Origin of the sequence: Pseudomonas sp. VD-NE ins, assembly GCF_031882575.1 — a bacterium.
Taxonomy (GTDB): Bacteria; Pseudomonadota; Gammaproteobacteria; order Pseudomonadales; family Pseudomonadaceae; genus Aquipseudomonas; species Aquipseudomonas fluorescens_BZ.
In genome coordinates, this window is sequence record NZ_CP134772.1 from 3010698 (window position 1) to 3068368 (window position 57671).

The 57671-nt window shown below is 59.4% G+C and carries 38 protein-coding genes and 2 pseudogenes (2 of these 40 cut by a window edge); 30 read left to right on the forward strand and 10 right to left on the reverse strand.

The features are described 5' to 3' along the window. Positions 1 to 599, forward strand: the 3' portion of a protein-coding gene (locus RMV17_RS13330) for an HlyD family secretion protein (RefSeq protein ID WP_034154194.1). The gene continues 346 nt to the left of window position 1, outside the view; the window shows 599 of its 945 coding nt (coding positions 347-945); the start codon falls outside the window, past its left edge; the stop codon is at positions 597 to 599. 223 nt (positions 600 to 822) lie between these two features. Here the strand turns inward: RMV17_RS13330 and RMV17_RS13335 are convergent, their stop codons facing one another. The 5 genes from RMV17_RS13335 to RMV17_RS13355 all read right to left on the reverse strand — a co-directional run bounded on the left by RMV17_RS13335 (position 823) and on the right by RMV17_RS13355 (position 9413). Next, complete coding sequence (locus RMV17_RS13335; protein WP_108224504.1) at positions 823 to 2244, reverse strand: efflux transporter outer membrane subunit; 1422 nt, start codon at positions 2242 to 2244, stop codon at positions 823 to 825. Then, a complete protein-coding gene (locus RMV17_RS13340; protein ID WP_034154192.1) occupies positions 2241 to 5420 on the reverse strand; it encodes an efflux RND transporter permease subunit in 3180 nt (1059 codons plus the stop codon). Before RMV17_RS13340 ends, RMV17_RS13335 begins: the two co-directional genes overlap by 4 nt. Before the next feature lie 15 nt (positions 5421 to 5435). Further along, entirely contained in the window at positions 5436 to 6689 is a 1254-nt protein-coding gene (gene mexE, locus RMV17_RS13345; protein WP_034154191.1) for a multidrug efflux RND transporter periplasmic adaptor subunit MexE, read from the reverse strand. A 269-nt stretch (positions 6690 to 6958) separates the two neighbouring features. Then, positions 6959 to 8698 (reverse strand): dipeptidase, encoded by a 1740-nt coding sequence (locus RMV17_RS13350; protein ID WP_311886809.1) that lies wholly within the window; start codon positions 8696 to 8698, stop codon positions 6959 to 6961. 199 nt (positions 8699 to 8897) lie between these two features. Further along, complete coding sequence (locus RMV17_RS13355; RefSeq protein ID WP_311886810.1) at positions 8898 to 9413, reverse strand: hypothetical protein; 516 nt, start codon at positions 9411 to 9413, stop codon at positions 8898 to 8900. A 228-nt stretch (positions 9414 to 9641) separates the two neighbouring features. Here RMV17_RS13355 and gcvA point away from each other — a divergent pair, with 228 nt between their 5' ends. From gcvA to RMV17_RS13370, 3 genes are all read left to right on the forward strand, one after another. Continuing rightward, a complete protein-coding gene (gene gcvA, locus RMV17_RS13360; RefSeq protein WP_108224507.1) occupies positions 9642 to 10547 on the forward strand; it encodes a transcriptional regulator GcvA in 906 nt (301 codons plus the stop codon). A 74-nt stretch (positions 10548 to 10621) separates the two neighbouring features. Beyond that, on the forward strand, positions 10622 to 11449 hold the full coding sequence (locus RMV17_RS13365) for a DMT family transporter (protein ID WP_311886811.1): 828 nt from the start codon (positions 10622 to 10624) through the stop codon (positions 11447 to 11449). Between the two features lie 29 nt (positions 11450 to 11478). Continuing rightward, the gene (locus RMV17_RS13370; RefSeq protein WP_311887041.1) at positions 11479 to 12240 is read left to right on the forward strand and encodes an SDR family oxidoreductase; all 762 of its coding nucleotides are present in this window, start codon (positions 11479 to 11481) and stop codon (positions 12238 to 12240) included. A 21-nt stretch (positions 12241 to 12261) separates the two neighbouring features. On the opposite strand, the gene RMV17_RS13375 is transcribed toward RMV17_RS13370, so the two are convergent. Continuing rightward, a complete protein-coding gene (locus RMV17_RS13375; protein ID WP_311886812.1) occupies positions 12262 to 13230 on the reverse strand; it encodes an AraC family transcriptional regulator in 969 nt (322 codons plus the stop codon). A gap of 102 nt (positions 13231 to 13332) precedes the next feature. Between RMV17_RS13375 and RMV17_RS13380 the strand changes: the two genes are divergently transcribed. The 3 genes and pseudogenes from RMV17_RS13380 to RMV17_RS30130 form a co-directional block, all read left to right on the forward strand. Beyond that, positions 13333 to 14583, forward strand: a complete 1251-nt coding sequence (locus tag RMV17_RS13380) for an MFS transporter (RefSeq protein ID WP_311886813.1) — start codon at positions 13333 to 13335, stop codon at positions 14581 to 14583. A 573-nt stretch (positions 14584 to 15156) separates the two neighbouring features. Further along, positions 15157 to 16035 (forward strand): annotated as a pseudogene (locus tag RMV17_RS30125) (cache domain-containing protein); the annotation flags it as partial. Between the two features lie 372 nt (positions 16036 to 16407). Next, positions 16408 to 16944, forward strand: a pseudogene (locus RMV17_RS30130) (methyl-accepting chemotaxis protein); the annotation flags it as partial. Positions 16945 to 17068: 124 nt separating this feature from the next. Here the strand turns inward: RMV17_RS30130 and RMV17_RS13390 are convergent. Further along, entirely contained in the window at positions 17069 to 17983 is a 915-nt protein-coding gene (locus tag RMV17_RS13390) for a LysR family transcriptional regulator (RefSeq protein WP_034154182.1), read from the reverse strand. A 270-nt stretch (positions 17984 to 18253) separates the two neighbouring features. Here RMV17_RS13390 and RMV17_RS13395 point away from each other — a divergent pair, with 270 nt between their 5' ends. The 4 genes from RMV17_RS13395 (at position 18254) to pgm (ending at position 24493) form a co-directional block, all read left to right on the forward strand. Next, positions 18254 to 19276, forward strand: coding sequence for a zinc-dependent alcohol dehydrogenase family protein (locus tag RMV17_RS13395; protein WP_016983050.1), 1023 nt, complete (start codon positions 18254 to 18256; stop codon positions 19274 to 19276). 548 nt (positions 19277 to 19824) lie between these two features. After that, on the forward strand, positions 19825 to 21291 hold the full coding sequence (locus RMV17_RS13400) for a hypothetical protein (RefSeq protein ID WP_311886815.1): 1467 nt from the start codon (positions 19825 to 19827) through the stop codon (positions 21289 to 21291). A gap of 49 nt (positions 21292 to 21340) precedes the next feature. Beyond that, the gene (locus RMV17_RS13405) at positions 21341 to 22741 is read left to right on the forward strand and encodes a PLP-dependent aminotransferase family protein (RefSeq protein WP_034154180.1); all 1401 of its coding nucleotides are present in this window, start codon (positions 21341 to 21343) and stop codon (positions 22739 to 22741) included. A gap of 105 nt (positions 22742 to 22846) precedes the next feature. After that, positions 22847 to 24493, forward strand: coding sequence for a phosphoglucomutase (alpha-D-glucose-1,6-bisphosphate-dependent) (gene pgm, locus RMV17_RS13410; RefSeq protein WP_108224520.1), 1647 nt, complete (start codon positions 22847 to 22849; stop codon positions 24491 to 24493). A gap of 69 nt (positions 24494 to 24562) precedes the next feature. Here pgm and RMV17_RS13415 read toward each other — a convergent pair whose 3' ends face one another. Continuing rightward, positions 24563 to 25258, reverse strand: a complete 696-nt coding sequence (locus tag RMV17_RS13415; RefSeq protein ID WP_311886816.1) for a pirin family protein — start codon at positions 25256 to 25258, stop codon at positions 24563 to 24565. A gap of 278 nt (positions 25259 to 25536) precedes the next feature. On the opposite strand from RMV17_RS13415, the gene RMV17_RS13420 reads away from it, so the two are divergent. Beyond that, on the forward strand, positions 25537 to 28011 hold the full coding sequence (locus tag RMV17_RS13420; RefSeq protein ID WP_311886817.1) for a UvrD-helicase domain-containing protein: 2475 nt from the start codon (positions 25537 to 25539) through the stop codon (positions 28009 to 28011). A 49-nt stretch (positions 28012 to 28060) separates the two neighbouring features. Here RMV17_RS13420 and RMV17_RS13425 read toward each other — a convergent pair whose 3' ends face one another. Beyond that, positions 28061 to 28333, reverse strand: coding sequence for a DUF1652 domain-containing protein (locus RMV17_RS13425; RefSeq protein ID WP_034154176.1), 273 nt, complete (start codon positions 28331 to 28333; stop codon positions 28061 to 28063). Positions 28334 to 28596: 263 nt separating this feature from the next. Here RMV17_RS13425 and RMV17_RS13430 point away from each other — a divergent pair, with 263 nt between their 5' ends. The 15 genes from RMV17_RS13430 (at position 28597) to RMV17_RS13500 (ending at position 51422) form a co-directional block, all read left to right on the forward strand. Further along, complete coding sequence (locus RMV17_RS13430; RefSeq protein ID WP_311886818.1) at positions 28597 to 29412, forward strand: helix-turn-helix domain-containing protein; 816 nt, start codon at positions 28597 to 28599, stop codon at positions 29410 to 29412. A 52-nt stretch (positions 29413 to 29464) separates the two neighbouring features. Continuing rightward, positions 29465 to 30871, forward strand: a complete 1407-nt coding sequence (locus tag RMV17_RS13435) for an FAD-dependent oxidoreductase (protein ID WP_311886819.1) — start codon at positions 29465 to 29467, stop codon at positions 30869 to 30871. A gap of 30 nt (positions 30872 to 30901) precedes the next feature. Then, the gene (locus RMV17_RS13440; protein WP_077572998.1) at positions 30902 to 31246 is read left to right on the forward strand and encodes a cupin domain-containing protein; all 345 of its coding nucleotides are present in this window, start codon (positions 30902 to 30904) and stop codon (positions 31244 to 31246) included. A gap of 58 nt (positions 31247 to 31304) precedes the next feature. After that, positions 31305 to 32390 (forward strand): polyamine ABC transporter substrate-binding protein, encoded by a 1086-nt coding sequence (locus tag RMV17_RS13445; RefSeq protein WP_007914896.1) that lies wholly within the window; start codon positions 31305 to 31307, stop codon positions 32388 to 32390. Between the two features lie 164 nt (positions 32391 to 32554). Beyond that, entirely contained in the window at positions 32555 to 32992 is a 438-nt protein-coding gene (locus RMV17_RS13450) for a hypothetical protein (protein WP_311886820.1), read from the forward strand. A gap of 467 nt (positions 32993 to 33459) precedes the next feature. After that, positions 33460 to 34905 (forward strand): serralysin family metalloprotease, encoded by a 1446-nt coding sequence (locus RMV17_RS13455; protein ID WP_034154171.1) that lies wholly within the window; start codon positions 33460 to 33462, stop codon positions 34903 to 34905. 93 nt (positions 34906 to 34998) lie between these two features. Further along, positions 34999 to 35427 carry an AprI/Inh family metalloprotease inhibitor gene (locus RMV17_RS13460; RefSeq protein ID WP_158276062.1) on the forward strand — a complete coding sequence of 143 codons (429 nt, stop codon included), beginning with the start codon at positions 34999 to 35001 and terminating at the stop codon, positions 35425 to 35427. A gap of 202 nt (positions 35428 to 35629) precedes the next feature. Continuing rightward, positions 35630 to 37405: a type I secretion system permease/ATPase gene (locus RMV17_RS13465; RefSeq protein WP_311886821.1), complete on the forward strand. Its 1776-nt coding sequence runs from the start codon at positions 35630 to 35632 to the stop codon at positions 37403 to 37405. Continuing rightward, positions 37402 to 38751: an HlyD family type I secretion periplasmic adaptor subunit gene (locus RMV17_RS13470; RefSeq protein WP_311886822.1), complete on the forward strand. Its 1350-nt coding sequence runs from the start codon at positions 37402 to 37404 to the stop codon at positions 38749 to 38751. The genes RMV17_RS13465 and RMV17_RS13470 overlap by 4 nt, the downstream gene beginning before the upstream one ends. Before the next feature lie 2 nt (positions 38752 to 38753). Further along, complete coding sequence (locus tag RMV17_RS13475) at positions 38754 to 40124, forward strand: TolC family outer membrane protein (protein WP_108224526.1); 1371 nt, start codon at positions 38754 to 38756, stop codon at positions 40122 to 40124. A gap of 740 nt (positions 40125 to 40864) precedes the next feature. After that, positions 40865 to 43816 carry an autotransporter serine protease gene (locus RMV17_RS13480; RefSeq protein ID WP_108224527.1) on the forward strand — a complete coding sequence of 984 codons (2952 nt, stop codon included), beginning with the start codon at positions 40865 to 40867 and terminating at the stop codon, positions 43814 to 43816. A 114-nt stretch (positions 43817 to 43930) separates the two neighbouring features. After that, on the forward strand, positions 43931 to 47008 hold the full coding sequence (locus RMV17_RS13485) for an autotransporter domain-containing protein (protein WP_311886823.1): 3078 nt from the start codon (positions 43931 to 43933) through the stop codon (positions 47006 to 47008). A 58-nt stretch (positions 47009 to 47066) separates the two neighbouring features. Beyond that, positions 47067 to 48755 carry a polyurethanase gene (locus RMV17_RS13490; protein WP_311886824.1) on the forward strand — a complete coding sequence of 563 codons (1689 nt, stop codon included), beginning with the start codon at positions 47067 to 47069 and terminating at the stop codon, positions 48753 to 48755. A 199-nt stretch (positions 48756 to 48954) separates the two neighbouring features. Continuing rightward, complete coding sequence (locus tag RMV17_RS13495; RefSeq protein WP_311886825.1) at positions 48955 to 50808, forward strand: polyurethanase; 1854 nt, start codon at positions 48955 to 48957, stop codon at positions 50806 to 50808. Positions 50809 to 51047: 239 nt separating this feature from the next. Further along, entirely contained in the window at positions 51048 to 51422 is a 375-nt protein-coding gene (locus RMV17_RS13500; protein ID WP_311886826.1) for a hypothetical protein, read from the forward strand. 133 nt (positions 51423 to 51555) lie between these two features. Here RMV17_RS13500 and RMV17_RS13505 read toward each other — a convergent pair whose 3' ends face one another. After that, positions 51556 to 51780, reverse strand: a complete 225-nt coding sequence (locus RMV17_RS13505; RefSeq protein ID WP_077572987.1) for a YgdI/YgdR family lipoprotein — start codon at positions 51778 to 51780, stop codon at positions 51556 to 51558. A 194-nt stretch (positions 51781 to 51974) separates the two neighbouring features. Between RMV17_RS13505 and RMV17_RS13510 the strand changes: the two genes are divergently transcribed. The 3 genes in view from RMV17_RS13510 to RMV17_RS13520 are tightly spaced (at most 5 nt apart) and all read left to right on the forward strand, a layout consistent with a single transcriptional unit that may run on beyond the window. Further along, entirely contained in the window at positions 51975 to 53627 is a 1653-nt protein-coding gene (locus RMV17_RS13510) for a VRR-NUC domain-containing protein (protein WP_311886827.1), read from the forward strand. Further along, entirely contained in the window at positions 53624 to 55942 is a 2319-nt protein-coding gene (locus RMV17_RS13515; RefSeq protein ID WP_311886828.1) for an ATP-dependent DNA helicase, read from the forward strand. The genes RMV17_RS13510 and RMV17_RS13515 overlap by 4 nt, the downstream gene beginning before the upstream one ends. 5 nt (positions 55943 to 55947) lie before the next feature. Beyond that, positions 55948 to 57671, forward strand: partial view of a PAS domain S-box protein gene (locus RMV17_RS13520; RefSeq protein WP_311886829.1) — the 5' portion only. 196 nt of this gene lie beyond the right edge of the window; only the first 1724 of its 1920 coding nucleotides appear in the window; it begins with the start codon at positions 55948 to 55950; the stop codon falls past the right edge of the window.

Here is a 57671-nt window from a genome sequence, read left to right on the forward strand (position 1 = left end):
GCGAAGAGCGTCGGCGGCGTACGCTCAAGCAGGGTTTTGCCATTTCCGGCGAAGAGTGGGAAAAATCCAGTACCGACGTGGCCGTGGCCCAGGCAGACCTGTTGCGTAATCAGGCCAATCTCGGTCTGGCTGAGGCCAATGTGCAGTTGGCGATAGCCGCGCTGACTCAGGCCGAACTGGATTTGCAGCGAACCCGCGTCGAGTCACCGGTCAGCGGCTATGTCACTAACCTGCTGACTCGTGAAGGTGACTACGCAGTGAGTGGCGGCGCTTTACTGGCTCTGGTCGATAGTGACTCGTTCTACATCAGCGGTTACTTCGAAGAAACCAAATTACCGCGAATTACAGAGGGCGATCGGGTACGGGTGCAATTGATGAGCGGGGAGACCTTCGGCGGTACGGTGCAGAGCATTGCCTTCGCCATTGCCGACCGGGAAAACGCGCCGGGCAGCCGGCTGCTGGCCAACATCAACCCGAGTTACACCTGGGTAAAACTGGCGCAGCGGGTGCCGGTGCGGATCGACATCGATGGCGACTATGCCGGCAAGAACCGCTTGCGTGCAGGCACCACAGCGACCGTCACCGTGCTGGAAAACTGATCCCTGTAGGAGCTGCCGCAGGCTCGGGCCGCGATCGGACGATCTTTTGATCTGCTCTTTTAAAGCAAAGTCAAAAGATCGTCCGATCGCGGCCCGAGCCTGCGGCAGCTCCTACAGAAGAGAGTGTGATTTTCGAGGCATAAAAAAACCCCGCGACCGAATGATACGCGGGGCAAAAAATTTGGTTGGTTGCGGCCAACCAAAGGAGCTCTTTAACAATCGATTACTTGCTGGCCACTGTCTCCGGTTGCCAGCCACCGCCAAGGGCCTTGTAGATCGCGACGATGCCGCGATACAGGTCGACTTCGGCCTGGGCCTGGCTGTCTTCGGCATTCAACCGTTCACGCTGAGCGTCCAGCAGCACGAGGAAGTCTGTCGTCCCTTCGCGATAACGGATTTCAGCCAGGTCGGCTGCCTTGCGGCTTGATTCACTCTGACGGATCAGCGATATCAGGCGTTGCTGACGCTTGCCGTAATCGCTGAAAGCGTTTTCCGACTCTTCCAGGGCCAGCAGCACTTGTTGCTCGTAGGTCGCCAGTGCGCCTTCGGCATCAGCATCGGCGCCACGCAAACGGGCGCGCACGCTGCCAAGGTCGAACGCCGCCCAGGTGATGCTCGGGCCGAGTGCCCAGGCGTTGGCCGCCGAGGAACCGATCTGCGAACCGCGCCCGGCCGTCCAGCCGAGGAAACCGCTGAGGCTGACCCGCGGGAACAGATCGGCTTTCGCCACGCCGATGCGCGCCGTGGCCGAAGCCAGTTTGCGTTCAGCGCTGAGAATGTCCGGACGACGTTGCAGCAGTTCACCCGGATCACCGATTGGCAGAGCTTTGGCAATCGCCGGCAAGTCTTTCGGGCTCAGATCGACGGTCAGCTTGTCCGGACGCTCGCCCAATAGGGTAGCGATACGGTTTTTCTGCCGAACCTGTTCTGCCTGCAATTGCGGCACGCTGGCTTCGACCGAGGCCAGACGCGCATCGGCCCGTTCGACGTCGAGCTGATCGCCCACACCGGCGTCACGCAGGCTGATGGTGATCTTGCGTGATTCCACCTGGTTGTTCAGGTTGGCCACGGCGATCTTTTCGCGCAGTTGCGCGCCACGCAGTTGTCCGTAGGCGTCCACCAGTTCGGCAATCATGGTGACTTGTAGCTGGTACAGATCGGCTTCGGCCGCTTGCTGATCGGCGTCGCTGGCTTCCAGATTGCGCTGGATGCGCCCGAACAGGTCAAGCTCCCAGGCCATGTCCAGACCGAGGTCATAGCGCTCGCTGTTGACCCGGTTGGTGGTCTGGCCGGGGATTTGTCCCTTGGCCAGATCACTGCTCGCGCGGCTGGTGATGGTCGGCATCGCATCGTTGCTGGCATCGTCGCGGATCGCCCGGGCGGCTTTCCAGCGGGCGAACGCCACGCGCAGTTCACGGTTGCCTTGCAGCGATTGGGTCACCAACTGGTTGAGGGTCGGATCGTCGAATTGCTGCCACCAGATGCCTTCGAATTTCGAACGGTCGAAGTTCTTTTGCCCGGCGGCGCCGTCGGTGGCAGCCGTAATGTTGGCCGCCTCCGTGGCTGGGGTCTTGTAGTCGGGGCCGACAGCGCAGGCGCTGAGAGCCAGCACCAGCAGGCTCGGCAGGAAGACTTTCAGACTCATTGTTGCGCCTCCAGTTTCAGAGCTTTGGCCGCTTTGCGGGCTTCGCCGCGTTCGACAAAGTTACGGATCAGTACGTAGAACACTGGCGTCAGCAACAGACCGAAGAAGGTCACCCCAAGCATCCCGGAGAACACCGCCACACCCATGGCGTGACGCATTTCGGCACCGGCACCGCTGGAGAACACCAGTGGCACCACACCCATGATGAACGCGAAGGAGGTCATCAGGATCGGCCGCAGGCGCAGACGGCAAGCTTCGAGTACTGCCGCGAGCGGGTTGAGGCCTTCTTCCTGTTTGTCCTTGGCGAACTCGACGATCAGAATCGCGTTCTTACAGGCAAGTCCCACCAGTACGATCAGGCCGATCTGGGTGAAGATGTTGTTGTCACCGCCGGAGATGATCACACCGGTGATGGCCGACAGCAGGGTCATCGGTACGATCAGGATCACTGCCAGTGGCAGGCTCCAGCTTTCGTATTGAGCGGCAAGCACCAGGAACGCCAGCAGTACGCAGAGCGGGAACACGAACAGCGCGGTGTTGCCGGACAGAATCTGCTGGTAGGTCAGATCGGTCCACTCGTAGGTCATGCCATTCGGCAGTTCATCCTTGAGCAGTTTCTCGATGGCTTTTTCCGCCTGGCCGGAGCTGTAGCCCGGGGCAGCTGCGCCGTTGATTTCTGCGGTGATGAAGCCGTTGTAGTGCATCACGCGATCCGGGCCCGAGGTGTCGCTGACCTTGATGAAGGTCGCCAGCGGGATCATTTCGCCTTTGTTGTTACGCACTTTCAGCTGACCGATCTGATCGGATTCGAGGCGGAACTGCTGCTCAGCCTGAACGTTGACCTGATAGGTGCGCCCGAAGCGGTTGAAGTCGTTGGCATACAGCGAACCCAGGTAGATCTGCAGGGTGTCGAAGATGTCGCTGACGGCCACGCCGTGGGTCTTGGCTTTTTCACGGTCGATGGCGGCATCGACCTGCGGCACGTTCACGGTGTAGCTGGTGAACAGCCCGGCCAGTTCCGGCACGCTGTGGCTCTTGTTGATGATGTTCATGGTTTCTTTGTACAGCTCGTCGTAGCCCAGGTTGCCCCGGTCTTCGATTTGCAGGCGGAAACCACCAATGGTGCCCAGACCCTGTACCGGCGGCGGCGGGAAGATCGCCATGTACGCCTCTTGAATGTTCGCGTACTGGCCGTTCAAGGCACCGGCAATTGCACCGGCGGACATGCTTGGGTCTTTACGTTCGTCGAACGGTTTCAGGGTCACGAACACGATGCCGGCGTTCGGGCTGTTGGTGAAGCCGTTGATCGACAGGCCCGGGAACGCTACGGCGCTTTCCACGCCTGGCTGTTTCAGCGCCAGATCAGACATGCGCTTGATCACGTCTTCGGTGCGATCCAGGCTCGAAGCGTCCGGCAGTTGCGCGAAGGCCACCAGGTATTGCTTGTCCTGGCCAGGTACAAAACCGGTCGGCGTGCTGGAGAAACCGAAGAAGGTCAGCACCATCAGGCCGGCGTAGAGCAGAAGGGCGATGCCGCTGCTGCGGATAACCCGGCCAACCGTACCGACGTAGCCATGGCTGGCGCGGTCGAAGAAGCGGTTGAACGGACGGAACAGCCAGCCACCGAAAATCTTGTCGAGCATCCTGGAGAAGCGGTCTTTCGGCGCGTCGTGGCTTTTCAGCAATACCGCGGCCAGTGCTGGCGACAGGGTCAGCGAGTTGAACGCCGAGATCACGGTCGAGATCGCGATGGTCAGTGCGAATTGCTTATAGAACTGCCCGGTGAGGCCGGAAATGAACGCTGCCGGAATGAACACCGCACACAGCACCAGTGCCGTGGCAACGATCGGGCCGGTCACTTCACGCATGGCGCGCTTGGTGGCTTCGACCGGATTCAATCCGAGCTCGATATTGCGCTCGACGTTCTCCACCACCACGATGGCGTCGTCGACCACGATACCGATGGCCAGTACCAGGCCGAATAGCGACAGCGCGTTGAGCGAGAAGCCGAACAGGTGCATCACCGCAAACGTACCGATCAACGATACCGGCACCGCCACCAACGGAATGATCGAGGCACGCCAGGTTTGCAGGAACAGGATCACCACCAGCACCACGAGAATCAGTGCTTCGAAGAGAGTGTGAACCACTGCCTCGATCGAGCCGCGCACGAAGATCGTCGGGTCATAGACGATGCTGTAATCCATGCCTTGCGGGAAGTTTTTCTTCAGCTCGTCCATCTTTCCGCGAACTTCGTTCGAGATGTCGATGGCATTGGAGCCTGGGCGCTGGAAGATCGGGATGGCCACCGCCGGCTGGTTGTCCAGCAACGAGCGCAGGGCGTATTGACTGGAGCCCAGTTCGACGCGAGCGATGTCTTTGAGGCGAGTGATCTCACCATTGTCGCCTGCGCGAATGATGATGTTCTCGAACTCTTCCTCGCTGACCAGTCGGCCCTGAGTGTTGACCGACAGCTGGAAGCTCTGGGCATTCGGGGCAGGGGGCGCACCCAATTGGCCGGCCGCGACCTGACGGTTCTGTTCACGAATGGCGGTGACCACATCGGTCGCGGTCAGATTGCGCGAAGCGGTCTTGTTCGGATCGAGCCAGACCCGCAGCGAGTAATCGCCCATACCAAACAACTGCACATCACCAACGCCGTTCAGACGAGCGAGCTCATCCTTGATGTTGAGGATCGCGTAGTTGGACAGGTAGAGCATGTCGTAGCGTTTGTCCGGCGAGGTCAAGTGCACAACCATGGTCAGGTCGGGCGAGGCCTTGTCGACGGTGATACCGATGCGCGTCACTTCCTCGGGAAGCTTGGGCTCGGTACGGGTCACCCGGTTTTGCACCTGCACCTGCGCGTTATCCAGGTCAGTGCCCAGGGCGAAGGTGATGGTCAGGGTGATCTTGCCGTCGGCGGTCGACTGCGAGGACATGTACAGCATGTTCTCGACGCCAGTAATGGCTTGCTCCAGCGGAGCGGCCACGGTTTCGCCGATGACTTTAGGGTTGGCGCCCGGGAAGTTGGCACGTACCACCACGGTTGGCGGCACGACTTCCGGGTATTCGCTGATCGGTAGCTGGAACAGCGAGATCGCACCGGCGATCAGGATCAACAGCGACAGCACCGCTGCGAAGATCGGCCGTGAAATGAAGAATTGGGAAAAATTCATCGGAGTTGTCGTCCCTTAACCGCGTGGGGTCGTAGCAGCCAGCTTCACAACCGAACCGGACGCACCTTTGGCAGGGGCGACTTTGGGCAGGTTGCTGGCTTCCAGCGCTTGACGTTGTTGAGCGAGTGCCGCGATGGTTTGTTCGCTGGCCATTGGCACGACTTCAGGAGTGACCGGCGAGCCAGGACGAACCCGTTGCAGACCCTTGACGATGATCGTGTCGTCCTTGTTCAGGCCATTACGGACAATGCGCAGGCCTTCGATTTTCGGACCGAGTTCAACGGCGCGGTACACGGTTTTATTGTCCGCATCCATCACCAGCACGAACTTCTTGCCGAGGTCGGTACCGACCGCTTCATCATTGATCAGCATGGCGTTGTAGGTGCCGCTGCCGACCAGTTTCAAGCGTGCGTAGAGGCCCGGGGTGTAGGTGCCGTCGCTGTTGTCGAACACCGCGCGACCACGGATGGTGCCGGTTTTCGGGTTGACCTGGTTGTCGACGAAGTTCATCTGGCCGAGGTGCGGGTTGCCGTCTTCGTTGGACAGGCCCATGTACACCGGGGTGGTCGCGCCGCGCTGGCCGTTACGGGCAAGTTGGGTGTATTTGAGAAACACCCGCTCATCGGCGTCGAAGTAGGCGTAGACGCGGTCAGTGGAAACCACACTGGTCAATGGCGTGGTGTCGGCGGTCACCAGGTTGCCGGCGGTGATCTCGGCACGGCTGACGCGGCCACTGATCGGCGCGGTTACGCGGGTGAAGCTCAGGTTCAGCTTGGCCAGGTCCAGTTGCGCTTGCAGGGCACCGACGGCGGCGCGGGCTTCTTGTGCAGCGCTGGTGCGCGAGTCGGCCAGTTCGGCGGAAATGGCGTTGCTGGCGCGCAGACGCTCACCACGACCAGCCTCGTTTTCACTGCGAGTGGCGTTGGCGCGGGATTGGGCTACGAGCGCTTCGAGGCGGCGCACCTCAGCCTGGAACGGACGCGGATCGATCTGGAACAGCAGGTCGCCTTTCTTGACCAATGCGCCTTCAGTGAAAGCGACGTCATCAATCTGGCCAGAGACCCGTGGACGGATTTCAACGGTTTCCGGCGCTTCGAGGCGCCCGGTGAATTCGTCCCACTCGTTGACCGGTTGTTCCAGCACCTTGGCCACGCTGACTTTCGCAGCGGGCATGCTGGCGGCAGTCTCCGGAGTCTTGCCGCAGGCGCTCATCACCAGTACGGCCAACATGGCCAACGGGAAGCGCAAATGTTTGAGTGACTGTTCCATGGATGCATCCGCCAATGTATTGAAGATGGGCGGATGATGCTCGGCGGGGTGTGATGGCACGAATCGAATGAAGCAAAGGTAACTATCATTCGGAATGATATAAGACTCGAACGAGCCCTCTAGCATGCACCTTTCGTTAGGTGGCTATCAATCTCTCTAAGGGCAATTCTGTGTTGCCCGGTGTGCAAAAGTCAGGAGCGAGGCTGCGCGGCGGGGATTATGCGGGGATTAAAAATGCCGAACCCGCCATGGCGGGTTCGACAATACGATCAGAGCTTCGGCAACTGGCCGATGCGTCCGATCATTTCCGTCACGATCTGCAGATCCAGCTGGAATTGCTCCACAGTCTTGAATTCGCCATCAGTGTGACCGGTGTACTTCACGTTCGGCATGGCCAGACCGAATTGCACGCCATTCGGCAGTTCATGCACCGAGGTAGCGCCTGCGGAGGTGCCGAACTCGTGTTTCATGCCCAGATTTTCTGTTGAAACAGCCAGCAGTGCCTTGACCCATTCGCCCTCAGGATTGCGGTACATCGGTTCCGCGATCGAATAGTCGAAGGCAACGGCTACGTGGCTTTTCTTGCTCCAGGCAGCCAGTTTTTCAGCGATTTCAGCCTTGAGTTTCTCCGGCGACTTGCCCTTTGGAACGCGCAGATTGACCGCGAGTTTGAATGCTTTGTCATCCATGCCGACGTAGGTCAGCGACGTTGTCAGCGGGCCCATGAAGGCATCGGAGAAACCGACACTCAGCTTGTTGCCCAAGTAATCCAGACCCCAGTTGTCGGCAGCGTAACGCGCGGCATCGGTGATGTGGTTGTGCTTGAACGCGACTTTGCCATCAAGGCTATTGATAAAGACCAGCATCCGCGCGACCGGGTTGACCCCGGATTCGGGCTCGGAGGAGTGCGCAGATACGCCAGTCACGGTCAGTTTGACGTCCTTGCCGTCGACCTTGGCGCTCACCTGGAAGTCGCCGCCATTGCGCTTGGCAAACTCGTCACCGGCCTTTTGCAGGCTGGCAGCCAGTTCTGCAGGCTTGTCGGTGACCAGCGTGGCGACCGACGCCGACGGAATCTGGTTGGTCGCCAGGCCGCCGGTCATCGAGGTGATTTCCGCACCTTTGCCTTCACCCTTGCGCTTGGCAAAGTTGGCCATGACCGTGCCGTAGCCTTTCTCGGCAATCACCACCGGGTAACCACCATCCAGCGCCAGGTTGTAGTTCGGCGTCGGATTGCGTTCGAAGTAGTAAGGAATCGCGTCGCCCGTGGTTTCTTCAGTGGTGTCGACCAGCAACTTGAAGTTGCGCACCAGCGGCAGCTTTTCTTCCTTGATGACTTTCATGGCATACAGCGTAACCACGATGCCGTTCTTGTCATCCTCGGTGCCGCGACCATACATGCGATCGCCGATCAGGGTGATCTTGAACGGGTCGAGGCGGGTGCCATCCTTGAGCACCCAGTTTTCCGGCGTCACCGGCACCACGTCGGCGTGCGCATGGATACCAACCACTTCATCGCCGCTGCCGTCGAGGGAGATCTCGTAGACGCGGTTGTCGATGTTGCGGAATTTCAGATTGAACGACTCGGCAAGGCTCTGAATCTTCGCCGCGATCTTGGTGAATTCCGGGTTGTCATGCTGTTCGACGCCGTCCTTGCGATAGGTCGGGATTTCCACCAGTTCGCGCAGGGTTTCGGTGGCGGCAGCGCTGTATTTCGCTCGCGTGTAGATGCCCAGCAGACGATAGACTTCATTCTGCTGATCGGCCGTCAACGTCTTGTTGTCGAGGTAAGCACCAATGGCCGGACCGATGTCGGCGGTTTTCGCCAGATCGCTCTTGCCCAGATTGCCGAGGAACTGACGGAAATCAGTGACCTTGTCAGCACTGTAAGTCTTGAGAATCTCAGCGCTCTGTTGCGGAGTGATATTGGCTTGCGCGGGCGCAGTGAACACGGCAAGACCGGCCAGCATCAAGGTGGTGGCAGCCAGTTTTTTGAAAGGGACATTCATTACGAAGGGCATTCCTTTGCAGGGCAGTGAGTTAGGCGTGCCTCAACGCTGAGACACATACACTTACAAACTAACACCGTGCCAGAGCCTTGCGGGAGTCCTGAAAGGGGATCTGTCGCACAAAAATGCAAAAGAGGCGCACAAATGAAAAAGCCCGGGGAGGGTTCCCGGGCTTTTTTATGGGTGCCGACGATCGGGGCTATCTGAAAATCTGCTCAATCATGACCGTGGAGGGAATGAATAACGTATTCGTGTAATAGGCCTCATACCCATAGGCAGTTATGCGAACTTTGCACGGGATTGAAGCTTGCGATGTCAGCAACGGTTTGATGGCGTCGTAGTCATTCAAGTCGCGTTGCGTTCCATCCGCATTGGTGTAGTAAAAGATCAGATCGGAGGAAAACTTGTAATTGGGCCTGGCTTGACTGCGTGCGTTCACTCGCCCTTCGGCTTTTACCGCGATTGAATGCTCGGATGAGAACTCCATGTCTCGGTTCAGAGAGCAGATCAGGGTAGGGCTGAGCTGGTTGGAACTTTCGTAATCATTGAACGCGTTCTGCAAATCCACAGTGGAGTTGAAATGTGCCGTGAACAGGTTGGCGGGGCCGAGCTCAAACGACGATAACGTGAGGTCGGCGGGTGGAATACTGGCCGTTTTTACGCAGCCAGTGCAGAGAAGAACGCCAAGGTAAATGACCGCGCGGAATTTGTTCATTGGCCGAAGATACCGTTGATTGAATCAAAAATCAGATCGCAGGCGGACTTCGTTCCTTGCACCCGCTCTATAAATAGCCACTCAGCAGAAGGCATGGTGTTTATCAATGGTTTTATTGATGGTCGGAACAGCCTCGATAATCGAAGTGACGTTTAGGGTGAGTTTGGTTCTATCATGAGTAGGCGTTCATGTATGCACCTTTCTGATCACTCGCTGGATACTGCTCTTATGAGAGACCTGCCACCCACCGCCACCTTGCGCGCATTTGAAGCTGCCACCCGGCACTTGACCTTTACGTCGGCCGCACAAGAGCTGCATGTGACTCAAAGCGCGGTCAGTCATCAGCTCAAGCATCTTGAGGCCCTTTGGGGAGTGCAGTTGTTTGAACGTGGCAAGGCGCTACGCCTCACGGCAGCGGGGGCTGCGCTGGCGCCCATCGTGCGGGAGTTTTTCATCAGCCTGGAGGCGACTTTGGGCGATTTGCGCGAGCAAAAAGACAGAGTTCGACTCAGCGTCAGCACCACCTATTCCTTCGCGCTCAAATGGCTGCTGCCACGCTTGCCGCGTCTGGCTCGTCAGCACCCCGAGCTGCTGGTCGCGCTGGACACTACGGATAAAATAATCCACTTCTCTCACAGCCAGGCTGATGTTGCGATCAGGCTTGGCAAGGGCGACTACCCCGGTCTGCATTCTGAGTTCCTGTTTGGGGAGCAGGTATTTCCTGTGGCCAGCCCCGAACTGTTGCGACGCGTCGGGACTCCGCAGAGCCCCGCAGAACTGTTGCATTTCCCGCTGCTCACGCGCGATGGTGCCGAACTGGTACCAAAATGGGAGGTATGGTTTCAAGCCGTCGGGCTGGCCTATTTGCCGCTCAAGGAGAGCGTCAGATTTGGCGATACCAACATGACGGTCGAGGCAGCCTTGCTCGGCCAAGGCGTTGCATTGGTGCGCAGCGGGCATGTCGAGAACGAAATCAGCGATGGCCGTTTGGTGCGGCTGTTTGATGTGCCATTCCCATCACCGCTGGCGTACTACTTCGTCTGCCCCAAGGGCATCGAATCACAACCGCACATCGCCAGCTTTCGCCAATGGTTGGTCAGCGAGGCACTGAAAGTCCAAGGATTGGATGAGTGAGTCATGAGCATTCGTTCATGCTGCGATGAGGAGACTTCGTTTTAATCCCGGCGCTGCATTGCCTAAAGTGGCGCATGCCTATCCATATCATCTTCCTCGTGCTTTTCGCCGCGCTCCTGCATGCCAGCTGGAATGCGCTGCTGCGTAGCGGCGCCGATCGGCTGTGGTCGATGACAGTAATGTGCATTGCCATCGCGATCACCAGTGTTATCGCCGCAGTGTTCATGGTGCCCCCCGCGATTGAGAGCTGGGGCTACGCGGTGCTGTCGGGGTTGCTGCATGTCGGCTACAACCTGTTTCTGGTACGCAGTTATCGGGTCGGCGACCTGGGGCAGACCTATCCGATTTCTCGTGGATCGTCGCCGGTGCTGATCACTTTGGGGGCCGCCGTGTTTGCCGGAGAACGCATCACGCCTGACGTGTTACTCGGTATTGCGCTGGTGTCAGGCGGGATTATGTCGCTGGCTTTCAGAGGGCGCAGTCTGTCGGTTCCCAGCCTGCCTTATGCGCTGGGTACGGGCGGTTTTATCGCGGCCTACAGCGTGGTCGACGGCATCGGCGCCCGGCTCTCCGGCGCGCCGCTGGCCTACACGGTGTGGATGTGCGCCCTGTGGGGCGTGCTGATGCCGGTGGTCTACATCGGCCTACGCGATGCCCGCAGCTTGTTCTGCGTCCGGCGCGGAACAGTGACCGCGTTGGTCGGGGGGCTGGTCTCTTTGCTCGCGTACGGAATGGTCATCTACGCCATGAACGAAGCGCCGCTGGGCGCGGTATCGGCATTGCGCGAAACCAGCGTGCTGTTTGCGGCGTTGATCGGCTATGTGTTTCTCGGCGAGACGCTCACCGCGCGCCGGATACTGGCATGCGTAGTGATCGCCAGCGGCACCCTCATCATCGGCTGATGCAGCCAGCGGCTCAGGAGCTTTATTTCATGGTCAACGTCTCGCAGACACCGCTGATTCTAATCACGGGTGGAAGTCGTGGAGTGGGGGCCGCCACCGCGCGGCTCGCCGCCGAAAGAGGTTATGACGTCGCTATCAGCTACGTTGCCAACGAGTCCGCAGCGCTGGCCGTGGCTGCGGATGTAGAAGCATTGGGGCGCCGGGCGTTGGCGATGCGGGCCGACAGTGCGGACCCGCAACAGGTGGCCGATTTGTTCACTGCCATCGACCGCACCTTCGGACGCATCGACGTCCTGGTCAATAACGCCGGGATGCTGGCGCCTCAGTCGCGCCTGGAGAACCTTGGCTTCGAGCGGATGCAGCGCATCTTTGCGGTCAATGCCATTGGGCCAATACTCTGTGCCCAACAGGCGGTGAAGCGTATGTCTTACCGTCACAACGGCCCGGGCGGTGTGGTGATCAATGTCTCTTCGGCTTCGGCGCGCCTCGGCAGCCCCAACGAGTACGTCGACTATGCGGCATCAAAGGGCGCGTTGGAGACGTTCACCATTGGCTTTGCAAAGGAGGTGGCTCGGGAAGGTATACGCGTCAACTGTATTCGCCCCGGACATATCTATACCGAAATGCATGCCAGTGGTGGTGAGCCGGGGCGAGTTGATCGTGTCAAGGACTCGATCCCGATGGGGCGGGGCGGACAGCCTGAGGAAGTGGCACGCGCGATTCTATGGTTGGCGAGCGCGGAGGCTTCATTCGTTACCGGTACATTTCTCGATGTAACGGGAGGTAAATGAGTCGGTGGCAGGGATCATCGACTAGCTGCATTCGGCTTGCCTCACCTTGCGACTCAATCCAGGTGTCTTGCCCGTAATGCGCTTGAATGCACGACTGAAAGCGGCCTGGGAGGTATAGCCCAAACGTTGCGCTACCTCTTCAATCGGTAGCCTTTCGAGGGTCAGCCACTGGCTCGCAAGCCGCATCCGCAGTTCGGTGACATAGCGTAGCGGGGCCATGCCAATCGTCGCCTGGAAACGGTCCGCGAAGACCGAGCGTGAGGTGTTGCAGTGCTCTGCCAGCTGCGCAACAGTCCAGTCGCGGCCCGGTTGTTGATGGAGCGCAAGCAGTGCACCGGCCAAGCGGGGGTCGCGCAAGGCGGCGACCAGGCCAGAGGCATTGCCGCAGGCGCACTCGACCCAGCCGCGAACGACCATGGCCGCCACCACGTCGGCCAAACGCGCGAGGATACCGGCGTAGCCGACGCGTGCGGCGCTGACCTCACGTTCCATGGTAGTCAGGATCGGCACCAGTCCGGGGTAACGCTGGCCGCCGGCATCAATCAGCATCAGTCCCGGCATCAGCCGGCCAAGGCCATGGATACTGCCCAGTTCAAACTCCATACAAGCACTGAACAGAATAGTGCTCGGAGTGGCGCTGGCATCGGTTCCGGTATCCACCGCGCTGACGGTTTCACCCAAGGGCGCACCGTCTAGACGATCGATGTCCTGAACAGGCGCGCCCTGATGGGAAAACAGTTGATGGGCTGCGCCATGGGAAATAAACACGGCGTTGCCGGCAGACAGCGCGTAGGTGCTGCCGTCCTCCATTCGCAGTACCGCATTGCCTAAGGCCATGAAGTGGAACCAGGCGTGCCCAGGTTTTTCCGCAAAGCCCAAACCGAAAGCTGGACCCGTCTGGATGCGCCGGTATTCAACGCCACGCAGGCGCATGCCGCGCAACAGTTCGTTGATGAGGTCCGAGGAAAGAGCAAACTGATCTACAGGCATCGTTCAGGTGTTTTGATCAAAAAGTGGAGACTGTGGATCATAGATCATCCGGATTTCGGCGCCTAGACTTCGGCTCGCAATGAAACTTGGGAGATCTGTGCAATGACTGACTGTGTATGTAACACCGTATCCGACCGCCATTGCGGCGTCGGCGCGGACGTAGAACCTGCAACCCCGGCGTGGATGGCAGTATTTTCGTTGGCAATGGGGGTGTTCGGATTACTGACCGCTGAGTACCTTCCGGCCAGTTTGTTGACGCTGATGTCTACCGACCTGGGTGTGTCCGAAGCGCTGGCTGGCCAGGCGGTAACGGTAACCGCCGTGGTGGCGCTGTTCGCCGGCTTGTTGGTGCCAGGTCTGACCCGTGGTATCGACCGACGTTGGGTGTTGTTGGGTTTTTCGACGTTGATGGTCGCCTCCAATCTGTTGGTCGCCGTTTCCTCCAGCTTCGCGGTGCTGTTATTGATGCGCATCTTGCTGGGTATTGCCCTTGGAGGGTTCTGGAGCATGGCGGCGGCGGTAGCGATGCGTTTGGTGCCGAGCGCTTTGTTGCCCCGGGCGCTGTCGATCATTTTCAGCGGCATCGCCATCGGCACGGTCGTGGCAGTGCCGCTGGGCAGCTATCTGGGCGGGCTGTATGGCTGGCGCAGCGCGTTCTTCGCAGCGGCGGTGGTAGGCATGGTGACCCTGGCTTTCCAGGCGTTCACTCTGCCGCGTCTTGCGCCGCGCCGGCCGGCACGCCTGCGCACTGTGCTCGAGGTGTTGCAGCGCCCAGGCATCGCCATGGGGATGTTCGGTTGTGTGCTGGTGCACAGCGGGCACTTCGCGATGTTTACCTATGTTCGACCCTTCCTTGAAGGGACTACCGGCATCGGCGCGCAAGGGCTGTCACTGATGCTGCTGGGGTTCGGTGTGGCGAACTTCGTCGGCACGCTATTGGCCGGCAGGCTGCTGGAGCACCACCCGCTGGCCACTCTGGTGCTGATGCCCGCGCTGGTCGGCATTGCAGCACTGGCGTTGGTGCTGTTGCCGGCCTCGGTACCGGGGCAAGCGGTACTGCTGGCGGTCTGGGGCATGGCATTTGGTGGTGTGCCGGTGGCGTGGTCGAACTGGGTCGCCAGCGCGGTACCTGATCAGGCGGAAAGCGCCGGTGGCATGGTAGTGGCCTCTGTGCAGTCAGCCATCGCCACGGGCGCCGCCGCTGGCGGTGCAATGTTCAGCCTCGGTGGCAGCGCAGGCGTATTCGTAGCGGCAGCCGTGCTGATGCTGCTGGCGGCGTTGCTGATTGCTCTGCGTGTCCGCGTCCCTTCTACCCATGGCATTCGCCAGTCCAAGCCCGCGCTGCACCTTTGATCCGGTTTGCCAAACCGCCTCGATCCGTCCGTAACCAGGGACGCAGCCGTGTTATCGAGCTGCAAGCGGGGCGAACCGACCCTGTTCTGTTACTGAACTCCCATGCCGCTAATGGGCCAGTTGGATTGGGTCCAACTGGCGCAGAAGCCGGATCCCGAAACCTGGCAGGGTTGGGTCAGTGAAGCAGCGGCGAGGAAAATCGATGCGACGTTTTGCAAGGTTTTCCAAGGCAGGGAAGCCTTTCTTTAATCGCAGATAGATTGCGCTGAGTTTGCCGATGTTCGCCGTTCTAAAGTGCGCACCGTCGCGGTCGATAACTCAGAGTACGCATGGGCTCTATCTCCTCATAACAACACATGCGACGTTCAATGCTAGCGTTTCTCCTTGCCAAAACTATAAATACCCGCAGGTGAAGTCATGAATATCAAGCAGAAGTTGACCTGGGCGTTTGCGGCTATCGCATGCGTCCCGGTCATCCTGGTCGCCGTTTTGGTAGTGCTGAATCTGCGAGAGGGGGCCCTGGCCAATTTCCTCGACAGCAGCGGTCGCGAGATCCGCCAGATCGACAATGGCATGAAGCAGTTTTTCGACGGCATAAGCCAAAACGTCGACTATGTAGCCAAGGACCCGCGCGTTGTCGCGGCCAAAAACCTCAAGAGCTACGCGGGTGCCGAAGCCGCGCAAATTCCCCTTACTCAGACCAACAAAGAGCTGCTGGCGATATTCGACCAGTTCGCCAAAAGCCATCCGAGTACCGCTTACCTGTCTCTGGGTCTGAGCGACGGCGGCTACGCCAGTTGGCCGGACGACACCAAACTGAACAACTACGACCCGCGCGTACGTCCCTGGTATAAAGCGGCCATCGCCGCGCCAGGCGCCACCGTGCGCACCGGTGCCTACTATTGGGCGCCGGACGATGTGACGCTGATCGGCACTGTGCGTACTGTCGCCGACGCCGCCGGGAATATCCTGGGAGTGGTTGGTCTGGACGTGTCGCTCAAGCAGCTCACCGAGCTGGTGCGCAACATCAAGCTGGGCGATAGCGGCTACCTGATGCTGGTGGAAGACAACGGTAACGTGCTGGTAGACCCCAGCGACGCGAAGCACAACTTCAAACCTCTGGCCGACCTGGGGCCCAACTACGCCGAACTAGCCAAGGGAGGCGACGGCGTGACCCAAATCGAGATTGATGGCGTGGCGTACATGGCCAACGTGGTCAGCTCCAAAGGCCTGGGCTGGCGCTTTATCGGCCTGATCAAGCGTGATGAAGTGATGGCCGACGTCACCCGCCTGACCTGGTTGATCGCCGCCATTGCCGCGGCATTGGCGTTGGTGTTCGCGATAGTAGGCGCCAGCTTTGCCAGCGTCATCGTGCGTCCGATTCGCGGCGTGGCCGACGGCCTGCAAGAAATCGCCGAAGGAGAAGGCGACCTGACGCGCCAACTCCAGGTGCAGGGCAAGGACGAAACCGCCAGCCTGGCGGGCTGGTTCAACCAGTTCCTGGGCATGATCGCACAATTGGTGCAGCGCATCGGCAACGCCTCATCTGACCTGCAGACCGCCGCCGCCGAGACTAGCGACGTGGCCAACAACATGAACCAGGCTGCAGGTCGCCAGCGTGAAGCCGTGGAGCTGGTGAGCACTGCGTTCAACGAAATGGTCGCTACTGCCAACGAAGTCGCACGTTCGTGCAGTGCCGCCGCGTCGAGTGCCGACGAAGGCTACCGCGACGTACATGACGGCCAGCACCACATCGGCGAAGCCACCGGCAGCGTGCTCAAGCTCAGCGAAGACCTGCAAAAGTCGACCCAGACCATGCAGTTGCTGGAGCAGGACAGCCAGAACATCAACACCATTCTCGACACCATCCGCTCGATTGCCGAGCAGACCAACTTGCTGGCGCTCAATGCAGCGATTGAAGCGGCGCGCGCCGGTGACCAAGGCCGAGGCTTCGCCGTGGTCGCCGACGAAGTCCGCGCCCTGGCTCGCAGGACAGCCGACTCCACCGGCGAGATCGACAGCTTGCTGGGCAATCTCGCCCGCCGCACCCAAGAGGTCACGCAGCAGATGCAAGGCAGCCTGCAAGTGTCCCACGCCAGTGTGGAACGCATTCAGCAGGCGCGTGACAGCTTCGACAAGATCCGTGGCTCGGTGGACTCGATCCGCGACCAGAATACCCAGATCGCCACAGCCGCCGAGGAGCAGCACCAGGTGGCCGAAGAGATCAATCGCCACATCGCGCAGATCCATGCCGATGCCCAACTGGTCGAAGGCTTTGCTCAGTCGTCACAGGCTGGCTCGGGTCGATTGATAGACATTTCCGGTCAGCTCAAAGGCCTGGTGGGTCGTTTCAAATATTAGTATCCCGATCCGAATGAAAACGGTGAGCGCTCACCGTTTTCATTCGGCCGACATACGCTGTTCTATTGCTTCCACTGTTCCACTGAAAGCCTCAGACTGGTCTATCGAATAGCGGAGAAGACCCCTAGAGACTATCCGGATCCCCAAAGAACATCTGAATCCGCGACCTTAACCACCGCTCCCCCGGATCATTATCCTGCGACCCACGCCACGCCATATGCAGCTCAAAGGTACGCGTCGGCAGCGGTGGATCTTCCGCGCGAACACCGCCAGCCGCCGTCAGCGCATCCGCCGTGTAATCCGGCACGGTTGCCACGATGTCAGTGCCTGCCAGCAAAGTACTCAAGCCGTTGAACTGCGGAACGGCCAGTACCACATGACGTTTGCGCCCCAGTTTCTCCAGCTCTTCATCAATAAAACCACTGAGGTCGCCGGCAAACGACACCAGCGCATGCGGCCGCGCGCAATAGTCATCCAGGCTCAACGGCCCCGGCACGGTATCGGCGCGCAGCAGTTTTGGTGCGCTGCGACGCAGGACCTTGCGCTTGGCGTTGGCCGGCAGGTCCGTGGTGTAGCTGACGCCAATGGATATCTCGCCGGAGGCCAACAGGCCCGGCATCAATATGTAGTTGACGCGGCGGATCACCAACACGATGCCCGGCGATTCGGCGCGCAGGCGTTTGAGCAGCATCGGCAGCAAGGCGAATTCGACGTCGTCGGACAAACCGATCCGAAACACCGAAGTGCTGGTCGCCGGGTCGAATTCGGCCGCGCGGCTGACGGCGGTCGAAATCGAATCGAGGGCCGGCGAGAGCAGGGCGAAGATTTCCACCGCACGGGCCGACGGTTCCATGCTGCGCCCGGTGCGCACGAATAGCGGGTCATCGAACAGGCTGCGCAGGCGCGAAAGCGCCGCACTGATCGCCGGTTGACCGAGAAACAGCTTTTCTGCCGCCCGGGTCACACTGCGTTCGTGCATCAATGTTTCGAATACGATCAACAGGTTCAGGTCGACACGACGCAGGTCATTACGATTCATCTGGAGTCCTGGCAGAGTCATCAAGCTTGACGAGAGCGGCCATATGAGAACAATGGCCGGCATGAATCTTACGGGGAAAGGCTGGTACTCTGCACCGGAAAATTCAGCTTTACTGAGACGGTGGCAGCAGTTTTTTCATGGATTTTGCCAATGCCGCCCCTGTTGCGGAATCAATGACAGGCATGTCGACTATTAATAGCCACTGATAGTCTTGGGTCAAAAGCCCAGATAGAGTTCATGGCATTAGAGGTTACTTTGACGAGGTTTGCGATGTCCCGCACGATCCGTTTTCACAAGTTTGGTCCGGCCGAGGTGCTCAAATGCGAAGAGCATGCGGCCGCTCAGCCAGGTCCTGGCGAAGTGCAGGTGCGTGTCGAGGCGATCGGCATCAGCTGGTATGACACCCTCTGGCGTCAGAATCTGGCCTCGTCTCAGGCGCGACTGCCTGCGGGTCTTGGTCACGAGATGGCCGGTGTGATCACCGCTGTCGGCGACGGTGTCGATGATCTGGCAGTGGGTGACAAGGTCGCCAGCTTTCCGGCCGAAAGTGCGAACGACTACCCGGTCTACGGCGAATCGATCGTACTGCCGCGTACCGCGCTGACCCGTTATCCGGACGTGCTTAGCCCAATCGAAGCCAGCGTGCATTACACGCCGTTGCTGATCGCCTACTTTGCCTACGCCGATCTGGCGCGGGTCAAACCGGGGCAATTTGCGCTGGTCACTGATGCCAGTCATTGCGCCGGCCCTTCGTTTGTCCAGTTGGGCAAGGCGATGGGCGTGCGGGTGATTGCTGCGACCAAAGAAGCGGAGGAGCGCGAATACCTGCTGTCCCTCGGTGCGGAAAAAGTCATCGTCACCGAAGAGGAAGATCTGTTGATGCGAATCAACAAGATCACCGACAACCGTGGTGTCGACGTGGTGTTTGACGGTCTCGGTGGCCCGCAGATGTCGTTGCTTGGCGATGTGCTGGCGCCGCGTGGCAGCCTGGTGTTGTATGGCTTGCAGGGCGGCAACCAGACGCCGTTCCCGGCCTGTGCAGCGTTCCAGAAGAACATCCAGTTCTTCGTGCACTGCATCGGCAACTTCACCGGCAAGCCGGAACTGGGCATCACTCAGGATCACGTCGCGTTGCAACGAGCCTTGCGTGACATCAATCAGTTGACCGCTGACCGCGTGTTGCTGCCGCTCAAGACCCGTGTATTTCCGTTCAACGAGTTTGTCGAAGCGCATCGCTACATGGACGAATGCCCATGCCGCGAGCGGGTCGCCCTGCAAGTCGAACCGGCGTAAGCCCTTCAATCAGAGTCCGTGGCCCCACGGACTCTTTTGCGTTTACCTCCCTCTTGAAAGACAGAGCTTTCCGGTGCTGCCCCCGGGACCGTTCAGCAACTGAACTGGTTTTTGCTCTCGATCTGTATCTTCTAATCACAATGTAAGCCCTGATAATTGAATGATTACTTTCATCTCAAGGAATGAGCCATGGCTGTGCATTCAATTTGTCCTGCGCGATATCAAACGAATAAATCGATTGATCAAGCCAACTTTTGTTTAATTGTTGTAGGGCTATTCGGAAACCGCTTCTCTTTTTCTTGTACTCACTTGCCGTGGGACCTTGTGGGAAGTTTCCTAGGACTGCGTCCCGAAAAAAATATCTCAACAATTACAGGGGTTTGAGGCTGTATCTCGGCGACGGGAGGGGTTTTAACAGCTCAAGTGTTTCAAATAACTACAAACTTGTAAGTGTTAGCATTCGAACGTCTATTACTTATTGATGAATTGTCGCCTGACTGCTGTTTCAGTCCGCGCGGCATGAAACTTTCGATACCGGGTAAATACCGATGAGCACGATCCATGATCAGGCAATGAACTATGTCTACCAGCAAGTATTGCAACGCTTGCTGAGTTTCTTCTCTCGCGCAGAACGCACGGCGCTGCAGCTGCTGATCCAACGCCTGGCAGTGGCCGCCGGCGGTATGGAGAATATCGGTCATTTCAAGGTGCTGGTGAACCAGTCAGGGTCGCGCGACAGTTGTTATACGTTGGCATTGCTGCGAGCGGCGCAGTTGACCATCGCAAGCCGTTCACCGGCGACCTTTCAACTGCGGGTGGCCACCCTGCGCTGGAACGGCAACAGCCAGGCGTCCCTGCAAAACATGCACCGCAGCTACAGTGCCCTGTTTTTGTATGACGATCCTCGGGTCGAGCTGCTGATGGTGGATCACCGCGAGGTGCTTCCGTTTGATCATCAGGCGCCCATCGGCGAGGCGGGGCGCGAGGCCAACCGTATCAACCTGTTGCTGATCGGGCATTGTCGAACCTGGGATGAACCCCTCGAACTGTGGGACGACGCCTATCTGGCCACTGCCGAGTTCTACGGTCAGGTGGCCCGCTGGAATAACGGAGTCGACGCCATGGTCGGCAGTGAATCCGTGCGTCGACAGCGCCACTTCCTCGACGGGCTGGGTCGCGCCGTGCAGAAAGCCGCGATTGCCGGGCCGCAGGCAAGTTCTGTCGGCTTCGAAATGTTGTTTCCGCTGCTCGATGGGTTGGGTGGTGATTATTACCGCGAGTTTTACCCGGAAGAAGAGCGGGTAGCCTGGCGTCCCGAGGGCCAGTTCGAAGCCTGTCGACGTACCAGCTACATCCCGATCAACGACATGATTGTCGGCAAGCTCGAAGAGCGCTGGCCTTTGCTGAGTGATTTTCTGGGTTTCCAGGCTGATGACCTGACGTTTTATCAAGGCGACGATGAGCACGTGGAGCCTGTGGTGGCTGCGCATTTGCGAGGTCTGCAGGCGCAATTCGTCGAAGGGCGCACCTATGGGGCCGGGGTCAGTGACTACCTGAAAAACAGCCTGATTACGATGCGGCAGAAGCAGGTTCCCGAGCCGGTGTGCGAACAGTTGCTGGCGAGTTTCGGCGACCTGGATGAGCCCGAGCACCTGCATATGCAAGCGCAAAGCTTCCTGCAGGCGCATTTTGACCTGAACGAAATCCAGCTGGCGTGCCTGTTGTTTGCGCCCTTCATCAATGGTGGCGCAGGGCTTGAGCGGTTCTTGCGCAATTGTCACCCTGGCATGTTGGTGGCATTGCCGGAGCTGCACCGGGCCATGCAGGGTCTGCATGCGCCGGAACAGGTCATGAAGTGGATCACGGATGTCAGTGGGCTGCCGGTTCGGTTGATTGTGCGTCTGTATGCAATGGCGGGCATTCGTATGCCCGATCCCGACGAAGCGGCAGCGCCAAACCAAGGCAAGGATGACGCCGTGACCGAGCCTTCCGCCGATCGATCGGCGGAAGGTTGACCGTGAGCCATATGCAAGGAGATGAACTCATGCCCACGGATGCGGGCTCGTGAAAGCGTCGAGGGAAAATGACTTCGTTTATCAGGCGGTTTATCGATACCTGACCCTGCTGATAGAGGAGGCGGGGAGTAGCTCGGCAGTGCGCCTGCCTTCATTACGGCAATTGGCTGACCGGCTCAATGTGTCGATCTCGACTGTCCAGTACGCGTATTCGCTGCTGGAAAAGGAAGGTCGGGTCTATTCGATTGCCAAGTCCGGGTACTACGCGCAAGCACTGCATGTCATGGATTCGCCTGATAGCGGCAGTGATTTGCTGGAAACTGTTTACGTCAACGCCCGGCGCCCGGGCATGTGCGTGTTGAGCGCCGATGAGCCAGCCTCGCTGCAACCGCTGGACAGTCCATTACTGATGCTGGAGCGGGAACTGCTGCGTCAATATCCGCGCCAGCCGCAAGCGCTGGTGCAACCTTGCGGTGAACTTGAACTGCGCACGGTATTGGCCGCGCGCTACACCTCATCCACGGCCAATTACTGGCGTGCCGATGACGTCTATATCGGCGCAGATCTGCGCGGCGTGCTGGAAATTCTGATTTCAGTACTGGCGCTGCGCAAGGCCACCGTTGTCGTTGAATCGCCCTGTGACTGGGTGATCCTGCGTCTGCTGGAAGCCGCCGAGGTGCGTGTTTTCGAGTTGCCGCTGCTGGCCGGCGGCGTAATTGATCTGCAGCGCCTGGAGTCGTTACTCAAGGTTGAGTCGGTACGTTTGGTGCTTTTGTCTTCAGCATTGAGCATGCCCCGGGGCAGCCTGTTGCCGCTGAGCAACCAGCAGGCAGTCGCGCAGTTGCTCGGGCGTCATGGCACCTGGGTGCTGGAAAACGATTGTTACAGCGAACTCAATGAAGGCAGCGCCGGCCAACGCTTGCGTGACTGGCTGGACCCTGATCGTTTGCTGGTGTTTTCCACGTTCGAGAAGTTCGTCGGTGCCGAGGCGCCTTTCGGCATTCTGCTTTCACGTCATTGGCGCAATGAGTTGCAGCGGCATTTTCTGTTGCGCGCGTTTCGCTTGTCGCCGATTCGCCAGAAGGCAATCGCCAGGCTGCTCGGGGGCGGCCGACTGGATCAGCATTTGTCGATATTGCGGCGAATGCTCAAGGAGCGTCGCACGCAATTGATCGAGTTGCTGCGCGAGCGTCTTGGCGACGCCTTGCAGGTGGTCGAACCTCAGGGGGGCGCGACCATCTGGGTGCGTTCGCTGCGACCAGTGAACATGGCGCAGGTGTTCCACCGCCTGCTCAGGCAGCAAATCATCATTGCGCCGGGCGAGTTGTTCAGCCTGCACGGCCTGCATGCGCAGCACCTGCGGTTGAGCCCGCTGAGTCATGGTGATCATGACCTGGCCAGCGTCGTCGGGCTGCTCGGTGACGCCTTGCGCCTTGCGCCTGCTGACTAACGTTAAAAAACATCGGGAGAGTCCCGGATAGATCCCATCGCACTGCGGTCAAACTGCCAGTAAACTGCGCTCTATTCCTGAACCACTCTATTTCAGAGGTTTTGCATGACACTCAGTCCTTTTGCGGGCAAACCGGCACCGGCAGAATTGTTGGTCGATATCCCGCGACTGGTAACGGCTTATTACACCGGACAGCCCGACGCCTCGATTTCCACTCAGCGTGTGGCGTTCGGTACATCCGGACACCGGGGCAGCTCGTTCGACTTGAGTTTCAACGAATGGCACGTTCTGGCCATCAGCCAGGCGATCTGCCTGTACCGCGAAGCCCAAGGGATCACCGGGCCGTTGTTTGTCGGCATCGACACGCATGCACTGTCGACTCCAGCCGGGGCCAGCGCGCTGGAAGTGCTGGCCGCCAACGGTGTGACCGTGATGATCGCCGAAGGTGATGAATACACGCCGACGCCCGCCATCTCTCACGCCATTCTCTGCTACAACCGTGGGCGCACCTCGGGTCTGGCGGACGGCATCGTCATCACGCCGTCGCACAACCCGCCACAAAGCGGTGGTTACAAATACAACCCAACCAACGGCGGACCAGCCGACACTCACATCACCAAGTGGATCGAAGCCAAGGCCAATGAGCTGCTGGCCGCCAAACTGGCCGGTGTGAAGCGCATCAGCTACGAGCAAGCGCTCAAGGCCAGCACGACGCATCGCCACGACTATCTGAACACCTACGTTGCCGACCTGATCAACGTGATCGACTTCGATGCCATCCGTGACGCCAAGCTGCGTCTGGGCGTTGATCCGCTGGGTGGAGCAGGGGTGCGCTACTGGTCGGCGATTGCCGAGCATTACCGTCTGGACCTGCAAGTGGTCAACAAGGAAGTCGACGCGACGTTCCGTTTCATGACTGTCGACTGGGATGGCCAGATTCGTATGGACCCGTCGTCCAGCCACGCGATGCAGGGCCTGATCGGCCTGAAAGAGCGCTTCGACGTCGCGTTTGCCTGCGACCCGGATCACGACCGTCACGGCATCGTGACGCCGTCCGGTGGTTTGCTTGCGCCGAACAACTATCTGGCCGTTTCGATCGATTACCTGTTCCAGAACCGCCCGCAGTGGCGCGCGGATGCTGGCGTGGGTAAAACCGTGGTCAGCAGCGGTCTGATCGATCGCGTGGCCAAGCGTCTGGGCCGTCGTCTGTACGAAGTTCCGGTCGGTTTCAAATGGTTCGCCGATGGCCTGTTCGATGGCTCGTTGGGTTTCGGTGGCGAAGAGAGCGCGGGTGCATCGTTCCTGCGCAAGGACGGTGGCGTTTGGAGCACCGACAAGGACGGTCTGATCCCGGCCTTGCTCGCTGCTGAAATGACCGCGCGTACCGGCCGTGATCCGAGCCAGGCCTACAAGGCATTGACCGATGAGTTGGGCGAACCGTTCTCGGTGCGCGTCGACGCCAAGGCCAATCCGGAGCAAAAAGCGTTGCTGAGCAAGTTGTCGCCTGCGCAGGTCACCTCGACTGAACTGGCTGGTGAGAAAATCCAGAGCATTCTCAGCCATGCACCGGGCAACGATCAGGCGATTGGTGGCCTGAAAGTGATGACTGAAAACGGTTGGTTCGCCGCGCGTCCGTCGGGCACCGAAGACATCTACAAGATCTACGCCGAAAGCTTCATCAGTGACGACCACCTCAAGCAATTGGTCGTTGAAGCACAGACGCTGGTGGATGGCGCCATCTCCAGCAAGTGATGCTCGCAAGCGCATGAAAAAAGGGGCAACCGTGATGGTTGCCCCTTCTTTTGTCTGCCCTTCAGGCGATCAAGCCAAATCCACCAGGACAATTTCACTGTCTTCAACGGCTGTGACGGTCAGCACTCGCTCGTGCGCTACCGCGACACCGTCTCGAGCTTGTGCGTGCAAGCCGTTGACTTCAATCGCGCCGGTGGCCGGCACCAGATACGCGCGACGGCCCTCATCCAGGTGATATTCCGCGGTTTCACCCGCTTTGAGATTGGCCGCGACCAATCTGGCATCGGCGCGAATTCGCAGACTTTGGTCATCGCCTTCCTTGCCGCTGGCCAGTGTGACAAAGCCTTCACGCAGGCCTTTCGGAAACGGTTTCGCTCCCCACGATGGCGGTGCGCCAGTTTCCGTTGGCAGGATCCAGATCTGGAAGATCTTGCTGTCCTGGGCTTCCAGGTTGTATTCGCTATGCGCGATGCCGGTGCCGGCGCTCATCACTTGCACATCGCCAGCCTCGGTGCGGCCTTTGTTGCCGAGGTTGTCCTGGTGAGTAATCGCGCCTTCACGGACATAGGTGATGATTTCCATGTCGCGATGCGGATGCTGCGGGAAGCCAGTGCCCGCAGCGATCACGTCATCGTTCCACACCCGCAGGTTGCCCCAGCTCATGCGCTGCGGGTCGTAGTACTCGGCGAACGAAAAGTGGTGATGAGCATCCAACCAGCCGTGATGGGCGCCGCCCAGCGAGCTGAAAGGTCTGAGTTCAAGCATGATCGTCTCCTCAAAAGGTTCGTCGTGGGGCGTGAATGGCGACACCCGACGCGACACCGGTGGTTTATGACGACGATCATCTATCAGTTAACTATCGATAAAAAGCGTAAAAAGTGCGGCATTAGCATCGAATTGGCTGATAGAAAAACAACTGAAAATTGTCTCATCTCACCTTCAGTTCATCGCCTAAACCGATGACCTATAAGCATTTCGCTAGAACTGCGCGGCAAATACAGACACCATAGCCGCAACAGCCTCACACACTGGAGCCCGTCAGCGTGGCGCAGCACACCCCCGATCTTCCTCCCGAACTTCGCCCCTTGGCCGAGATGCCTTGGTTCAAACGCCTGGCTGCACGCTTCTTCGGCCATGGTTTGACCCGTTTGCGCGCCCAGCACCGCGCATCGTGGTTGCATGGTCAGGCCGATGGCTTTCGCAGCGGGCATACCGCTGGCGTCGAATATGGCTTTAAGGAAGGCAAGCTTGAGGGGCTGGAAGAAGGCCGGCAGGTGCTGCTGATCCGTGACAGCCGCAACACTGAGCATCGCCCGCCGAGCGTTGATAACCATCTGTTCGACGATTGGCGTCTGCCGCTGACGGCCGAACTGAAAAAACGCATGAAGGCCGATGTCGCCCGCTTGTTGCCTGAGCATGCTCAGCCAAGCGCAGCGCAATGGAAAATGATTTTCAGCGAAACCCCGTCGACTTCAGTAGTCGCCGGCGCGGGTGCGGGGAAGTCGACCACATTGGTACTGCGTATTCTGTTGCTTAACCACTATCTGGGCTTTGAGCTGGATTCGATGACCGTAGTGACCTTCACCCGCGAGTCGCGCAAGGATTTCATCAACAAACTGATTGAGCTGTTCACGCTCTGGGGCCAGGCGTTGAACCTGCGTCAGGCGCGCGAACTGGTGCGCACTTTCCATTCGCGCATCCTGCCGATGGTGCGCAGCTTGCCGGGGTTCGAGCGCTTGCAGGCTTTTGAAAACCTCAGCCATCGAGCGCAAGGTGCCGACGAAGAGGTCGACAGTAATCCGTTCGACCTGCGCATTAACGATGCGCAGCGTCAGCAACTCAACGCCTGCTATCACCGCTTGTTCAACGAGGACGAGCGTTTCCGCCAGTTGATTCAGCCGCTGTCCCGGGCCGGTTTACAGCTCAAGGAGCTGGAGCGTGATCACCCGGACGTGCAGAAGCGTGTCGCAGTGACGGAGCTGGCCTCCCGGCGCGACGAAGAACTGTGCGACGCCATCGAAGACTTGTGGTTCCGCGCTGGCGCCTGGCCGATCAAGGGCATTGAGCCGAACCGCCAGAGTTTCGATATCAACGGCGCAAAATTCCATTGCCACGGCTACATTCCGAGTCTGGATGCGTGGGTAGTGTTAGGTTTCGACCCACGGGAAAACCCGCAGGTAAGCCGGCCAAATGCCAAGCTCAGCGTGCGCGCAGAGTGGGCGGTGAAACGCACCCTGTTTCAAGCTTTCTGTCGTAAGCCATTGATTTGGTTAGATAGTTACGAGTCATCGAAACGTGTTCTGGCCACATTGGCCGGTGATGCCAGTGCCGGGCCGGGTTTCGATTACAAGGTCAAAGGCGAGTTGGCCTCTGCGCCGTTGCTCGATTGTTTTGTCGCGGCGGCAGGCTTCATCGAGAACCTGGGCCTGGACGTGCCTGACGCTGTCGGCCGCATGAGCTTTGCCAAGGACGACCCGGACCGGTTTTTCTTTGAGGCTTTGAGTCTGTTCTGGCGGGCATTTGAAGATCATCTGCTGGATCGAAAGCCGCCGGTCATGACCTACAACCGCATGTTCGCGCTGTTCAGCGAGCACTCGCCGGAAAACCTCAAGCTATTGAGCGATGAGTTGCTACGGCCGCTGTCGCATTTGATGATCGATGAGTTTCAGGATGTATCGCCGCAGATTGTTTCGTGGATACGCGCGAGCCTCAGCGAAATCCGCAGCCGAGGCCCGGCCATGCACGTCGGGCGGGGCGCGCAGTGTTCATCTTTGCTGTGCGTCGGTGATGACTGGCAGTCGATTTACGGCTGGCGCGGCAGTTCGCCAAGTTACTTCATGGCGTTCGACAAGGAGTTCCCGTCGCCGAGCACCACTCGGGTGATGCTCAGTGACAATTACCGCAGCCATCAACACATCATTGATGCCGCTGAGCATATTGTCCGCGCGGCGCCGGCGATCCCCGGGAAAAAAGCCAAGGCCAGCGGTGCGCCCAAGCCGCTGCAGCCAGTCAATGTGCTGGAGCGCGACGATCAGGCCTTGGGCCAGCGCCTCGCCGAGCACTATCGCCAAGGTCATTCGATCTTGATGCTGTATCGAAAAAGCAGCGATAAATTATTGATTGAAGAGCATATTCAGTCAGTAGTTAATGTGGATTCGAGTTTGCCATACGAGGCGCGGCGCCTGAAACAACTGACCTACCACAGCGCCAAAGGCTTGCAGGCGGATACAGTATTTTTGCTCGGTGATTGCCAGCACCTGACCAGTTCGCCCTACAAGAATCAGGTCTATCGCATGGCAGGTTTGGGTAAGTCGGGCGACAGCGAGCCGTACGACACTGCGCAAAAGGATGAGATCCTGCGCCTGGCCTACGTCGGTATTACGCGGGCGGTCAGCCATTGCTACTGGTACGTCGAACCGCAGGAGGTGCAAGCCGTGAACATGCCCCGGGCATCCGACCGGGTGGCCAAGGGCAAGCCGTTCTTCGTTGATCACCGTGTCAGCAAACAAACCGCATAGGCACAAAAAAGCCCACAGAAATGTGGGCTTTTTGTTTTAAATCATAAGCTTATGCGTAACTCCTGAGAGACTCCGGAGGTATGAACGCTTCCAGCTCATCCTCCACAGCCTCGATAATTCGTTCGACATCCGCTGCATTCATCACCGTCGCGCACGGGATGCCGGCGATGGCGATCATGGTTTCGCCGCTGGCACGATCGAACAGACGGGCGATCATGCTGCCCGGCGCGTCCATCGTCGCCTCGAAACCCATGGGATGAAAATGCCAGCGCATCAGCTGGCATGCATTGGGGAACGTGACTTTGCTTGACCCTTTATTCATATGTTGCCCGCCTTCTTCATCGAGCGCTTCCGTTTGCTCATGTTAGGTGGGAAGAGCCTTCATTGGCTCAACCGGTAACTGACATTAAAAGTAGCATCTGGATGTGAAATTCCTGTGAGATTTTTCAGTTCATTTTGCGATTGCTTCGCATTTTTTGATGTAAGTCACGGCCTACGCAATCGTCGCCAAAATGCCACTACGGATTAGTCATTGAAGCCCGCGCCGAACTTCGGCAAGCTCGATTCTTTTGCGCCGAGCCCTTTATGCACGCCGACGATGACGGCCCAGAACAGACCCAGGCCACGGCGGCCACGGTCATGTGCTATCACCTGAGCTGGAAGCACCGCGACCTCGACAGCGTCATGGCGCTGTATCACCCGGACATCCAGTACAACGATTTCTTCCAGAACCGCGTGCTCTGCCTCGACGAGTTGCGCGAATACGTGCGTGTCAGCATGCCGCGAGAGTCCGACGAACTGCTTGAGCATTGCGACCGCATTCGCGTCGACGGCAACACCGCGTTCATTCAATACGAAGTGACCTTGCGCGGCGGCGACGGGCTGGTGTCGTTTCGCTCCAGCGAGGCGATCACGGTCAAGGACGGGCTGATCTGGCGCGTCAACGAATATGCCTCGCTGGTGCGCACGCAAACTGCTGGCACGGCGTCCTCGAGTCAGCGTCCGGCAGTCAGTCGCCTGGGCCTTTCGCCGCGCCAGTTGAGTTTTATGGCTGAAGACCTGCAGCAGTATTTCGACAAACAGCAGCCGTACCTCGATCCCGAACTCGACTTGCAGCGGGTGGCGAAGGAGTGCGGGTACAGCCGCAATCAGATTTCCTATCTGCTCAATCAGGTGCTCGGGCAAAGCTTCTACCGCTACGTCAATCAGGCGCGCCTGCAACATCTACTGCGCTCGCTCGACAACGCAACGCCGCCGGTACGCATCGATGAACTGGCCTTTGCCGCAGGTTTCAATTCGTTGTCGGCGTTCTACAGCTGTTTCCGCCAGCACACCGGCCAGTCGCCCAAGGCTTACGCCAAACAAATTTCTTTGCGGGCACGCGCGCAAGACATCAACTGAGCACAGCCACTAGGATCGACGCCATCGAAGGTTTTCAGTGGCGGAGTCTTGCATGCCGGCGTGGCGCACTATCAGTTTGTGGATGGATCAACTCGATGAGCCGCTGACCGCGCGGCCCGAGCTTGAACGAGATCTGGACGTCGACGTGGCAATCATCGGCGCGGGTTACACCGGCCTGTGGACCGCGTACTACCTGAAGAAACTCGCGCCGGGTCTCGACATTGCAATTGTTGAGGCGCAAACGGCCGGTTTCGGCGCTTCCGGTCGCAATGGCGGCTGGCTGATGGGCAATCTGCTTGGCGAAGACCGCTTGCTGGCCGGGCTGTCACCCGAGCAGCGCCGCGCTTCTTTCGATCTGCTGCACAGCATTCCCGATGAAGTGGAAATCGTCCTCGAGCGCGAAGGCATCGATTGCGATTACCGCAAGGGCGGCGTGCTGTATTGCGCGGCGCGTTACCCGGAGCAGGAAGCCTCGCTGCGGGAGTATCTGGCCAAACTGCACGCTCAAGGCCTGACTGACGACGATTACCGCTGGCTCAGCCCCGAACAACTCGCCCAACAGATTCGCGTCGCCAAGCCTTATGGCGGGATTTACGCGCCGCACGTGGCGACCATCCATCCGGCGAAACTGGTGCGCGGTCTGGCGCGCACCGTGCAGAACATGGGCGTGAAGATCTACGAAAACAGCCCGGTCACACACTGGCAGGCGGGTAGTTTGCGAACCGCGAAAGCCAGCGTGCGCAGTCGCTGGATCGTGCCAGCCGTCGAAGGTTATTCGGTGACTTTGCCGCCGCTGGGCCGCTATCAATTGCCGGTGCAAAGCCTGATCGTCGCCACCGAGCCGTTGTCTGCTGCGACCTGGGATGAGATCGGCCTCAATCGTGGCCAAGCTTTCAGCGAATTCAGCCGTCAGGTCACTTATGGCCAGCGCAGCGCCGACAATCGGCTGATCTTCGGCGCCCGTGGCGGCTACCAGTTCGCCGGCAAGTTGCGGCATAACTTCGACCTGACCCGCGATGAAGTCGAGCTGCGCCGCTATCTGTTCGGCGAACTGTTCCCGCAACTGAAAAACGTGCAGATCACCCACGCGTGGGGCGGCAACCTCGGCATGTCCCGTCATTTCAAGCCGCACATGCTTTGCGATCGCGCCAACGGCATCGCGCTGTCCGGCGGTTACGGCGGGGAGGGTGTCGGTGCGAGCAATCTCGGCGGCCGCACCCTGGCAGATCTGATTCTTGAGCGCGATACGGAACTGGTTCGCCAGCCATGGGTGCTGCCGGACGGCGGCATTCATGCACTGCGTGCGTGGGAACCGGAGCCGTGCCGCTGGCTTGGCTACAACGCGATCATCAAAAGCTTCGTCCATGAAGACCAGACCCTGGCGAACCCGGCGACCGCGCCATGGCGGCGCAAACTCGCCAGCCAGGTGGCGGGTTTCATGGAAGGTTTCATGCACTAAAAGCCGTTTATTTAAAAGACAGGTCAGACCATGAGCATTACCCAGTTTAAAAACACCGCAACCCTGCAACTGGATGAGTCCAACCCGGTGGCCGTGCCCCTCGGCGAACCGATCGCGATCGCCTCGACCACCAGCGTCGAACGCGACGACGGCGTTGAAACCGGCGTCTGGGAATGCACGCCCGGGCGCTGGCGTCGGCAGATCACCGCGCAGGAGTTCTGCCATTTCATTTCCGGGCGCTGCACGTTCACCCCCGACGGTGGCGGCGAGACCCTGCACATACAAGGTGGCGACGCACTGATGTTGCCGGCCAACACGCTCGGGGTCTGGGATATCCAGGAAACCGTGCGTAAGAGTTACGTGCTGATTTTCTGATTGTTTGATCCTTTGATTGCCTGCCAACAAAAAAGAAAACCCACACAGGAATCGATCCATGATCCGCAAGACCCTCGCTCTGGCACCGCTGATGCTCGCCGTTTCCCTTGCTCAGGCAGCGGAAACGGTCAAGGTTTACAACTGGTCCGACTACATCGCGCCCGACACCACCAAGAACTTCGAGAAAGAGACGGGCGTTGGCGTCACCTATGACGTCTACGACAGCAACGAAACCCTCGATGGCAAGTTGATGACCGGTAAATCCGGTTACGACGTGGTGTTTCCATCCAACCACTTCATGGCCCGGCAGATTCAGGGCGGGGCGCTGAAGAAGCTCGACAAGAGCCAGTTGCCGAACTGGAAGAATCTCAATCCGGTGCTGCTCAAAGCGCTGCAAACCAACGACCCGAACAACGAACACGGCTTTCCGTACCTGTGGGGCAGCACCGGCATCGGCTACAACATCGCCAAAGTCAAAGCCGTGCTCGGCGACAATGCGCCGGTGGACTCCTGGGACCTGATCTTCAAGCCTGAGTACATGGAAAAACTGCAGAAGTGCGGTGTAGCGATCCTCGACAACGGCCCGGAATTGCTGCCGGCGGCGCTCAACTACCTGGGCCTGCCGCATCACAGCAAAAATCCCGAGGACTATAAAAAGGCTGAAGCGCTGCTGATGAAAGTGCGGCCGTATGTCAGTTACTTCCACTCCTCGAAATACACCAGCGACCTGGCCAACGGTGACATTTGCGTGGCGGTCGGTTTCTCCGGCGACATCCTGCAAGCCGAGAATCGTGCCAAGGAAGCGAAAAACGGTGTCGACATCGGCTATGCGATTCCCAAGGAAGGCGCGGCGATCTGGTTCGACATGGTCGCCATGCCGGCCGATGCGCCGGACGAGAAGGCCGGTTACGCCTTCATGAACTACCTGCTGCGCCCGGACGTGATGGCTGGCATCAGCAACTATGTGCACTACGCCAATGGCAATGAGCAGGCGGACAGCCTGATCGACCCGGCGATCAAGAATGACACCAAGGTTTATCCGAGCCCGGAAATGATGGGCAAGCTGTTTGCGTTGGAGGCGATGCCTTTGAATATCGACAGGATTCGCACGCGGGTGTGGAACAAGATTCGGACAGGGAGTTGATCCGGCTTCGTCGGGAGTCGACACCCGGCGAGCCTTCCTTTTCGGCATATTGGAATAACAGGCTAAGTTTTTATACCTGTCATATCTGACAGGTTTCAGCCTTGTTGTTTTCCTTTCTAATAAGACCGAGACCTCTTCGGTCTTTCATGAAAAGGAGAAGGATAATGACCAGCACCGAAAATATTCTTGATATGGCCCAGAGCGTGCGAGGCACAATCAAGGGCACGTTCAAGAATCTGAAAACTCAGATCACTTATGACTTTCTTAGCGATTGGGTCTATCGCGACACTCAGGCAGGAAAAACGCGTTTCCACGGCACTATGGTTGATCCCGAGCTAGCAGATAAAGGGGTTTCTATCGGTTTGGAGCTTTCAAGTGCTTCTGAAATGGGGCCCGAGATCAATTGGGGCGATGAGAAAATTGTTCATCTGAGCCTCACCAAATTTTATCCGCAGCTTTTTTTTCGCGCCAATTCAGGCAGAGTAAAAATTCAACGGCATCTGCCAGAAGATCGCATCAACGGTTCCCTGATTTTTACCACGGTCGCTAATGACGGCGATCACTACGAAATTGATGTGATCTACGATATCGAGGCTCCCTGATCGATTTTTGCGGGCCTGATTTCTGGGAGCGAACCCGCTCGAGAAAGTGATGAGCCGTTCGGCATCAAGGGTGTTGGATAAAACGCTTTCGCGAGCAGGCTCGCTCCCACACTTCACCCGTATGGTTGATTAATCGTTGATATCAATACACTGGCATCGCACTAATAAAGTGCGGAAAAGTGAGACGTGCCTAACAAAAAACAACTTACCCATATTTAATATTTAAATAGAAAATCGTCAGACAATTAGGCGAAAGCCGCGCAACTAAAACATTCTTTCATCCCCGCACGCTTTGTTTACGGCAGTTTCTGGAAACAGCTCGATTTGATCTCAAAAAAATCCTTTACGGCAGATTTCAAATTGTGTCAGGTTTCTTACGCCTTCATTGGGCGAGTGATAGGACGATCTCGCCAGAGAGAGTCCTATCGGACAAAAACTGTTCCATTGCTAAACAAGGAAGTGTGTTTATGTCGAAAGTTAAAGCGAATGCTATTGATACCGCCGAACAGGCTTTTCAGCTGTCTGCCTTCAGCTCGGCGTACAACCAGATCAATAGCTTCAGCCATCAGTACGACCGTGGCGGCAACCTCACGGTCAATGGCAAACCCTCCTTCTCCGTCGACCAGGCCGCAACCCAGTTGCTGCGCGACGGCGCTGCCTACCAGGACAAGGACGGCAGCGGCAAGATCGAACTCACCTATACGTTCCTGACTTCGGCATCGTCCAGCACGATGAACAAGCACGGGATCAGCGGGTTCAGTCAGTTCAGTGCACAACAACAAGCCCAGGCCAAGCTCGCCATGCAATCCTGGGCTGACGTGGCCAACGTGACCTTCACCGAGAAAGCCTCGGGCGGTGACGGCCACATGACCTTCGGTAACTACAGCGGTGGCCAGGATGGCGCTGCAGCGTTCGCTTATCTGCCAGGCACTGGCGCCGGCTATGACGGTACCTCGTGGTACCTGATCAACAGTGGCTACACGCAGAACAAGAATCCGGATCTGAACAACTACGGTCGTCAGACCCTGACTCACGAGATCGGCCACAGCCTGGGTCTCGCTCACCCTGGCGACTACAACGCCGGTAATGGCAACCCGACCTACAACGATGCGTCCTACGGGCAAGACACCCGCGGCTACAGCGTCATGAGCTACTGGAGCGAAAGCAACACCAATCAGAACTTCAGCAAGGGCGGTGTCGAAGCGTATTCGTCCGGCCCGCTGATGGACGATATCGCTGCCATCCAGAAGCTCTACGGTGCCAACACCACCACCCGTACCGGTGACACCACCTACGGCTTCAACTCCAACACTGGCCGCGATTTCCTCAGCGCTTCGTCGTCGAGTGACAAAGTGGTGTTCTCGGTGTGGGATGCCGGCGGCAAGGATACTCTGGACTTCTCGGGTTTCACCCAGAACCAGAAGATCAATCTCAATGATGCCTCGTTCTCCGACGTTGGCGGCCTGGTGGGCAACGTGTCCATCGCCAAGGGCGCGATCATCGAGAACGCCATCGGCGGTTCGGGTAACGATCTGCTGATCGGCAACAGCGTGGCCAACGAGCTGAAGGGCGGTGCCGGCAACGACATCCTCTACGGCGCTGGCGGTGCCGACAAGCTGTGGGGCGGTGCCGGTTCGGACACCTTTGTGTTTGCGGCCAGCTCGGACTCCAAGCCGGGGGCGATCGATCAGATCCTCGATTTCGTCAGCGGTCTGGACAAAATCGACCTGAGCGGTATCACCAACGGTTCCGGCCTGCACTTCGTCAGCAGCTTCACCGGTGCTGCCGGTGACGCAGTCCTGACGTCGTCGGGCGGCAACAGCCTGCTGTCGGTGGACTTCTCCGGCCACGGCGTGGCGGACTTCCAGGTCAGCACCGTTGGCCAGGCAGCCACCAGCGACATCGTCGCGTGATGTAGCAGTGGAAAGCGGCGTGTGATGCGCCGCTTTCTTTGCTTGCATCGTGTTGGTCGGTAAGTAAGGCTACACGCCGGAGCGAATATTCCCATGATCAGTAAAGCTTTTACCTACAGGGTGGCGGCGTGGCTTTCGGCGGCGCTCATGATGATTTCAGGAGAAACCAGTATGGCAAGCAGCCAGAGACTTGAAGAACCCTCGGTGTTTGCCGGGGAATGGCAAGCGACATTGTCTACCCGGGATGATGATCGAGAAGCGCAGAAGCAGCAGGACAAGCCTTCGAATACTTGCCTGATCGACCTTGAATCCAATCAGACCTTGGGCAAAGGGGCCGACTGTCTCGGTGCATGGCTTGAGCAAACCCCGATCGGTTGGTTTCCCGATCCGGACGGCCTGTCGATTACCGGCAAGGAGGGCTCAAGAATCCAGTTTTTCAGCCGACAACGTGACGGGCTTTATCTGACCACTTTGAAGTCAGGTCTGGTGATTACGCTTGAGCGCGCGGCGCAACAGCCTTGATTATCCAGACGGCGACAAAGTTTTAATATAAGGCGCCATGCGATGGTTATAAGTAACGCTGAGCGGCAACTGCACCGCAATTATTCGCGCAAGTTGTTATGAAAGTGTAAGCGGTAGACCAAAAAGCAAGTTCCGACATAGTGCGGTTAATTAATTCGACTCTCGCCAATGAGTGGCGGGAAATATTTTCCAGGAATAATCAATGAAGATGGCGAAGGCCCCAGCCACCGCGCCCTTATTCAAGGCATTGGGTGACTATAAAAGTATCCTGATCAGCGTCGGCTGCTTTACCGCGCTGATTAACGTGCTGATGCTGGTGCCCTCCATCTATATGCTTCAGGTCTACGACCGGGTGCTGTCCTCGCAGAACGAAACGACCCTGGCGATGCTGTCGCTGATGGTGGTGGGATTCTTCGCCTTTATCGGCCTGCTGGAAGTGGTGCGCAGCTTTATCGTGATCCGCATCGGCAGTCAGTTGGAGCGCCGTTTCAACCTGCGCGTCTATCAAGCCGCGTTCGAGCGCAACCTGTTCAAAGGCGAGGGCAACGCCGGGCAGTCGCTGGGTGACCTGACACACATTCGCCAATTCGTCACCGGACCCGCGCTGTTCGCATTTTTCGATGCGCCGTGGTTCCCGGTCTATCTGTTCGTGATTTACCTGTTCAACGTCTGGCTCGGCGTACTGGCCACGGCGGGCGCATTGCTGCTGATCGGGCTGGCCTGCCTGAACGAGTACATGACCAAAAAGCCGTTGGGCGAAGCCGCCGGTTATTCGCAGAAGTCCAGCCAGTTGGCCACCAGCCATCTGCACAACGCCGAAACCATTCAGGCGATGGGCATGCTCGGTTCCCTGCGCAAACGCTGGTTCCAGGTGCACTCGCGGTTCCTCGGTCTGCAGAATCAGGCCAGCGACACCGGTGCGGTGATCAGTTCGTTGAGCAAAACCCTGCGCCTGTGCCTGCAATCGTTGGTCTTGGGCCTGGGCGCATTGCTGGTGATCAAGGGCGACATGACGGCCGGGATGATGATCGCCGGTTCGATCTTGATGGGCCGCGTACTGAGCCCTATCGACCAGTTGATTGCCGTGTGGAAGCAGTGGAGCGGGGCGAAGCTGGCTTACCGCCGTCTCGATGCGCTGCTGCAAGCCTTCCCGCCGAGTGACGACGCCATGGCGCTGCCGGCGCCGAAAGGCCAGATCACCTTCGAACAAGTGAGCGCCGGCCCTCCGGGGCAGCGCACGGCAACGTTGCAGATGGTCAATTTCAATCTGAATGCCGGCGAAGTACTCGGTGTGCTCGGCGCATCCGGTTCCGGTAAATCGACGCTGGCCCGTGTGCTGGTCGGTGTCTGGCCGACCCTCGGCGGCACTGTGCGCCTCGATGGCGCGGATATACATCGCTGGAACCGCGATGACCTTGGCCCGTACATCGGCTACCTGCCGCAAGACATCGAGCTGTTCAGCGGCAGCATCGCTGAGAACATCGCCCGTTTCAGCGAGGCCGATCCGCAGAAAGTCGTCGCCGCCGCGCAACAGGCCGGCGTGCACGAAATGATCCTGCGTCTGCCGCAAGGCTACGACACGCAACTGGGCGAGGATGGCAGTGGCTTGTCCGGCGGCCAGAAACAGCGTGTGGCCCTGGCGCGTTCGATGTATGGCACGCCGAGCCTGGTGGTGCTGGATGAACCGAATTCCAACCTCGACACCGTCGGTGAAGCCGCATTGGCCAGCGCCATTGCCGCGCTTAAAGCGCAAGGCACCACGGTGGTGCTGGTGACGCACCGTTCTTCGGTGTTGGCCCAGGCCGACAAGCTGCTGGTACTCAATGACGGGCGTCTGCAAGCCTTCGGCCCGAGTCAGGACGTGCTCAAGGCACTCTCCGGCCAGCAAGACCAACAGCGGGAAAAAGCTGCACAGGCACCGGGCGGGCTCAGCATGAGCCGACAGTATCAGCCCTCGACAAGGAATTCGGGTGTATGAGCAGCGCAAGCATGAACACTGAAAACGAAGCGAGCATGGAACACGCCTACATCACCGAACGCCCGGAGCGCGATGCGAAGTTCTTCGCGCGCATGGGCTGGATTCTGGCGATCGTCGGTGCCGGCAGTTTCTTCACCTGGGCAGCCTTGGCGCCACTGGATCAAGGCATTCCGGTGCAAGGCACGGTCGTCGTGTCGGGCAAACGCAAAGCCGTGCAGTCGATGAGCAGCGGCGTGGTCAGCCGGATTCTGGTGCGCGAAGGCGAAATCGTGAAGCAGGGCCAGCCGCTGTTCCGCCTCGATCAAACGCAAGTCGCCGCTGACGTGCAGTCGCTGCAAGCACAGTACCGCATGGCTTGGGCCAGCCTCGCGCGCTGGCAGGCCGAGCGCGACAACTTCAAGCAAGTGACCTTTCCCGCCGAGCTGAGCAATGACCCGGACCCACGTCTGGCATTGGTACTGGAAGGCCAGCGGCAACTGTTCAGCAGCCGTCGCGAGGCGTACTACCGCGAACAGGCCGGACTGCGTGCGAGCATCGAAGGCGCCACCGCGCAACTGGCCGGCATGCGTCGCGCGCGTACTGATCTCAATGCTCAGGCCGACTCGCTGCAACAGCAGTTGAGCAACCTGCAACCGTTGGCTGACAACGGTTACATCCCGCGTAACCGCCTAATGGAGTACCAGCGCCAACTGTCGCAAGTGCAGCAGCAACTGGCGGAAAACACCGGTGAGAGCGGCCGCGTGGAACAGGGCATTCTCGAGTCGCGGCTGAAGCTGCAACAGCACGCCGAGGAATATCAGAAGGAAGTCCGCACGCAACTGGCCGACGCGCAGCTGAAAAGCGTGACCCTGTCGGAGCAACTGACCTCCGCCGGTTTCGACCTGCAGCACAGCGAAATCATCGCCACCGCCGACGGCGTCGCGGTCAATCTCGGCGTGCACACCGAAGGTGCCGTGGTGCGTCAGGGTGAAACCTTGCTGGAGATCGTTCCGCAGGGCACCACGCTGGAAGTGGAAGGGCACTTGCCGATCAACCTGATCGACAAGGTCGGCGCGCATTTGCCGGTGGACATCCTGTTTACCGCGTTCAACCAGAGCAAAACCCCGCGTGTACCGGGGGAGGTCAGCCTGATTTCCGCCGACCAGATGGTCGATGAGAAAACCGGTGTGCCGTACTACGTCCTGCGCAGCAGCGTCAGCGATCAGGCCATGGAGAAACTCAACGGTCTGGTGATCAAGCCCGGCATGCCGGCAGAAATGTTCGTACGTACTGGCGAGCGTTCACTCCTCAACTATCTGTTCAAACCGCTGCTCGACCGGGCCGGCTCCGCGTTGACCGAGGAATAAGGATGTTCGGCTGTATGAATAAGCTTTCCATGCTCGCAGCGGCAATGATGCTGCTCGCAAGTCACTCAGCAGTAGCGGCCATGGGGCCGTTCGAGATCTACGAACAGGCGTTGCGCAATGACCCGGTGTTCCTCGGGGCGATCAAGGAGCGTGACGCCGGCCTGGAAAACCGCGCGATTGGCCGTGCCGGTCTGCTGCCACGCATCGGTTACACCTACAACAAGGGTCGCAACTCGTCTAAAGCCACCTCCCTCGACGAGCGCGCGCGCAACCGTACTGACGACCGCAATTACAGCAGTTACGGCTCGGCGCTGACGTTGCAGCAACCGCTGCTCGATTACGAGGCTTACGCGGCGTATCGCAAAGGTGTCGCGCAGTCGTTGTTCGCTGACGAGAACTTTCGCGGCAAGAGTCAGGAGTTGTTGGTTCGCGTGCTGGATAACTACACCAAGGCACTGTTCGCGCAGGATCAGATCGACATCGCGCAGGCGAAGAAGAAGGCGTACGAGCAGCAGTTCCAGCAGAACGAACACATGTTCAAGCAGGGTGAGGGCACGCGCACCGACATTCTCGAGGCTGAGTCGCGCTATGAACTGGCGACCGCCGAGGAGATCGAGGCGCGTAACGAGCAAGACGCGGCGCTGCGTGAGCTGGGCGCACTGGTGGGCACGCCAGCGGTGGACATTGGTGATCTGGCACCGCTCGATCAGAACTTTCAGACTTTTGCGCTGATGCCTGCCAATTACGATACCTGGCATGAAATGGCGGTGAGCAATAACCCGAATCTGGCCTCGCAGCGTCAGGCCGTGGAAGTCGCGCGGTATGAAGTGGAGCGCAATCGTGCCGGGCATCTGCCGAAAGTCAGTGCGTATGCCTCGATGCGCCAGAACGAGTCGGAAAGCGGCAACACCTACAACCAGCGCTACGAAACCAACACCATCGGTTTTGAAGTCAGCGTGCCGTTGTATGCCGGTGGCGGGGTGTCGGCTTCGACGCGTCAGGCCAGTCGCACCATGGAACAGGCCGAGTATGAACTCGACGGTAAAACGCGCGAGACGCTGATTGAGCTGCGCCGGCAGTTCAGCGCTTGCCTGTCCGGGGTGAGCAAACTGCGCGCTTATCAGAAAGCGCTGAGCTCGGCGGAAGCGCTGGTGGTGTCGACCAAGCAGAGCATTCTTGGTGGCGAACGGACCAACCTCGACGCGTTGAACGCCGAGCAGCAACTGTTCACCACCCGCCGCGATCTGGCGCAGGCGCGGTACGACTATTTGATGGCCTGGACCAAGTTGCATTACTACGCCGGGACCTTGAACGAGCAGGATCTGGCGCGGGTGGATGAGGCTTTTGTGGTCGCTCAACAGCCCTCACCCTAACCCTCTCCCAGGGGGAGAGGGGACCGATCCGGGGATATTTTGGAAGTACGCCGACCTGATCAAGCGGCACCGAATCCAACACCGACCCGGTTTTTCAGGTCGATGCATGACGCAAAACACCACGGTCAGCTCCCTCTCCTAGGGGAGAGGGCTGGGGTGAGGGGATGAGCGACCCGGATGTTCAGGTCGATGCATCACGCAATCCCCCTCGGTCAGCTCCCTCTCCTGGGGGAGAGGGCTGGGGTGAGGGGATGAGCGACCCGGTTGTTCAGGTCGATGCATGACGCAAGCCCCCTCGGTCAGCTCCTTCTCCTGGGGGAGAGGGCTGGGGTGAGGGGATGAGCGACCCGGATGTTCAGGTCGATGCATCACGCAATCCCCCTCGGTCAGCTCCCTCTCCTAGGGGAGAGGGCTGGGGTGAGGGGATGAGCGACCCGGTTTTTCAGGTCGATGTAAGACGCAAGACACCACGGTCAGCTCCCTCTCCTGGGGGAGAGGGCTGGGGTGAGGGGATGAGCGACCCGGTTTTCCAGGTCGATGCATGACGCAAAACACCACGGTCAGCTCCCTCTCCTGGGGGAGAGGGCTGGGGTGAGGGGATGGGCGACCCGGATGTTCAGGTCGATGCATGACGCAAGCCCCCTCGGTCAGCTCCCTCTCCTGGGGGAGAGGGCTGGGGTGAGGGGAACAGGCAACACCGCAAAAGAACCTGCATAAAACAATAAAAGTGAGTAGTGAACATGGACGTACGCATCAAGCCGATTTCGGTCGGCACCCTGCTGCTTTTGATTTCTGCAACCCAGGCGCAGGCCCAATACCTCGAAACAGGCAAACCCGGCGATCCCGCCAGTTGGCGCAGCGCCGAATTTCTCCGCGACTGGGGCCTGAGCCGCATGCAGGCCGAGCAGGCCTACGCCGCCGGCATCACCGGCAAAGGCGTGAAAATCGGCGCCCTCGACTCTGGTTTCGATGCCGCCCACCCGGAATTTGCCAGCGACCGTTATCACCCGGTCACGGCCAGCGGCAGCTACATCGACGGCTCGCTGTTCAACGTCAATGGCACCCTCAATCCCAATAACGACTCGCACGGCACACACGTGGTCGGCACCATGGGTGCCTCGCGCGATGGTAGTGGCATGCACGGCGTGGCGTACAACGCGCAGATCTACGTCGGCAACACCAACAAGAACGACAGTTTCCTGTTCGGCCCCAATCCCGATCCGCGCTATTTCAAAGCGGTGTACGACGCGCTGGCCGATGCCGGCGTGCGCGCGATCAACAACAGTTGGGGCAGTCAGCCGCCAGATGTCAGTTACCGCACCCTCGCGGATGTGCAGAAGGCCTACGCCCAGCACTACAACCAAGGCACCTGGCTTGACGCGGCGGCCGATGTCTCGCGGCGCGGTGTGATCAACGTGTTCAGCGCCGGCAACAGCGGCTACCCGAATGCCAGCGTGCGTGCAGCACTGCCATATTTTCAGCCGGATCTCGAAGGCCACTGGCTGGCGGTCTCCGGGCTCGATCAGAACAATCAGCAGAAGTACAACCAGTGCGGCATCGCCAAATACTGGTGCATCACCACGCCGGGCGCGAAGATCGACAGCACCGTACCCGGCGGCGGTTACGGGATCAAGTCCGGTACCTCGATGGCGGCACCCCATGCAACCGGTGCACTGGCGCTGGTGATGGAGCGTTTCCCGTACATGACTAATCAGCAAGCCCTGCAAGTGCTGCTGACCACCGCCACGCAACTGGATGGTTCGGTGACGCAAGTGCCGAATGAACAAGTTGGCTGGGGCGTCATCAACCTGGACCGGGCGATGCGCGGGCCGGGGCAGTTGATGGGGGTGTTCAATGCCAATCTGGCGGCCGGACAGAGTGACGTCTGGAGCAATGACATTTCCGACAAGGCAGGCAAAGCCCGCGAAGATGAAGCACTCGCCGAGCACTATGCGTGGCAGAAAACATTCTTCAACAAGGCCTGGTACAACGGGCTTCCGGAGAATGCCAGCCAGCAGGACAAGACGGATTATGCGGTGGGCATGGCCCGCGACGCCGCATGGGAGAACAAGATACTTCAGGGTCGCCTGATCAAGTCCGGGGCAGGGAGTCTGTATCTCACCGGGAACAATACGTTCAGTGGCGAGACCATGGTCAACGGCGGTCTGCTGAGCGTCGACGGTACATTGACTTCGACGGTGACAGTCAATGACGGCGGTACTCTTAGTGGTACTGGTGTGGTCGGCGGATTGATCCTCAACCGCACCGGCCGCGTTGCGCCCGGCCACTCCATCGGCACGCTCAGCGTGATGCGTGACGTCCTTATGGGGGATCTTTCGACTTACGAGGTAGAGGTGTCGCCAACGAGCAGCGACCGAATCGTTGCCGAAGGCATGGCTGCCCCCGGTCAGGGTGCGGTCAGCGTGTCGCTGGAAAACAGTCCAACCCTGCTCAGTGCCGTCGAAGCGAGAAGCCTGCTCGGTAATCGTTACGTCATCCTGGAGGCGAAGAGCGGAATATGGGGCCGGTTTGGCAGTGTTCAGCCGAACTACCTGTTCATCGGCGGCGTCCTCGATTACGGCGTCACCACCATTGAACTGGGTATCGAGCGCAACGCGACCTCTTTTGCCAGTGTTGGCCTGACCCCGAATCAGCGCGCGGTGGCGACGGCTGCGGAAAGTCTTGGCGCAGGCAACTCGGTGTATGAAAGCCTGCTGCTCTCGGAAAATGCCGCGTCTGCGCAACAGGCGTTCCAGCAACTGAGTGGCGAAATCTATCCAGCGCTGGGCACGATGCTGATCAATGACAGCCGCCAATTGCGCGATGCGGTCGGCGAGCGTCTGCACGATACAACTGCTGCGCAAAGCAATGGCTGGATCAAGGCGCTCGGCGCCTGGGGCACGACCGATTCAAGCCACGACACAGCGGGCTACAACACTTCGATTGGCGGATTGCTGGCCGGTGTCGATGGCGCGCTGGACGAGCAGACGCGCATCGGTCTGGTCACCGGTTATAGCGACAGTTCGCTGAGCATGGGCTCGGGCACGCATTCGTCGGCCAAGGTCGACAGCTATCACCTCGGTGCTTATGCCGGTCACGAAATCGGTGCGTGGCGCTTGAGCACGGGCGCGGCGTACAGCTGGCATCGCGCTGATGTGAAGCGCGATCTGCAATACAGCGACCTCAGCGCCAAACAGAAAACCAAGGTCGATGCCACCACCACGCAAGTGTTCGGCGAAGCGGCTTACCGCTTGCACCTGCAACCACTGGCGCTGGAGCCGTTCGCCAACCTGGCCTACGTGCATCTGGACACTGAAGGTTTCACCGAGAAGGGCGATGCCGCGGCGCTGAAAAGCTCGGGCGATCAACGTGACGCTGTCCTGAGCACCCTCGGTGTGCGGGCGATCAAAACCTTCAATCTTTCGCCTGCGCAATCACTCGACGTCAGTGGCCACCTCGGCTGGCAGCACAGCCTGAGCGACATCGATTCCGAGCAGCACCTGCGCTTCGCCAGCGGCGGCACGCCGTACGCGGTGGAAAGTTCAGCGCTGGTGCGCGATGCCGCGCTGGTTGGTGTGCAGGCCAGCCTGGCCTTAAGCAAGGACGTGCGGGTCAACCTTGATTACAACGGACAACTGGCCAATCGCGAAAAGTTTCATGGCGTTGGCCTGAGCCTGAACTGGCAGTTCTAACCCCACGCTGATCGTTCCCACGCTGATCGTTCCCACGCGGAGCGTGGGAACGATCAGTTGCTCTGTGTGGCAACGATCAGGATTTTTCGCAACATCACTAAGGAAGGTCGCTGGATGAATAACAACAATACCCCCGCGCAAACGGGAGGCCGCTTTGCCCTGAAAACCCTCACGCTCGCCGTGCTCTGTGCCATCGGCACCGCCCATGCCGCACCCTACGTGGAGAGCGGTCGCACGGGCGACCCGTCGAGTTGGCGCAGTGCCGAGTTCCAGGCCGATTGGGGCCTGGGCGCGATCGGTGCCGATCACGCCTACGCCGCCGGCTATACCGGCAAAGGCGTGAAACTGGGGATCTTCGATCAGCCGGTGTATGCCGCGCACCCGGAGTTTTCCGGCAGCAATAAAGTCGTCACCCTGATCACCAGCGGGATCCGCGAATACACCGATCCGTACATCCCGGTCAAAGCCGGCGATGCGTTCCGCTATGACGGTTCGCCCTCGGTCGGCTCCGACGGCAAACTCGGCGCCCACGGCACCCACGTTGGCGGTATCGCCGCAGGCAGCCGTGATGGTGGGCCGATGCACGGCGTGGCGTTCGGTGCGCAGATCATCAGCGCCGACAACGGTGACCCGGGCCCGGAAGACGGCATCGTTCGTGGTAACGACGGCGCGGTGTACAAGGCCGGTTGGGATGCACTGATCGCCAGTGGCGCGCGGATCATCAACAATAGCTGGGGCATCGGCATCACCGACCGTTTCGACCTCGGCGGCCGCGATCCGGCGTACCCGCATTTCACCGTCAATGACGCGCAGTTGCAGTTCAACGAGATCCGCACGCTGCTCGGCACCAAACCCGGTGGCGCTTACGACGGCGCGATTGCCGCCGCACGCAGCGGCATCGTGACGATCTTCGCCGCCGGCAACGACTACAACCTGAACAACCCGGACGCCATCGCCGGCCTCGGCTATTTCGTTCCCGACATCGCGCCGAACTGGATCACCGTCGCCGCGCTGCAGAAGAACCCGGACCTGGCCAGCGCCAACCCGTACATCATGAGTACGTTCTCTTCGCGCTGCGGTTACACCGCGAGTTTCTGCGTCTCGGCGCCGGGCACGAAGATCTTCAGTTCGATCATCGAAGGCACCAACGCTGACAACCTGACCACCGGCTACAAAAACTACAACGGCACCTCGATGGCCGCGCCGCATGTCGCCGGCTCCATGGCCGTGCTGATGGAACGCTTCCCGTACATGACCGGTGATCAAGTCGCCACGGTCTTGCGCACCACGGCCACCGACCTCGGCGCACCGGGCATCGACACCTTGTACGGCTGGGGCATGATCAACCTGCGCAAAGGCATCGACGGGCCGTCGATGTTCGTCACCGAGCAGGACATTCCGGCGGAATTCCGAATTGACGGTGCTTACGGCTCCGGCCAGTTTGTCGCGGATCTGCCGGGCATCGGCGCGATTATCGATCAGGGCAAACCGACGGAACGCGTGTGCACCGACATCACCTGCGGCCTCGACACCTGGCGCAACGACATTTCCGGCCACGGCGGTTTGACCAAGCAAGGTATCGGCACGCTGGTGCTGACCGGCAACAACACTTACAGCGGCCCGACCCTGGTCAATCAGGGCCGCCTGGCCATCAACGGTTCGCTGCAGTCGGCGGTGACGGTGAATGACGGCGGTATCCTCGGCGGCAATGGCCATATTGGCGCGCTGTCGGTGAACAGCGGCGGTATGGTGGCGCCGGGCAATTCCATCGGCACCCTGAACGTGGCCGGTGACGTGACGTTTGCACCGGGTTCGACTTACGCCGTAGAGCTGTCGCCAACCAGCAGCGATCAGATCATCGCCACTGGCAAAGCGGTCATCGAAGGCGCGACGGTGAGCATGTCGCTGGAAAACAGCCCGACCTTGCTGAGCACCAACGAAGTACAAAGCCTGCTCGGCACGCGCTACAACATCCTGCAAGCGGCGGGCGGCATTGAAGGGCGCTTCGGTCAGGTGTTGCCGGATTACGCCTTCCTCGGCGGCACGCTGGCGTACTCGGCCGATGGAATCCAATTGGAAGTCGGGCGTAACGGTGCGTCGTTCGCCAGCGTCGGTTTGACGCCGAACCAACGCGCCGTGGGCGCTGCGGCTGAGCAGTTGGGCGCTGGTAACGCGCTGTTCGAAACCCTGTTGCTGTCGCCGAATGCGGCGTCGGCGCAGCAAGCCTTCCAGCAACTGTCTGGCGAGATCCATCCGGCCATTGGCACGATGCTGATCAACGACAGCCGTTATCTGCGTGAAGCGGTGGGCGAGCGTCTGCGTGAGCGTGATCTGTTCAATGCTGGCGCACCGACCGATGACGGCAGCAACGCCTGGGTCAAGGTCTTGGGTTCGTGGGGCAAGAGCGATGGCGGGCATGACAATGCCGACTCCAACAGCTCCATCGGTGGCTTGCTCGCCGGTGTCGACGGCTTGATCGCTGAAGATACCCGTCTGGGTTTCGTTACCGGTTATAGCGACAGCTCGTTGAGCATGGGCAGCGGCACGCATTCGTCGGCGTCGGTCGACAGCTACCACTTGGGTGCGTACCTGGGGCATCAGATCGATGCGCTGCGTCTGACCGTCGGCGGCGCCTACAGCTGGCACCGTGTCGACGTCAAACGTGACCTGCAGTTCGGGGACGTGAGCGGTAAACAAAAGACCAAGCACGATGCCGCAACGACTCAAGTGTTCACCGAGGCCGCTTATGATCTGGGCCTGCAACCGATGAATCTGGAGCCGTTCGCCAATCTGTCCTACGTGCACCTGAACACTGAAAGCTTCACCGAAAAGGGTGACGCGGCAGCGTTGAAGGGCGGCGAGGACAACCGTGATGTGGTGCTGTCGACCCTCGGCGTGCGCGCCAAGCGCAGCTTCGCCTTGTCGGATCAGCATCAACTGGAACTGGGTGCGAGCCTCGGCTGGCAGCACAACCTGAACAACGTTGATGCCGACAGCCATCTGGCCTTCGCCAACGGCAACAGCGCGTTCACCGTGCAGGGCGTGTCGATGGATCGCGATGCGGCAGTGGTCGGTGTGCGTGCGGGTCTGGCGCTCAATCGCGATGTGCGGGTGAACCTGGATTACAACGGACTGATTGGCTCGAACGAGAAGGACCACGGCGTGGGTCTGACCCTCGACTGGCAGTTCTAAGGCGTGCTGGCAGCTCTGCAAAGAGCTGCCAGTCATTTGAAGGAAGAGAGAGCACAACATGGGACTGTTCGATTATAAAAATGCCGATGGCAAAGCGTTGTACAGCGACGCCATCGCACTCACGCTTTATGCCTACACGCCGACCGGCAAACCGTTGCCGGCCACCGCTTGGTCGCCGCTCACCGCGACGGCGCTGGGTTATCAAAGCAAGGTCGGGCCGCAGGGCACGTTCTTCGGCGAGAAGGACGGCTTCACCAGCGCCGAGGCTGAAGTGCTCGGCAAATACGACGCCGCCGGCAAACTGATCGGTATCGGCGTGGCCTTTCGCGGCACCGGCGGGCTGGGTTACAGCGATACCTTCGGTGACCTGAAAAACAATCTTCTGGCCGCCATCGGGCCGTCGGATTACGCGAGCAATTACGCGAAAAACGCCTTCGATAATCTGCTCAAGGCTGTCGCGGCGTTTGCCATTGCCAATGGCATCGCCGCCAAGGACGTGCTGATCAGTGGCCACAGCCTCGGCGGGCTCGGCGTCAACAGCGTGGCCGAGTTGAGCGCAAGCAACTGGGGCGGGTTCTTCAAGGACGCCAACTACATCACCTTCGCCTCGCCAACCCAGAGCAGCACCGGCAATAACGTGCTGAACATTGGTTTTGAAAACGACCCGGTGTTTCGTGTGCTCGATGGCACCACGTTCAGCACCGCCTCGATGGGCAAGCACGACAAGCCGCACGATTCGACCACCGACAACATCGTCAACTTCAACGACAACTACGCGTCCACCGCGCAGAACCTGGTGCCGTTCAGCATCGTCAATCCGTTGAACTGGTCGGCCCACAGCTCGCTGGGCTATGCCGATGGCTTGAATCGGGTCATCGATTCGAAGTTCTACAACCTGACGCATAAAGACTCGACGATCATCGTCTCCAACCTGGAAGAAGCGTCCCGGGGCAAGACCTGGGTTGAAGATCTCGGTCGCAGCGGCGAGCCGCACACCGGCAGCACCTTCATCATCGGCACCCAGAGCAGCGACTGGCTCAAGGGCGGGGCGGGTAACGACTTTCTCGAAGGCTTGGGCGGCGATGACCGTTTCCGGGATGACGGCGGCTACAACATCCTGCTCGGCGGCCAGGGCCACAACACCTTTGAACTGCAGAAACCGCTGCAGAACTTCAGCTTCGCCAACGACGGTGACGGCACGCTGTACGTGCGCGACGCCTACGGCGGCATCAGCATGACCCGCGACATCGGCGCCTTGGTGAGCAAGGAGTCGGGCTCGTGGTGGGGCAGCAAGGAAATCACCTGGGGCGTTACGGCCAAAGGTTTGACCAATGGCAGCGAGCTGACCCAGTACAACCATTCGCTCAGCGGCGATGGCTACGGTAATGCGCTGCATGCCACGGCTGACGGTGACTGGCTGTTCGGCCTCGGTGGCGATGACAAGCTGATCAGCGACAAGGGCCATGTGACCTTCGTCGGTGGCGCCGGGAATGACGTGATGACTGCCGTGGGTGGCAACAACACCTTTCTGTTCAGCGGTGCGTTCGGTTTCGATGCCATCAACGGTTATCAGGGCAGCGACAAACTGGTGTTCATGGGCGTCGAAGGCGCGGGGCAGGGCTACGACTACAAGCAGCACGCGTCGCAGACCGGCAGCGATACCGTGCTGAAGATTGGCGACTATGCCGTGACCCTGATCGGGGTGGGAGTGGCTAACCTGTCGGACTCTAATTTCATGTTCGCCTAGATCCAATGTGGGAGCGAGCCTGCTCGCGAATGCGTAGTGTCAGTTGAAGTACTCGTACCTGACGCACCGCTTTCGCGAGCAGGCTCGCTCCCACAGTAAAAAAAGCAGTAAGTAGTACTGAAATGCTCCGGGGCGTCCCCGAGGGGCGCCCTGGCTGTGAGCTATCTCTAACAATTCCAACAAGAGAGAGGCAATAGCAATGGGTGTGTATGACTACAAGAACTTCGGCACAGCCGATTCCAAGGCGTTGTTCAGTGATGCCATGGCAATCACGCTGTATTCCTACCACAACCTTGATAACGGTTTTGCCGCCGGTTATCAGCACAACGGTTTCGGCCTCGGTCTGCCCGCTACGCTGGTCACGGCGCTGCTCGGTGGCACCGATTCGCAAGGAGTGATTCCCGGCATTCCGTGGAACCCCGACTCGGAAAAACTCGCTCTCGACGCGGTGAAAAAGGCCGGTTGGACACCCATCACCGCCTCGCAACTGGGCTACGACGGCAAGACCGATGCGCGTGGAACCTTCTTCGGCGAGAAGGCCGGTTACACCACCGCACAAGTGGAAATCCTCGGCAAGTACGACGCCCAGGGCCATCTCACGGAACTCGGCATTGCTTTTCGCGGCACCAGCGGCCCGCGTGAGAACCTGATCCTCGACTCCATCGGCGACGTGATCAACGACCTGCTCGCCGCCTTCGGCCCCAAGGATTACGCCAAGAACTACGTCGGCGAAGCGTTCGGCAATCTGCTCAATGATCTGGTGGCGTTTGCCAAGGCCAACGGCCTGAGTGGCAAAGACGTGCTGGTCAGCGGTCACAGCCTCGGCGGCCTGGCGGTCAACAGCATGGCCGACCTGAGCGGCGGCAAGTGGGGCGGCTTCTTTGCCGACTCCAACTACATCGCCTATGCCTCGCCAACGCAAAGCAGCACCGACAAAGTGCTCAACGTCGGCTACGAAAACGACCCGGTGTTCCGCGCCCTCGACGGCTCGACCTTCACTGGCGCCTCCGTCGGCGTGCACGATGCGCCCAAAGTCTCGGCCACCGACAACATCGTCAGCTTCAACGATCACTACGCCTCGACGGCGTGGAATCTGCTGCCGTACTCGATCCTTAATATTCCCACCTGGATCTCGCACTTGCCGACCGCATATGGCGACGGCATGAACCGCGTGATCGACTCAAAATTCTACGATCTGACCAGCCGCGACTCGACGATCATCGTCGCCAACCTCTCAGACCCGGCGCGGGCCAACACCTGGGTGCAGGACCTCAACCGCAACGCCGAAACCCACAAGGGCAGCACGTTCATCATTGGCAGTGACGCCAATGATCTGATCCAGGGCGGTAGCGGCAACGATTATCTGGAAGGCCGCGCCGGCAACGACACCTTCCGCGACAGCGGCGGCTACAACGTCATTCTTGGCGGGCAGGGCAGCAACACCCTCGACCTGCAAAGCGCGGTGAAGAACTTCGACTTTGCCAACGACGGCGCCGGCAATCTCTACGTGCGCGATGCCAACGGCGGGATCAGCATCACCCGCGACATCGGCAGCATTGTCACCAAGGAACCGGGCTTTCTCTGGGGCCTGTTCAAGGACGACGTGACCCACAGCGTCACGGCCAGCGGCTTGAAGGTCGGCAACAACGTCACGGCTTACGAGTCCAGCGTCAAAGGCACCGGTGGCGCCGATACGTTGAAGGCGCATGCCGGCGGCGACTGGTTGTTCGGGCTGGACGGCAACGATCACCTGATGGGTGGCGCGGGCAATGACGTGTTTGTTGGCGGTGCCGGTAATGACCTGATGGAGTCTGGCGGCGGGGCGGATACGTTTCTGTTCAACGGCGCGTTTGGGCAGGATCGGGTGGTCGGTTACACGTCCAATGACAAACTGGTGTTTCTCGGCGTGCAGGGTGTGTTGCCGGCGGAGGACTTCCGTGCCCATGCCGCCACTGTCGGGCAGGATACGGTGCTGACGTTTGGCAACGATTCGGTGACGTTGGTGGGGGTATCGCTGAACAGCCTGAGTGCTGACGGTGTTGTGATTGCCTGATGTTGATGTGGCGCCGGTAAGGGCCCTTTCGCGAGCAAGCTCGCTCCCACACTGGATCTGTGTCGTTTACAAATCCCCTGTGGGAGCGAGCTTGCTCGCGAAGAACGATAATGCGGTTTAAAAGTGACTCGACAGCCATTCCCTGACTCAAACCCCAGCAAAACAGGAAATGCGGCCTAAAGCCGGCACGTGCACACACGTTCTATAGCTAGCCGCCATTGAGTACAGGAGATTCAAACGTGAAAGGTTTCAAGGGGTATGTCGGGTTCGTTGCACTGGCGCTGTGTTCGGCCAATGTCTGCGCCGATCTGCCTCAAAGTTCGATTCTGAGCCGCTATGGCGTCACCGCCGACCAACTGCCAAGTCCGCCGAAAACCGAGGCGGTTGAGCCGGTTGATGAGAAGAGTCGCTTTCAGATTCAGCCCGAACAACCGTTCGTGACCCTGCGCCTGGGTGACGACAAGCAGCCGCAAACTACCGGCAATCTGAGCATTGATCGCATGGCGCAACAGGATCTGGACCGCTGCCGGCGTTTGCAAGGTGAAGTGGTCAAGCGGGGCGGCACGTACATGCCTTGCGATGGCAGCATTCCGGGCATGCCGACCTTCGAATAACACGCAATGATCGTTCCCACGCGCAGCAAAGGAATGCAGCCCGGGACGCTCCGCGTCCCATCCAGAGGCGAACGCGGAGCGTCCGTTGAGGCATTCCCACGCAGAGCGTGGGAACGATCGGCACGAGCGAAACCTAGTCTTCTTCGCGAACAGTAGCCACTTCGTCAGCGCGGACCTTTACCTTGGCCCCGGAAATATCTTCGAACTCATAAAAGCCGTCCTTGGTTTTGGTTTTCGGCATGTCCTTGGTCAGATACTGGGTGCCGTTCTGCAGGGTGACCACCGTTGGGGTCGAGCAACCGGCCAGTGCCAGCGCGGCAACGACGGCGAAAGGGATGCCCAGTGATTTGATTTTCATACCCACCTCTAAATCCTCATTCGATGTGATGCCGAGCATTGTCGGCCCTCTAACGCGGTTGGTGCCATCCCCGGGGGAAAAGTTCGATAGCCCGGGAAAAAAATGCCATTGATCCTTTTCCGTTTGCGCCGGACCGGGCAGAGCTGTTATCTGTACGCATAACCAGTACTCGCTTGCCGTGGCCCAGAATTCCCGTGACTGCCAATCCCCTCGACGATCCGTTCTATTACCTTAACAACTTCCGGCAAGTGCTTGATTGGCTTGAGCTTCGCTATGCCGATGTGATGAGTGAAGCGGAACACGCGTTTATCCGCGACTTCAAGGCCTTGCCACGGACGTCGCAGGGTTTGCTGGTGAGGATGGTCATGCGCAAGGGCGTGCATTTTCGGGTGGGCAAACTCAATTATGTAGAAATCGGCGACATCGCCGAGGCCGCGCAACCCTTGCTGGAGCAAGGCTGGATCGACGAACACGCACCGCTGGCTCTCGCCGAGTTGTTCGACGTGTTGCTCAAGGCCGAAATTCTGCAAGCGTTTGCAGCCTTCATCGAACAGCCCAAGAGCCGCAAGGACGATTGGCTGCCGATACTCGCCGAGCAGTTTGCAGACGCTCGCAGCCTCTGCGAATGGGCGCCGCTGCTCGATGATCGCTTGTTCAGCCTGACCATCATGGACCTGTGCGACCGCTTGCGGCTGATGTTCTTCGGCAACCTCTATCAGGACTGGTCGGAATTCGTCCTCGCTGACCTCGGCATCTTCACCTATGAAAAAGTCGAATTCTGCGCCGATTCGCGAGGCCTGCGCAGCCGCGAAGACGTCGACGCCTGCCTGTTCCTGCACGACTGCCAACTACGATTCGAGGCCGGTGAGCCGCTGGACATCATTGTCGAACAGATCAGCGCCTTGCACTTCGACAACCCTTGGCTGCAACGCCGGCGTGGCAAGGTGCTGTTCCAGATCGGCCAGTACTGCGAACGCATCAGCGAATTTGCCCTGGCCCTGAGCATTTACCGCGACTGCGCCTATCCCGGCGCCCGTTTGCGCATGATCCGTGTGCTGGAGCGCAGCGGCGAATACCCGCTGGCGCTGGAACTCGCGATGCTGGCAGAACAGGCGCCGGAAAGCGCCGCCGAGCAGCAGGGCCTGCAACGGATATTGCCAAGGCTGCGGCGCAAACTCGGTGGCCCGCCACTCAAGCGCACAACGGCGAAACCGGTCGAGCGGCTGGACTTGCAATTGCCGCGCACCGACCCAGCCGTGTCCGTGGAGTTTTACGTGCAGGCGCATCTGCACGATGACGAGGGACCGGTGCATTACGTGGAAAACAGCCTGATCAACTCGCTGTTCGGCCTGTTGTGCTGGCCGGCGATCTTCGCGCCATTGCCCGGGGCGTTCTTCCACCCGTTCCAGCGTGGCCCGGTGGACCTGCTTAACGAAGACTTCCAGCAGCGTCGCGCCGAGCTGTTTCAGGCGTGTCTGAGCGAACTCGACGACGAGCGCTATGCGGCGACCATTCGCCAGCGCTTCATCGACAAGTGGGGCATCCAGTCGCCATTCGTGTTTTGGGGCGCATTGAATGAAGAACTGCTGGAGCAGGCACTGGCCTGTCTGCCCGCCGAACACCTCAAACACTGGTTCAACCGTTTGCTGCTCGACATCAAGGCCAACCGCGCCGGCATGCCCGACCTGATCCAGTTCTGGCCCCAGCACAAAACCTACCGAATGATTGAAGTCAAAGGCCCCGGCGATCGCTTGCAGGACAACCAATTGCGTTGGCTAGAGTTCTGCCATCAACACCAGATGCCGGTCGCCGTGTGTTACGTGCAATGGGCGGAGCAGAGCGCTTGAGCTACAGCATCGCCGTGCGCGCACTGTGCGAGTTCACCGCCAAGACCGGCGACCTCGACCTGCGCTTCACCCCATCACCCACGGCGCTGGAAGGCATTGCCGGCCACCGCACCGTGGCCTCGCGGCGCAGCGAAAAATACCAAAGCGAAGTGGCGCTCGAAGGCGAGTTCCGGCAATTGAAGGTCAAGGGCAGGGCAGACGGCTACGACCCGGCGCAAACCTGCCTGGAAGAAGTCAAAACCTACCGTGGCGACCTGAGCAAGCAACCGGCCAACCACCGCCAGTTGCACTGGGCGCAGGCGAAGATCTACGGCTGGTTGATGTGCCGCAAACTCGAACTTGAGCAGATCAATCTGGCGCTGGTGTATTTCGATATCGTCAGCGAGAAGGAAATCTGTCTGGTCGAGGCCTACAGCGCCGACAGCCTCAAGGCCTTTTTCGAACAGCAATGCACGCTGTTCCTGCAATGGGCCGAACAGGAAATGGCCCATCGCGAGGCGCGCAATCTGGCCGCGCAACAACTGGCGTTTCCCCATGCCGATTTTCGTCCCGGTCAGCGGCACTTGGCGGAATCAGTGTTCAAAGCCGTCAGCACCGGCCGTTGTCTGATGGCCCAGGCGCCGACCGGCATCGGCAAAACCCTCGGCACGCTGTTCCCGATGCTCAAAGCGCTGGCGCCGCAGCAACTCGACAAGGTGTTCTTCCTCACCGCCAAGACGCCCGGGCGCAAACTGGCACTGGACGCCAGTCAGGTGTTGTTCGACCAATCGCCAGCCTTGCCCTTGCGGGTGCTGGAAATGGTCGCCCGGGACAAGGCCTGCGAACACCCGGACAAAGCCTGTCACGGTGAGTCCTGCCCGTTGGCCCAAGGTTTTTATGATCGCCTGCCGGCCGCGCGGGAAGCGGCCAGCCGAATTCGCCTGCTCGATCAAGCCGCCATGCGCGAGGTCGCCGCGCAACACGCGGTGTGCCCGTATTACCTCAGTCAGGAGATGGCCCGTTGGGTAGACGTGGTGATCGCCGACTACAACTATTACTTCGACTTTAGCGCCATGCTCTTCGGTCTGGCCCAGCTCAATCAATGGAAAGTCGCGGTGCTGGCGGACGAGGCGCACAACCTCGTCGAGCGGGGCCGGCAGATGTACAGTGCCAGTCTCGATCAGTTCACCCTGGGGAGCGTGCGCAAAACCGCGCCGGCGGCGCTGAAAAACGCCCTGCAACGGATCAACCGTGAATGGAACGCCCTGCATGCGCCGCAACTGGCGGCCTATCAGGCTTACGACAAGGCGCCGGAAAAACTCCTACAAGCGATTTCGCTGTGTTGCGCGGCGATTGGCGATTACCTCAATGACCATCCGCAGGGTCTCGACAGTGCCTTGCAGAATTTCTACTTCGACCTGCTGCAGTTCGCCCGGGTGGCGGAGCTATATGACGAGCATTACCTGTTCGACATCAGCAAGCGTGACCTCGACCGTAAAAAGCCGCTGTCGCAGTTGTGCCTGCGCAATGTGGTGCCGGCCGCGTTCATTGGTCCGCGCCTGAAAGCGGCGCGCAGCAGTGTGCTGTTTTCCGCCACCCTCAGCCCGCGTCACTATTACGCCGATTTGCTCGGTACGCCCGCCGACACAGTGTGGATCGACGTCGAATCGCCGTTTTGCGCCGAGCAGTTGCAGGTGCAGATCGTCAGCCGCATCTCGACGCGCTTCAATCATCGGCAGGCCTCGCTGGAGCCGATCGTCGAATTGATCGCGCGGCAGTTCAGCGAACGTCCGGGCAACTACCTGGCGTTTTTCAGCAGCTTCGATTATCTGCAACAAGTGGCGTCGTTACTGGCCGAGCGTTATCCGCACATCACCCTCTGGCAGCAATCGCGGGGGATGCTCGAAGGGGCACGGCAGGCCTTTCTCGATCAGTTCACCGCGCACAGCCAAGGCGTTGGCTTTGCTGTGTTGGGCGGTGCGTTCGGCGAAGGCATCGATTTACCCGGTGCGCGACTGATCGGCGCGTTCATTGCCACGCTGGGGCTGGCGCAGTTCAATCCGGTCAACGAACAACTCAAACACCGCATGGCGGCCATCTTCGGTGCCGGTTACGACTACACCTATCTGTACCCCGGCGTGCAGAAAGTGGTGCAGGCCGCCGGGCGAGTCATCCGTACCCGCGAGGATCGCGGCGTGGTCATGCTGATTGACGATCGCTTTGCCGAGAGCCGGATCAAACAGCTGCTGCCGCGTTGGTGGGCAATCAATCATGAGACGGCCGCTTCCCAATTCGCCGGATTGCCGCATACTTCTGTCCATGACAACGGCTGGTGAGTGTGATGAGCGAAAAGAACAAGACCGCGGCGATCGAAGAGATGCGTTTTCGTCTATTGATCGATGCGGTGGTCGATTATGCGATCTACATGATCGATCCCGACGGCATCATCACCAGTTGGAACTCCGGTGCCAAACGCTTCAAGGGCTACGAAGAAGCGGAAATCCTCGGCGAACATTTCTCCCGCTTCTATACCGCTGACGACCGCGCCGCCGGCCTGCCGCAACGGGCGCTCGACACGGCGATCCGTGAAGGACGTTTCGAAGGCGAGGGCTGGCGGGTGCGCAAGGACGGCACCAACTTCTGGTCGCACGTGGTGATCGATCCGATTATTGATCCCAACGGCAAGCTGCTCGGCTTCGCCAAGATCACCCGCGACCTGACCGACCGCAAAATGGCTGAAGAAACCCTCAAGCGAAGCGAACAGCAGTTCCGTTTGCTGGTACAGGGTGTCACCGACTACGCCATCTACATGCTCAGCCCCGAAGGCCGGGTCAGCAACTGGAACCAGGGCGCCCAGCGGATCAAGGGTTATCTGCCGGAAGAAATCATCGGCCAGCACTTTTCGATTTTCTATACCCCCGAAGACCGCGAACTCGGCGAGCCGCAACGGGCGCTGGAAATCGCCACCCGCGAGGGCCGCTTCGAGAACAAGAGCTGGCGCATGCGCAAGGACGGCACGCGGTTTCTCGCTCATGTGGTGGTCGATGCTATTCGTGGTGACACCGGCACTTTGCTCGGCTTTGCCAAGATCACCCGTGACATCACCGAAGCCCATCAGGCGCAGCAGGCGCTGGAGAAAACCCGTGAAGCGCTGTTCCAGGCGCAGAAGATGCAGGCCATCGGACAACTCAGCGGCGGCATCGCCCATGACTTCAATAATCTGCTGACGGTGATTCTCGGCAACCTGGAAATCGTGCAAAAACGCATGGGCGACGATGCAAAAATCAGCCGTTTGCTGGAAAACGCCACGCAAGGTGCATTGCGCGGTGTGTCGCTGACCCAGCGCATGCTGGCGTTCGCCCGCCGGCAGGAATTGAAAACCGAGTCGGTGGATATTGCGCAACTGGTTCAGGGCATCACCGGTTTGCTGCGCAGCTCCCTCGGGCCGGGTATCCGCATCGACACGCGGTTTCCTGAAGATCTCGAGCCGGTGCTGGCAGACACCAACCAGTTGGAACTGGCCTTGCTCAATCTGGCGACCAACGCCCGCGACGCGATGCCCGACGGCGGTACGGTAAGCATCACTGCTGAACCGCAAGTGGTGCTTGAACTCAGTCATTCGGATCTGTCTGCCGGGCGTTACGTCTGCCTCAGTGTGATCGACACCGGGGAGGGCATGGATGAGCACACGCTGGCGTCGGCCAGAGATCCGTTTTTCACCACCAAAGGTTTGGGCAAGGGCACCGGGCTGGGCTTGTCGATGGTTCACGGCTTCATGGAGCAACTGGGTGGGCGTTTCGTCCTCAAGAGCGAAAAGGCCCAGGGCACCACGGCTGAACTGTGGATTCCGGTGGCCGTCGAGGGCATGGCCAGCAAGCCGCTGCTGCCACACGCCGAGCCGGTGGTGGTGCCAAGGCTCAGCGTACTGGTGGTGGATGACGACTCATTGGTCTTGACCAGTACCAGCCTGTTGCTCGAAGACCTCGGTCATCGCGTGGTCAGTGCGACGTCCGGTGCGCAGGCGTTGGCGCTGTTCGATCAGGGCGAAGTCATCGACCTGATGAT

What these genes read in the sequence shown, in the direction of transcription:
- RMV17_RS13335 (WP_108224504.1), bottom strand. Translation starts at nt 2,244, where the DNA reads ATGAGTCTGAAAGTCTTCCTGCCGAGCCTGCTGGTGCTGGCTCTCAGC.
- RMV17_RS13340 (WP_034154192.1), bottom strand. Translation starts at nt 5,420, where the DNA reads ATGAATTTTTCCCAATTCTTCATTTCACGGCCGATCTTCGCAGCGGTG.
- mexE (WP_034154191.1), bottom strand. Translation starts at nt 6,689, where the DNA reads ATGGAACAGTCACTCAAACATTTGCGCTTCCCGTTGGCCATGTTGGCC.
- RMV17_RS13350 (WP_311886809.1), bottom strand. Translation starts at nt 8,698, where the DNA reads ATGAATGTCCCTTTCAAAAAACTGGCTGCCACCACCTTGATGCTGGCC.
- RMV17_RS13355 (WP_311886810.1), bottom strand. Translation starts at nt 9,413, where the DNA reads ATGAACAAATTCCGCGCGGTCATTTACCTTGGCGTTCTTCTCTGCACT.
- gcvA (WP_108224507.1), top strand. Translation starts at nt 9,642, where the DNA reads ATGAGAGACCTGCCACCCACCGCCACCTTGCGCGCATTTGAAGCTGCC.
- RMV17_RS13365 (WP_311886811.1), top strand. Translation starts at nt 10,622, where the DNA reads ATGCCTATCCATATCATCTTCCTCGTGCTTTTCGCCGCGCTCCTGCAT.
- RMV17_RS13370 (WP_311887041.1), top strand. Translation starts at nt 11,479, where the DNA reads ATGGTCAACGTCTCGCAGACACCGCTGATTCTAATCACGGGTGGAAGT.
- RMV17_RS13375 (WP_311886812.1), bottom strand. Translation starts at nt 13,230, where the DNA reads ATGCCTGTAGATCAGTTTGCTCTTTCCTCGGACCTCATCAACGAACTG.
- RMV17_RS13380 (WP_311886813.1), top strand. Translation starts at nt 13,333, where the DNA reads ATGACTGACTGTGTATGTAACACCGTATCCGACCGCCATTGCGGCGTC.
- RMV17_RS13390 (WP_034154182.1), bottom strand. Translation starts at nt 17,983, where the DNA reads ATGAATCGTAATGACCTGCGTCGTGTCGACCTGAACCTGTTGATCGTA.
- RMV17_RS13395 (WP_016983050.1), top strand. Translation starts at nt 18,254, where the DNA reads ATGTCCCGCACGATCCGTTTTCACAAGTTTGGTCCGGCCGAGGTGCTC.
- RMV17_RS13400 (WP_311886815.1), top strand. Translation starts at nt 19,825, where the DNA reads ATGAGCACGATCCATGATCAGGCAATGAACTATGTCTACCAGCAAGTA.
- pgm (WP_108224520.1), top strand. Translation starts at nt 22,847, where the DNA reads ATGACACTCAGTCCTTTTGCGGGCAAACCGGCACCGGCAGAATTGTTG.
- RMV17_RS13415 (WP_311886816.1), bottom strand. Translation starts at nt 25,258, where the DNA reads ATGCTTGAACTCAGACCTTTCAGCTCGCTGGGCGGCGCCCATCACGGC.
- RMV17_RS13425 (WP_034154176.1), bottom strand. Translation starts at nt 28,333, where the DNA reads ATGAATAAAGGGTCAAGCAAAGTCACGTTCCCCAATGCATGCCAGCTG.
- RMV17_RS13430 (WP_311886818.1), top strand. Translation starts at nt 28,597, where the DNA reads ATGCACGCCGACGATGACGGCCCAGAACAGACCCAGGCCACGGCGGCC.
- RMV17_RS13435 (WP_311886819.1), top strand. Translation starts at nt 29,465, where the DNA reads ATGCCGGCGTGGCGCACTATCAGTTTGTGGATGGATCAACTCGATGAG.
- RMV17_RS13440 (WP_077572998.1), top strand. Translation starts at nt 30,902, where the DNA reads ATGAGCATTACCCAGTTTAAAAACACCGCAACCCTGCAACTGGATGAG.
- RMV17_RS13445 (WP_007914896.1), top strand. Translation starts at nt 31,305, where the DNA reads ATGATCCGCAAGACCCTCGCTCTGGCACCGCTGATGCTCGCCGTTTCC.
- RMV17_RS13450 (WP_311886820.1), top strand. Translation starts at nt 32,555, where the DNA reads ATGACCAGCACCGAAAATATTCTTGATATGGCCCAGAGCGTGCGAGGC.
- RMV17_RS13455 (WP_034154171.1), top strand. Translation starts at nt 33,460, where the DNA reads ATGTCGAAAGTTAAAGCGAATGCTATTGATACCGCCGAACAGGCTTTT.
- RMV17_RS13460 (WP_158276062.1), top strand. Translation starts at nt 34,999, where the DNA reads ATGATCAGTAAAGCTTTTACCTACAGGGTGGCGGCGTGGCTTTCGGCG.
- RMV17_RS13465 (WP_311886821.1), top strand. Translation starts at nt 35,630, where the DNA reads ATGAAGATGGCGAAGGCCCCAGCCACCGCGCCCTTATTCAAGGCATTG.
- RMV17_RS13470 (WP_311886822.1), top strand. Translation starts at nt 37,402, where the DNA reads ATGAGCAGCGCAAGCATGAACACTGAAAACGAAGCGAGCATGGAACAC.
- RMV17_RS13475 (WP_108224526.1), top strand. Translation starts at nt 38,754, where the DNA reads ATGTTCGGCTGTATGAATAAGCTTTCCATGCTCGCAGCGGCAATGATG.
- RMV17_RS13480 (WP_108224527.1), top strand. Translation starts at nt 40,865, where the DNA reads ATGGACGTACGCATCAAGCCGATTTCGGTCGGCACCCTGCTGCTTTTG.
- RMV17_RS13485 (WP_311886823.1), top strand. Translation starts at nt 43,931, where the DNA reads ATGAATAACAACAATACCCCCGCGCAAACGGGAGGCCGCTTTGCCCTG.
- RMV17_RS13490 (WP_311886824.1), top strand. Translation starts at nt 47,067, where the DNA reads ATGGGACTGTTCGATTATAAAAATGCCGATGGCAAAGCGTTGTACAGC.
- RMV17_RS13495 (WP_311886825.1), top strand. Translation starts at nt 48,955, where the DNA reads ATGGGTGTGTATGACTACAAGAACTTCGGCACAGCCGATTCCAAGGCG.
- RMV17_RS13505 (WP_077572987.1), bottom strand. Translation starts at nt 51,780, where the DNA reads ATGAAAATCAAATCACTGGGCATCCCTTTCGCCGTCGTTGCCGCGCTG.